This is a genomic window from Halodesulfovibrio sp., assembly GCF_025210605.1.
Lineage (GTDB): Bacteria > Desulfobacterota > Desulfovibrionia > Desulfovibrionales > Desulfovibrionaceae > Halodesulfovibrio.
This window is the reverse complement of sequence record NZ_JAOARI010000003.1, coordinates 1-56,837: the sequence shown is the minus strand read 5'-3', so window position 1 is coordinate 56,837 and position 56,837 is coordinate 1. Positions and strand designations below refer to the sequence as shown.

Sequence of the window (56,837 nt, the reverse complement as noted above, 5' to 3'; positions counted from 1 at the left end):
GCTGTCAGCATTGTGAAATGCAAAAAAAGATTCTGAGTTTCTCATGAACCCAAGAGAGAACGCTTTTGAATTTTGAATGTTGTTGAAGCTGTTGCTTTTGTCAGTATTTTTTAGGGTGACAATATCGTGGATTGCTTCAAGTAAGTGTTCAGCGCCTTGTACTCCCATTGCACGTACAACTTTTCGATAATCACCAATTGTTGGAAGCATGCAAATGAATTTACTCGCTTCAACTGCGGGAATAAGTTGGTGACCTGAAGTTGAGCGTGATTTTAGCCAGTGGGCCAAACCGCTGTAGTCTTCTTTCGTTTTAGTATCAGCGAGGAATGCGAGAAAGATATCTAACTCAATGTATTTGTTAGGCAGTGGTGAGTTAAGCTTTGCAATTAATTGACAACGTATGCGATATGAAAAGTCATTCCAGTTTGATGATTCAGGATAGATAACAATGCTGTTGGACTTAAGTTGAGATTTTTCAGGACGCTTTGAGGAGAAATATACTGTGTAACTTGATTTTGAATTCGGTAGCATAGTGTTTTCCGTTTCTTTTGTGTGTCACATGAAGATGAATCTTAATTATGATTTATGTTTACTTAGATTTTTTATGAGCAATTTGATTCCGTAGGCTTCCCCGTCAAACAAGCAACTAAAAATCAGAGTTCTTCATATTCATAACTGAAAAATTGACCGAAAGCTTTTCAAGGAAAAATGGAACCAACGAAATCGTTCCATTACAGCCTTCAATCTTCGAATTGAACGATCGCTCTGTGGGGTGCTCTGAGATTGATGGGTACAAGATGGCTCCTTGCTTTGATCTCGTAGCCTGCATATATGAAAAAATTTGGTACTGATCGTTTTTTGATAGCTTGTTGGATTCTAGAAACTTCCATTTTGCATCAGCGACAATTTTTTCTGTTGTTTCAAACTGATAATCAGGTCTTGGAGACGCTAGCCCAGAAAACCATGTAATGCTTTTTTGGGCTTTGAAGTTTGTGAGCTGCTCTGATTGCTGCAATGTTTTTTCAACGGTTTTTTCAAAAACTGTTGCCATGTCGAAAAGGATCGCGACTGAGTTTTGCGCTCCGCATTGTAATGTCGGTGGAATTAATAGTATGAAACGAGCAAAGGATAGCGCTAGTTCATATCGCTTCATCAGGCGGCCTGTTCTACATTGGTCGAAATGGCGGTTTTCTACGTTTGGAATCGTTGAAACTCCATCAAAGAACACAAGCAATTGTTTCGCTAAGCGTTTATTCGCTAGCGAGGCTGTAATGCGAGTTATTTTCCAGAGTGCTGAACAGAGTAGCGCATTTTCGATACAATTCGGGCAATAATCGTCATATGTGCAATACAATTTATGTGCTGCAGCGGCGTTGGCTCTAACTTGTTGCGTAAAGTTGATTCTGCCCTTTTTGTTGCAGCGATTCTCTTCATGCTTGATGTAGTCGTTCTGAAGACCATGCACAGATAGCCTTTGCACTTCGCTTAGAAACGCGTGGACAAAAATCTCAAGCAATGTGTGACCGCCTGCAGCAAGCGACGCAGATTTTGCTGTCCGGTATGTCAGTAGACCAGAGCGCTTGAGCATTCGACAGAGCAGTTTCCGAGCACTATCTTTCTTCTCATCATGATTACGATATATTTTAGGCAAAATCTCGATAACACTCCCATCGGATGTTCGAATAACGCCTACATATCGCCAGCAAACAGTCTTTTTACTTCCAAATGATGAAAACACGTACTTATCTTTATCATCAATGTGTTCCGTATTGTCTTTCACGAAAAACGTTTGCGTTTCTAGCCCCTGCAGTTCTTGAATTGCTTGATGAGAAAGCACGCCGTTATCAAACGGCGTACTTTCAAATACAGTGACTGGATGGTTACGCTGCACTGTTATGCTGCTCTTCTGTTTTAGTGTCCGCCTCTGTGTACTCTTTTTTGAGGGCTTCAATAAACTTATCGTTCCCTAGTTGGGCAATTCGGTATGATTCCTTAACTGGAAATGATTCAGGTACGTTTAGGGAAACGCTTTCAACTAGTTCGGCACCAAGAATAAGCTGGATCTGAGCGTAGTCATCAAAGAAGTATTCCTGAAGCTGTGGAAGAACCTTATTCATAATGACATGTTGAAGTTCTTCAGTTGTTGAAATGGCTTTTGCATTTTGCATGAAATAGCCATGACCAATTGTATGCTCACGGTCGATAAGTGCTTCCATTCTTTGGTTCATGGATGTCAGGAGTTCAGTCAGATCAATGCCGCCGATGATTGTATTTTCTAAGAGTACTGGCTGTGGCATCATTTCAATAAAATGGAATCGACGACGTAACGCCGTGTCCAGATGAGTCAAAGAGCGGTCAGCAGTGTTCATTGTTCCAATAATGAATAAGTTTTCCGGAACGCTAAATGTAGCGCCTGAAGCAAGTTGTATCGGGTATTCGCGTTTATCCTCTTCAATAAGTGTGATCAGCTCGCCGAAGATTTTAGAGACATTACCGCGATTGATTTCATCAATTTTTAGTACATAATTTTTTGTAACTGCCTGCTCATTCTCTTGCTTTTTACTGAAAAGTCGTTCCAGTTCTTCTTCATTTAACCTTCCATTGAGGCTGTAAATAGTACGTTGGGTTACACTTTTCGTGAGCAGCGTTGTTGCTTTAATGGGATTGTCGTTGTTGTGCCAAATCCATTTGATAGAACGAGCGTGACGGTAGCGGTGATGGAATGAATGTTCCGGTATAAATCTGTATTCGCCTGTTAATTGACCTATTGCTCTGACCCCGCCTTTATTACCTTTTGTGACGAATATTAAGTCACCAACTTTCATATCAAATATGAATTGTCTCATCATAGAGACGACTGAACTCTTGTAGTTTTGTTCATAGAGGTAATCTATAAGTGATGAGGTACTTGCGATGTGTTCAGATATGTCTTTATTGACGAAACCGAGAAGTACTTCATTGCTTTTGATACAATGTTTAAAAATAGTGGTTCCTTCTTCAGTAGCGGTATTGCCGAGAGACATCTTCCACACATTTGCAGTGGAGGTGTCCAATTCGTCTTTTATCTCGGCCTGATCGCGAATGTTGTCCAGTTCTGCTTGGTGGACAATTTCTCTAAATACTCCGTTCCTCATTACATATTGGACATTCGTGCTTTCTGTATTTTCATCATCCTCAGTTAATACAGGCTGAATACCCTCAACAAAATCTTCATATCCATAAGAAGGGTGGAACGTCACAGAACGTACTTGCGAATCTGGAAGATCAGCAACGAATTCTAATCCTTCAACCGTGCCATTGATTAATGCATGGGTTTTGCCGGTACCCGGAGGGCCATAAAGAATGATGTTTTTTGATTGAGGCAGTAAGTAGCCCGTTTCAGAGATTTCTTCTTTATGCTTTGCAGCATGTGCAAGAATTTTATCGCCAAGTTCAAAAAGATTGGAGGTGGAAGGCTCTTCTAACGATTTAAAAAGCTTTTTGTTTAGCTTGGACATTTCGCTACTTTTTTCACCAGTGTAAAGCTGAAGAGCGGCAGGAGTAAAAATGTTGCTGATGCAGAGAAAATCCTGATTCTGGTATAGAAAAGCAATTTTCCATTTTACCATCGAACTGAGCGGACTCTTTTGAATAGCTTCTAAATTACCTTCTTGCGCATGTTTAATGATTTCCAGAATGAGCCCTCTTACGTGTAGGAATGCCTCTTCTGCACTTGTACCAAAGCGTCTTTGCCAAGCGTCAGTTTCTGAATACATCAAGTGAGTTCGTTTCGATATTTCTGCATCTTTAGAGCGGGAGTACACACCAAATTTAAAAGCTGTTGAGCCAGAGATATTGCCGAGCTGTTGTGTTTTAAATTCTAGCCAATAGCAGAAAGTATCGTGTGAGCCTTTGCTGGAATATTCATGATATTCCATGTGTTCAATTTTTTCTTTGGGCCAACGGGTGAGGAAGTCGTTCCAGAGTTCTTGTTTATCTGTATGAGTAGTCATGGGCGAGTCCTTTGCTTGAATTTGAATGATGAGAAAGTATAAGAGTAGAGCTAGAGAGCTAATTATCGCTGTGTCTTGAGCATGGATAAACTCGCCTCAATCTTCTGAACGAACTCTCGAATTTCTTTTCCTCGGTACAAAATTGAATGTTCAAGGTTTGCATATTGTCCTCTGTTGGCCGAAAGCCAGTTGAAGGAGCCTTCCACAATAGTGTGGTTATCCACCTTGATGGTTTTGTTGTGCAGTCTAGAAGTGAATACGACGGTAGCGCCACTTGCTCGTAATGCCTCAGTTATCTGTGTGACAGCTTGTTGATTGTAGTTGTTCACCTGCTGAATGCATTTGATGTCGGTATAAATTTTAACCGGAACGCCACGAGATTTTGTAGTGGCTATAGCTTCACAAATCATATCTGCCTGAAGAGCCTTTTGTGTGATGTATGGTGATACAATGGTCAGCTCTTCGCGAGCTTGCTCGAAGCATTGCTTTAGCACTCGTCGGTGATCATCCAGTGAGCTGAGGTGTTCAATAACTGCCGGCAGATTACGTTCAATCAATTTGAAATCTTTTAGTGCGTTTTCTCCGGACTCGAAGCGGAGGTGTTTGGCAAGAATGCCTGAAGGCTTGGATGATTCCGGATTGAATAGTTCCATGTTACCGAAAACAATAAATGAATCTTTTGCGCGTGAAACTGCAACATTGAGCATGTTAAGCTTCCGGTCCACAAACGAGAGGGCATTGTCGTTCAACCCGTAAACAGGAGAGAATAGGATAATCTTCTTTTCTGCACCTTGCATTTTATGGACAGTTCCTACGACGATAGCTCGTGCGTCGGCTTCAGGCAGTTTGCTCTTGAGGTGTTGCTTGATCTCAGATGACTGAAGCTTAAATGGAGTTACGATGGCAATAATCTTTGCAAGATTTGAAACACCGTAATGAGTAAGAATCTTCTGTCGGTTATCTGCAAGCCATTGTGCGATGTTTGCTGCTTCATATGTATTGTAGCGACTCCCATTTCGTTTTTCACTGAAAGATGGAATGTTCGCGTAACCTAATTGAGGATACAAAAAAGAGTCAGCAGGGCGCTCTTGAGTAAGTACTTCCAAATTCGGGTATGTTAATTCTTTGCAGTAATTGATGACTGTTTTTGGACAGCGACGATGCTCTAAAAGGTGCATCCCCCTTTCTTTGGCAGGAATGTCATTAATTGTTAATTGGAACGGGGTTGCCCGTTGTGCTAGCAGCATTGCATTGCTTTTAGAGATGGTGAGATGATCAAGCGTTTCGTCATTCGCCATTAGTCCAAAGCGTTCAATATTGCCAAGATCAGCATCTTCTGAAAGAGAGACGACAGGCTCAATTTGATGTACATCGCCAACAACTAATGCTTTTTTTGCCAGCGCAAAAACGATGGCTGCTTTGTCGATAGAAGCCTGGCCGGCTTCATCGAAGATAAGAAGGTCAATGCCCCTGAAGATAGGTTTGCCACTCTGTGACATGAGCTTCGGTGTCATAAACAAGGTGGAAACGATGCAAGGTGTGAGCATTGAAATACGGCGTAATTGTTCTGTGGCATTCAGTTTGCGAGCATGTGTACTTTCAAGGTCAGTAATTGTTTGCTCCAGCCAAAGTGCCTCGTAATAATGAACAGCAAGCAGGAAAGCTGTATATCGATTGTTTGTGTCAGCATGAGAGAGAAGGGTGTACAAGTCATCCTTTGCAAACTTTTGTGACAAAGCAATCTTATCAAAACAGGCATGTGTTTCGTTGATGATATTGCTCAACTCGGTTAAGCGCTGTTCATTTTGGACATGCTGTGCCGTTATTTTCTGTAACTCACTATTGGCAGCATCTAAAATCTGTTGAGCAGTTTTTTTTTCGTTTGCAAGATTTGTGAGTTTAGCTATCAACCGATCGCAGATGCGTTTAATGTCCTTGGGAGTAGAAGTGATGTCTAAGTCATGGCGAAGGATAAACTCAGTGGCATATACTTCACGTTTACTTTTGAAAAACGGTAAGAATTTCGCTAACCCGAACCAGAATGGTTCATTTTTGTTTGCAGCTAAAGCATCTTGAACAATTTGCTTGTGTTCAAAATGTCTTTTTTCATGCTCGGTGAATTTAGTAAACGAATCCTTCTGCATTGCTTCACATGCAGTTAGATTCGATTCAAAATTTGCAAGAGCAGTGGCTAGTTCCTCACTTTTCTGTACCGCGATATATCCAGCCATCCAATTGGATACGTCAGTGCCTACAGCATCCTTCTGAGAAATAATGCGATTCCGTAAATCTTTTTGAATGGCACGTAAATTTTCAAGACGTGAGCCGGAATCGCATTGATTGCCTGTGAACTCTTCATAGTTTTCAAGAATAGCTTGATATGCTTCTGCGGTATATTTCTCAGATTCCAATTTGGAAAAGAAGCCTTCAAGGGCACTATAAGAGCCATTCCATTCATGACAGGCCGTAAGGTAGTCACTGGTCTGTCCAGCTTTTGATGAAGATAGGTAGTACGTACCCAGACTATTTATTTTACCAGGAAGCCAACGACGTTCGAGAATGTTGGAGCTTTCAGGTTTAAGAATGGTTGCGAAATCTCGAATAACGTTTGTTACTGCCTGATTATTAGATGACGTCGCAACGATTATAGGAGGAGTCGTTTCGCCACATGGACTATCAATAATAGCATTGACCCATTCTGAAGCAATGGCGCTTTGGAGTAGAGTTGTTTTTCCTGTCCCGGGAGGGCCGTTGACAGCAAGGATTTCGTCTTCATCGCATGCAAAGTAATGGTGCATTGTTTGCCGTTGGGAAACACCTAGCCCGAAGCTGTTACTCATTTGAGCAGTATGGAATTGAGATGCATTTGCTGCTTCATCTTCCATTTTGAGTGTCTCTCTGACTTCTTCTGAACCTGAAACCAGCTTGTTAAACAGAGGGGGCGTATCCTTTTCCTTGAGCCTGTCGTAAGCTTTCCGTATCTGCAGTGTGATGAAGTTGTTGCTCTCATATCGGAATGCGACCGGTTTATGGGAAGCAATGTACTGGACTCCGTTGAGCGTGACTAAACCTTCATTGTCGACAGGACATAGTCTTTGAATGGCTTCTGTCAGATAATTAAAATAGGCTGCCCAATCAAGAGCATGGAATTCTTGCCTGTTTTCAGCAAGGATTGCGCGAGCATCATCGACATGTCCCAGAGTAAAAGCATCTTTGTTCGCAAGGGGAAGTAAGTTCTCACGATTGAACCATGGGTGCTGATTTTTAATGGCGGAAAGTCGTTGTGACTCTGTGTTAAATGAGCATGGTGCCATGAGAGGAATAATTTTTTCTGGAGAAATGGCGGTTCCCTTCTGGGTAGTGAGTCTCTGGAAACACATAGGTGCAATGACAATTTGAAAATTTTTAAGGTGCTTATACTTTTTAGGGGATAAGCGTAGAACTTCTTTGGATGTAATTCTGCCTTGTTGTAGTTCTTCTGCATTTAACAGCACGGCGCGGCTGTCTTGATATGAACCAAAGGAAATAAGTTCTTCGTCAAGGGACGTGCGAAAATAACGGGTAATCTGCTCGAGTGTCGGCTGCATGAGAAAAGTACCTTTCGATAAATTAGATTGTGGCGTGAGTGGTGAAAATATCGGAAAATCTAATTTATGAAAAGATGCAATATTGTGAGTTGTTATTGGATGAATTATGATGAGGAGGAAAAGAAGTGCGTCTAGCTTTAATGCAATTCTATGCGATGTAGTGCGCTGAAATTTATTGCAAAAGATTATAGGGGTTGTTAGGTGAATCGGGAACATTAAGACACCAAGAAATGAGATAGGGTTGAAGGCTCGTGTAGATTTTGCATTACTTAGTTTTTCTGAGTTAATAATGAACTTCGCAGTGTTATATTCAATACTTCCAGCAGCAGCTTGGCATGAATTAAAATCTGCTCTTGGAGTTCTATATTCTCTTTATTATAGTGTGGTAACAATAACTACTCTTGGATATGGTGATATTATTCCTATCTCGTCATTTCCCAAAATTATTTCAATGTATGAAGTAATTGCAGGTATTGTTCTGATCGTTTTCAGTTTAGCTGTGTATATGACGTATGCTGGTTATCTGATTTCACAGAGAGGATCTGTGCAGGAAAGTACAAGTCAAAAAAAGATCTCTGAATAGTAAGTTAATCCAAGGAATGGGTGAGCTATGCAGAATGTAAATGACCTGCCAATGCAGGAACAGCAAAAGTATTTCGATAAGTTCGAACGCTGGATTGAAACCGAGTTCAACGGTGACGAATCTACTGCGGATGAGCAATTGAAAGCAGGACACGTTATTTTTTATGAAAATGATGTGAATCCCGACGAATTGATTCGCGAGTATCCTGATGGACGACGAGAAGTAGTACAGACTGTCGTTTCTGAAGATAATTCTAGTTTTGAAATAGTTGTAGTGCGTGAGTTGTAGAATGGCAAAGCCTCAGCTATGGATTGTAGCCGGGCCGAATGGTAGTGGGAAAACGACACTTACTATGCGGCATTTAAAACGGTTTCCAACAAATATTCCTGTAGTTAATCCAGACGAGATTGCAAAAGATATTAACCCTGGTCAGATTGATTCTCCGAAAGTTGCCCTGCAGGCAGGAAAACAAGCTCTCCGTCAGCAACGTGATTTACTTGTAAGCCGGCAGAGCTTTCTTATTGAAACGACTTTTTCCGGTAATCATGAGCTTCGGTTAATAGGAAAAGCTCAAGAGCAGGGCTACAAGGTTAATCTCATATACATTGCGTTGCGAGACGCTACACGCAATATCAGTCGTGTTGCATCCCGCGTAGCAGCTGGTGGCCACAATATTCCTACAGTCGATATTATTCGGCGCTATGGTCGTAGTCTGCGGAATGCTCCTAAAGGCATATTTAGTGCTGATCGTACCTTTGTCGTGGATAACAGTCGAAAACGGCATCAGCTCCTTTTTACACGCAAACATGGACTGATCCAGTTTGTGACGCCAGAGGTGCAGCAGCCGGAGTGGAGTAGTAATGTTCTGCTTGGTTATGAACAAGAGCAGTTGAAAGATTTACAGCAGTATGTAGGGACCTCTGCAAAGAGTGAATTACTTAGAGAACTAGCTGACTGCATGTTAGAAGCTGGGATTAAATTTAACATCCGAATCAAGCAGCTCAGACAGTATGCAGGAGTTTTAAACGTGACCCCTGAAGAGAAAATGTTACCGAGCGTTAAGAGCGTGCTTCGTAGAATGGAGTGCGGATTGAAACGCTGCTAGTTTTGAATTGATAGGCTGATTAAATTTTGTGCACTCTGTGTAGTAGCAGCGGGCTTTCTTTTTTCTGTAGCTTATATCACTGACACTAGATTAATTGCACCGTGTGTGTATGAAAAAAAGCTCTCAAAAATGAGAGTTTTTTTAACTACCAATTATTTAGATTGAAGTTTGTATCTTATCTTACTCAAAATATCCCATGTAGCTTTGCCGTTGATGGGTAAGCTATTTTCAACTTGAAATAGGATGATTGAGCGTTTTGTTGCAAGACCATATACCCCGTCAATGGTACCGACAGGATAACCCAGCTGTTTTAAGCCCTTTTGAATCTCTTTAACGAGAGTATCAACGGCTACTGGCTTTTGAGTAGTTTTGGGAGTTGTATTTTGGTAAGTTCGTGAACTCGTGCTTGGAGCTGTATAGTTTGAACTTGGAGTTGAATATGATGGAGAGGATTTATAATAGTATCCACTAGACGAAGAGTAATGACTCCGGTGGCTACTGTGACTTCGATGGCTACTATGGCTCCGATGGCTTCTATGTCCTGCAATTAGTAAATCGTTGTCTGGTGTAGCATGTTGTAAAAAGAAAGCTTGTTCTTGTAAGTGTAGTGAAGATTCTATCTGCGGGGGTGTGGCAGTTGTAGCATTAGCTTGTTCTGTATTTCCAGTAAGAGCAGAAGCAACAGCGGCGGCTACCGTTAGTTTTTTCATTGTTGAACTATTACTCATTAATGACTCCAGCATTTTTTATTGGATGAATGCCAATGCTATGTCTTTTTTTACTAGCGAAAAATAACCCACCGCATCTATTAGAAACTTCGCATTCTGTGCAGCAACTAAGGTATTGTACTTTCCAATCTGAAATTGAGTTCACAGAAAACTCCCAAAGCTCTTCTGGTATAGTGCATAGTTGATGGTTGAATAATGAAGTTGTTAAGCCAAAAGTGGTTAGTTGAAAAACCGCTAAAGTAAGTTGGGTAGCATAGTCAACAGGGTCAATCCAAACTTGATCGTAATTTGAGTGTGCTAAGCCGATTGGTTCAATTCCCATAATGGCTACATGTTCCACAAATGGGAGGTTCTTACAGACGAATAAGCTCCAATCTTGTAGGCGCGATGCGTTTTGCTTTGTTGGCACATATCGTAGTTCAATCCTTGCTTTCAGACGACCTAAGTGATGGAGGGCTTCCATAGTTTCAAAAAACGCACCTTGAACACTAACGATCATGTCGTGCATTACTGAATTGTCTGCGTATAGAGGAATGCAAAAAACAATATCGTCTCCAGCAATATCCACTACTTCTAATGCTTTCACTTTGTCTTTCAGTAACCTAGCGTTAGTTAGCAATTGGATTTGAGTTGCTGGAAATCTTTTTTTTATTAGCTTGAGTAGCTCAATAAGTGAGTCATATTTCAGAAGGGGCTCACCGCCAGTAATGCCAATTACATCTGGGGGAGTTTCGATGAGCGATACTATTTGCTTTGCTTCTTCATAGTGATCCGTTGTGTCAACTCGAGGTGGCTGTGGGCACATAATGCAATGGCTATTGCAGCTGTTGGTTACAAATAAGCAATTATCGTTAGATTGAGCGCTGAATAAAACGAAGAGTGACCCAGATTTTGTGATCCTTACAACATCCCCAAAGCAAAGTTTAATATCTTGTGGACAAAGAAATGATGGTGAAGAGTATAAGCCGATCACAGGCTTTCCGCACCTGACAAGACCAAACTGTTCATGATCATGAGCGTGTTTGGCAAATTCTATTAAGTACGATGTGCCTTCACGATCATGCTTGCAGGAAGTAATTTTACCAAGTTGTTCTGAATCAATGTTGAAGGTTTTCCCTCTATATCCCAACATGAGCTCTTCTCCTGCTAGCCTTTTGTAGCCCAAGCCCACAATAAGCGTTGAGTAAATGTATCTTCGGTTGTGAGTAGCTTAAAAAGATGGGTGAATATCAATTGGGCAAGCTGGCATTGCTTGTCATGCGCTTTTATTGAAATAGTATTTTCGTTCTCAAAGTAATTTCTTACGGGGTCTGTTCCGCAATAGGGAGCAAAAGCACACCAAGCGCATCCGGGTAAACTTTCAATGACTGAGCATTCCAAAAAGGATTTCATTTTCTGAGAGAAGAACCAGTCTATTCTTTTTGAATTCTCGACATTTCCAAGAAGGAAGTCTGTATTTTTGATCATCCTATAGAGCATTCGTGCTTCATCTGAAACGAACACATCCCCATTCGTTTCATACATCATTCCACAGATTCCACCTCCAGTCGGTGACTGGATGTCTACGAATCCGTTAGCAAATGGGCTTAAAATTCTGGATAGAAGAATAGCAGTAAATTCTTCTGTAATTTCAGTGCCGGATTGATTGAGTTCGATGATGTAGTTCAAGGCAGTTTTGTAATGGGTGAAGAATTCACTATTGCTTATTGAGAGAGATGTAGAATTGCTGTCAGCATTGCCATATGGATTTAGCCCGCGAATAAAGATAGACCTGAACTCGCGAGAGACATATTCATCTATGACTTCTGGTAGGTGGGAAATATTTTTTTTGTGAACAGTAAGCAATGCAGATATGTTTTCGAGTCCATAAGACTTTGCTTTTAAAAGGCTTGAAGTTACGGACGCATAAGTTCCTGAGCCATCATACCTTTTTCGACAGCTATCATGAAGAGCCTGTGTGCCATCCAGTGAGGTTGAGACATCAATACCTTCTTGTAAAAAGAAATCCATATGCTCTGTGGTTAGGGAGATAAGGTTGGTGCAAATGACGAAGTCTAGTTTTTTGTTTTCTGGGCAGTTTTGCTTTGCATAATGCACGATATGTTTGATTACTAAAAAGTTCAGTAATGGTTCGCCACCTTGAAATTCAATCTTTAGATGATCTGTGGGGGTAGATAAAATAGCATCAACGATTAGCTCTGCAGTTTTGAATGATAAATCTAGCTCGTTTGTTGCATCTTCTCTTGTTGCAGAGGCGTGGCAGTAGTCACAGTTTTGGTTGCATCTGTGCGTTACAACAATCATGTGCAAGAATGTGGTTTCAAAGACAAATCTTTTCTTTGTTCTGTAGCGTGTAGCGTAATGTTCGATTAGTTGCTTAGACAATTTGGTTGAGGCGAAAAATCGGCTTTCCAGATTCCAGAATAGCTCTTCATTTGTTTTGACTTCTTTTTCTACGAATCTTTGGAAGTCTTGTTCTGGCAGCATTAAAAATTCGCCTAGATCGTTTGTTAGTAAATAGTCACAGTCGATTCTTTGAAAATTAAATGGCAAGAGAGAGTAGTTAGACACAGTTTTCCTCGTTACCTAACGTTGTGAGGTCGACACTTGATTCGATTGCCTTACTAACGAGAAGAGTTCGTATCGTGCTGAAATCTTTTTCAAGACTTAATCTAAGCTGATGATCAAGAACTGAGGCTCTAAGTTTTTCCTCAAGTTCTTTTGGGGAATTATTAGAACTTGTTAATGTGATGACAATTTTATTTTCAGTTTGTGAAATCGCGCAACCTACAGTGTTTTTATTGTCATAGGCTGCTCGCTGTACCGCCAGTAAGTTAAAAGAGGCTTTGTCAAAGGAAATAGAGAGTTCTGCCATTGTGACGTCCAGGATGATAACTTGTTAGAAAGATTAAGCAAGATAGATATGTCTATAAGGTGAAGGAAAGTAAAACCATTGATAGAATCCACCGTATAGATATCAATAGTTATCCATTTCTAACGTGCGGACTTCTCCCGTATCATAATCGTATACCTCAACGTCTACGGTGCTACCACTGTCGTATACGTCCATAACATCAGTCGAATGATATTCCCCTGTGTTATAGTCATAGAAATCAATTTGTTCTCCGGTACGAACTAAATTTCCACTTTCGATTTCTACTGAGCTTCCAGTATCGTAATCGTAGCCATCCCAAGCGAGTGCAGGGAAAGTGCAAGCCATACTCACTACCAAAAGACTAATTGAGGTTTTTAGCATATCAACCTCCCAAATATATTATGCCCTATCTAGATTGAGAATGTCTATTGAAGTGCTTTGGTATAGAATTACCCAGTGCGAAATGAGCACTTGCCTTTGGGGAAAAGCTGGGGAAAATGAGCAAAAATTACTTGCAACGAAGTATCAGATTTTTCGAGTGATTCCTATTGTAAAACAATGATTTAACATTTCTTGGTTCCGGAGTGGTTGGGCTTAAAAGTTTGTCTCCCTCCCTCTCCACTATACGCATAAAAAAGTGCTCTTAGTTTAATAAACTGAGAGCACTTTTTTGCTTTTAAAACTTCCATCGCGACAGCCCTCGATGTTGTGCAGTCACATCCGCCTGTCGAGCTACGGCATCAAATAGCTGTGCATGCCAACTTATCGATTTTGTATCTATTTTAAGTGTAGAGCTTAATTCAGATGCAAACACTTCGCTTCTTGTTTCTGCTACATAGTCCCAATATTCAAGTAGGCGTTCACGACTGGTATAGAGTGTGTCCAGGGCAATGATCTTATCAGATTTCTTACTATTCACAGCCGGTGCTGAAGGAACAAGATTCCAGAGATCATTATTGTAGAAAATAGAATAGGGCAGGATATGATCCATAGCGAACTGTTTGCCTAATTCTTTCCCTGAATAGACACATGTAAGGCTATTTTCTTGCTGTAAAAGGCGTGTTGCTATTTCGCGGGCCTGGCTCTGATCACGATCTTCAAAAATGTCTGTCAGAAGATAGGGTAGTACTGCTTGAAGTGTGATCTGGTGTTCACGTCTTTCAGAAAGACGAACAGATTCCTGTGCCCATTTAATTGCAATGGCGTCAGAAAGAATATTGCCAACCACTTGCATTTCAAAGAATAAACTCAGCCTTAAACGGATACATCCTTTAGAATTTATGTAGTCAGAGAGGCTATGTAAATTCTTTGTGTTTCTGGTGTATGAGAAGCGATTTGTTGAGCTAAATGTTTCCTTGTTGCCGGCATAGCGAACAGGCCCGCTACGAATTGCGCTACGAAGCTTGCTCATTACTTCAGATGTTAGGCGCTCAAGCTCTGAACCATTAAGAAATCCGACTTTGAAATCGTCGAGATATTGTGTCTGTGGTGATAAAGCATAATGTTGTTGTGCATATGCAATGAGAGCACGAAGAGGCTTTTCAAATTCAAGAGATGTATTTCGCCCAATTTGCGGAATATCCTGCTCAATTAATGACCAATAGTACTTGATCCATTGATAGCAAACGAGACCGTATGGGATATACGCATAGTCTGTTCCATCTTCAGAGTCGTAAAAAACATGCTCACTGTGCAGCCCTGAGGAGATATCGACTAGTGCTCTTAAGAGCGCAATTTTGTATGTAGTAACCTTTGAATCTTCGTAAATAATGGAAGATATCGTTTCGATGCTCTTATTTCGCGTAGGGCAAAAGCGGTAGATTATACCGTCTGCATTTTCTTCGCTGAATTGGAATCCATACGTTTTTAAAAGAAGCTTTTCATCGACAGACTGCGGAGAAACTAAAACTTTGTCGCCATTTTTAAGCTTGCGAATGGCAGCGTGTAGTATTTCAAGCGAAATGTTAGGAAGCGTAATTGCAATATTAGAATGTGCGGCAGCATTGGAGTACATAAGCAAAGAGGTTCCCGTAGCACCAGTGGCCACTATTTTAAGTGCTTCCCGTCGTGTCAGCATGAGTAAGTCCTTGAAAAGCTATTGATAAGTGGCAGTAGTCTTAGTGAAAAGGTGCGATAAGTCAAAGACGAAGCCCTGTGTACATTTAATGCGTTTCACAACTTTTTCATACAGTATGAGTTTGGCTTTTGTATTATGCCATAAAACTCTATTTTTGAGTTGCGTCTTTTTAAGGGAAACTACAGATGTTGACTCAATAATTTTGCTGCAAAATTTGCCTGAAAAAGGTCCAATAGTTCTAAAATAAAGTAGTTGTTGACGGAGATGAATTTTATATGCATATGCTTGGGCAAAAGGAGAGTAAGTTATGCTTGAAGTTCATCTAAAAGAAAAATGTTGTGAGTGTGGTCAACCAATTACGATCTCAGTAGTGTATGATCCTACCACCAATTATGAGTCTCCTAAAGGAATTGATTTTTCTTTTCAAGAAAGAGTAACGAAAATGGATGGTAATAAATCTTATTCAATTCCGTTTTCTTTGTGGGGAGATGTTGGGGCAAAGGGAGTATTTGACGGGAGTGGGTTTTCTACCACATGCAATGAGTGCGGTGCCATGTACTCTCTGCGAATGGATGGAATTAGTTTGCATTGTGATTTAACTGAAGTAGATAATGAAGCTAATTTTTCTGAAGAGTTTTTGCCTACAAAGAAACTGACATTTAAACAATGGCTGAAGAAGCAGCAAGATCGTAATGACTCTGTTGGGGATTTCGCAAGGGATGCCTTTTGGGCAGAAGGAAAAACTAATAAGCGTGAAGCTTATCGTGACCACCCTTCATATCCTAAGAGAGCGACAGAAAAGAAGGAATGGGTACAATTTCTTAGTAAACTTCAATCTGGTAACCGTTTAGAAGTTCTAAAGACATTTGAAGTAGCTTGGGCAGAGTATGAAGGGCTGCATTTGAATCAATTCAATGTATCTTATTAGTTGCTTAGTATATTTGCTAAGTAAAAAAGTTCTTGCAGCATGAGCTGTAAGGGCTTTTTTGTTTTGAATATATTTCTTAATTAGGTGCGATGCACAGTAGAAAAAGTTGCAGAACAAGCATGTTGTTGTAACTACATAATGTTGCAGGAAATTTGAAGCTATGCAATCGTCTCTAGATATGTGTTGAAAAGTTATACTGCCCCTGTGAGGTGACATAAATGGTAAATGTTGCAAACGAGCTTATTGCTGCAGTTTCTACAGGCTCATTTTTTGAAAAGATTATTGAATTAGATCAAGGGGAATTTGGAGAGCAACTTCCAAATGAACTGATATCGATGCATAATCGTGCCCAGGTTAACTTGATTTCAGAATTCAGGAAGCTTCCTTCTTTTGATGGGAATAATTACTCGCTGTTGTATTTGTTCGGCAAATGCTTACCTGAGATTGTTGCCCCAACGCATGTCGTTATGGACTGCGTATTAGAGCTAAGTGCAGAGGAAGGGGCAGAGATGATATTTTCCGACTTCACGGGGTACTGTGCGAAAGAACAGCATAGAAGTGTTGAAGTACTAAAAACTGCATTAGCAGCCCCAAAATGCTATCGCTTTATTTCATGTGCATTAGTTGCAGGGGCAAAATATATAGAATTTGATTTCATAGGAAAAGCTCGTGAGTTGCTCGACAATTCTGAATCTGAAGTAAGAGTACAAACTGTTATTGCTCTAGAAAGAGTTATCTCATCTGACAACGCTTTATGTACTGGCAAGCTATGTAAAAAAATAGAAGAGTTTATTCTTATTGAAAAAGAACCTGCAGTTCTTGCTTGTTGTTTTGAATTAATTTTTACTCTTAAGTTTAGTGATAAGGATAGCAAAAAGCGCTTAGTATTGTTTTCAAAAATACTTTGTAGTGGCGATGAGGTTGTCTTGCATAGGGCTGCCCTTTTTTTGTCGCTCAATGTCAATAGACTTTCATGCGAGTTAGTAGAGATTTTTTTAACTACACTCAAAGGCGTTCCTTTAGAGCGAAAAGGGACAATCGGTTTTATTGATAGAGCATTGTCGGAACTTGTGAAAAGGAAACGTGAAGAACATGCTTTGGTGTTTATAGAGAGCTATCTGGTCACCTCAGGAGCATCGATTAGACTTTTTAGTGCGTTTTGTCGTGCTGTTACTCGTAATTCACCCTTTGTACTTAATAAATTAGTTACAAGGTGGTTGCTTTCAGAAAATGTGATGCTGTGCGATGCTACGTCAGATATTCTTGGGTTTGATTATGAGCATGAGGCAATTTTAGAAGTATATCAAGATGAGTTAGGGGCCAAAGATAGTGTTATTTTTTTAGCTAAAAGAGCCGTAGGATATCTTTTTCTTTTGCCAGTTAGTGGGGCAAGTTTTCTTGTTTCGTTGTTACAGTATGCCTCAGCAGAGAATAGAAAAATTGTTGAATCATTACTTTTAGATTTTTTTGTAAAAAATTATCCGGGAAAGGTTTTGAATTATTTAGAAAAGGAACCATCTGTTGAGATGGTTCTTGATGTTGTAGAGCAAGGAAAGAGATATTTTGATGAGCTGGCCTCCGTTCCAGAAATTAAAGAACTTCATCCATCAATGGGTGAAAGGCAAGCGGCGCTGAGAAAGCAACGTGTAGAGGATGCAGAAATTCGAAAAGCAGCAGATGAGCAATCTATCTTTAGACATTTTTGTTCTTCGGTTCATGTTCTTTATGGTAATGGAGTTGTATTTCAACGTGTTATAAGTGAAAGTGAAAGTGAAAGGGCCACTGTACCTTTTGCTCCTATTAATACATCCGTTGAGCTTCCACAGCTAGTATCCATGTACCCAGAATATATTGAGTCGGTATTGCTTAACCTACGTACGGAGAAGAGAGATAAATGAGAGTAATTTTACAAGAATATCTTGCTTCAATGAAAGAACGTGACGGACTTGATGCCATTCTCCCAGATTTATTAGCACAAATGGGTTTGATAGTATTTTCAAGGCCGAGCACTGGTGGAAGGCAGTATGGCGTTGATGTCGCTGCTGTTGGTTGCTTAGGAGATATTCCGCGTGCTGTATATCTTTTCTCAATAAAGGCTGGTGAAATAGGTAGGAGTGATTGGAATAGTGGGAAGGTGCAAGATTTACAGCCTTCATTGGACGAAATTTTGGATGTCTACATTCCAACGCATCTTCCAAAAGAATATTCAGAGCTGCCCATAAAGATTTGCATATGTTGTGGAGGGGGGATTCGAGAGGCTGTTCGATTGAATATTACGGCCTACGAAAAGAAGAAATCTACTGACAAGGTTAGTTTTGAAGAGTGGACCGGTGATCAACTAGCTTTCTTTATTGAAAAATATTTTCTACGAGAAGAACTAGTTCCCGAATTCTTGCAAAGTGACTTGCGAAGAGCCTTAGCGTTGTTAAATGATCCTGATGCAGCCACTTCATATTTTTCTAGCTTAATTTATGATTTACATGAAAGTGTTACAGAAAAAAATACTGTGACCGTTCTTCGTCAAATGAGTCTGTGCTTGTGGATATTATTTGCGTGGTGTGAAAAAGAAGAAAACCTTGGCGCTGCTATAGCTGGAGCAGAATTAACGATACTTTTTGCTTGGAATATTGTGAAAAATATTCCTCAGAAGCGGCAAAGTGTTTGGAGAGTTTTTTCGTCAATTTTTGGGCAATACTCTTTAATAATGAATAGTTATTTGGAAGATAAAATTTTTCCTTATGTATCAATTGAAAATGGTTTAACCGTCGCAGTTCGTTCGAGAGAACCTGTTGATGTAAATAGACGAATTATTGATCTTGGAAGTTTAATTGCTTTGAATGGAATTTGGTTTGCATCTTCTAAGAACTTCATTGCCCAAAATGACTATGAAAATTATAAAAAAATTGATTGTAAAGTTTATGAAATACAGGAGATGTTAAAAAAATTAATTGTGAATAATCGCACACTACTTTTGTCATATAGCGATGATCAATCTATAGATTTTTTTCTTATGATTTTTTTCTTATCTCTTTCAGAAGATAATACTGAGTTTGTGAAGGATTGGATTACAGAGCTTTATGTGTGTTCAAAATATAATTACTTGCTTTGCAAGCGCTATCCCTCTGAGGTTAAAAGATATGAAGATTTATTGTTTCATCCATTAGAAAGAGAGTTGTCATACAACAAAGATGTTACAAGAAGTAGCATTTTTTATCCAATGCTAGCGATGTTTACTGCTACTTTTGGATATGAAAACTGTTACAACGATCTTATTAAATTTTGTAAAGAGTATCTTGAACATTGTAATATGCAATACTGGTTTCCTGACAAAGAAACAGAGAAGAATATATATATAAATAGTGCTGTGCACGGTGTTTCATTAACTTCTATTCCCTTAGAAAGCGATAAAAAAGAACTTTTAAAACTCTTAAAAAAAGAATGTTCTGCAACATCATGTTATGAAGAACTTTCTGCAGTACTGTTGGGTTATGTTCCTTTAGTTCTTCTCGCTTGTAGAAAATATAGATATCCGATTCCACTTCAAGTGATGGAAACTTTTTGGGGAAATATGAACTGTCGGTAGTTGTCTGAAAACAAGTAATATTTTTACTGTATGCGTTAGCTCTACTTTTTTAATATGTGAGAGTGCTTGGCAGTGAAGTGCCAACATCATTTGCTCGCAACGTCAACCTTGAGATTTGGCTAATGTCAAACAATCTACTGCATAAATAGCACTCATTTTTTTACTTAGTTCATATTGGGAGGAAATATGTGCGACCAGAATGTCCGCTTTATTCCAGGAGTTACTTCTGTGGAGTATGACCCAGAAAAAGAGGATACAAATATTGCAAAGCATGGGTATAGTTTAAGTTGTGCTGTCGATTTAATAGAAGCATGGATTCTTTTGCAACAAGGTGCTTTGTGGCAAGTTTACGAAAGAAATGAAGAAGAACGTTTCAGTATGCTTACCGAGTATCAAGATGGACTAGTACACCTGACTGCAACAATGCGTGATAATGATGTAGTTCGGGTAATTTCCATGCGAGATGCAAGCCGTACAGAGCGGCAAGAGTATGAAGAAACTCCTCCGCAAGTTGACCTTAAAGCATTATTAGGTTGTTAATAGATAAAAGTGCAAGCATGTCAGTCAAAATTAAACGACCGAAAAGCCCCCAGTTTCATGTTGAAACTGGGGGCATCATTAATTGGGGAGTGCCATGACTTTCTCATGAAATTTTTAGCTTATAGCAATGATCCTAAAATGTTTCGAGCGAGAGGTACCAGTTCTTCTTTACGAGGACGTTTTTCGTCAGGCACATGGAGAAGTGACTGGAAGAATTTGTGATCGAACTCGATCAACTTAGTGACAATGTTTTTTGAAGACTCTGAAATAACAAGTTTCATAGTTTCTAGAAGGTCACCGTTAGCATCATTTTTTCTTTGATGGTCAGTAAACCAAAAATTAATATCTGAATATGCTTTGGTAGTTAGCACACCGTTCTCATTGAAAGATATGTTTGAATTTGCAGATTCAATTAATTTTTTCAGCTCTGGGTTGGTTATTTTCCTTCCCCAAAGTTTTTGATTGTTCGACATGTAAGCAAACATCCAGGGAACATTCAAGAAGTTCGCTCCTTGGTACAGATACCCCTCTGCAGCCTTGTATGCTGTTAGCATATCTGTAGCGAGTTTTTTTGAAAGATATATACCTGTTTGTTCTTTAAAGATGTATGCCACCTGGTCAAAGTGTTCAACTAGTTGATTCAACATCCGTTTTTCACGGTCAGTTATTTTTTCTCTCGTTTGATTTTTATTTAAACTTAGCTTGTGAGAGGCGTATGGGCAAAAGTCGTATGCCAATTGATCATATTGAGCCAACTTGCGAATAGTTTTTTTTACGTGTTTTCCGAAGGGTTTTTCTGTATGTTTTGATGGAGTGTACAATCCAATTATTTGTATTGGATTTTCACAGGCAGGGCATACTGCATAGTACACTGCTTTGCCGCCACTATTTTGATAATTTGGTGTACGGCGACGTGTCTGGAACTCGAAGTTATTTTGAGAAATTTGATACGCTTTGTCGTCAGTAATATTGGCTTTAAAAAGCTTCATTGTGTCTATTCTCGCTGTATGGGAAAAAAATTGTGGCGGTTAGCAACTTCATTCCACCATTCATCTGGTAAAGGTGGGATGTATCCTTGCATTTCAGCTAAATTCAGACATTGCAAAATAGTACGTAAGCCAATAGAAAAATGATGAAAAGAGTCTTCCATTGCAAAGATTACTTCTTCAGAGCAAGTGGGGCATCCTGAAAAATCATCATTTTGTGTTATTGCCTTTTCTGATTGGAGGGCTGCATGATTCGCGATTACGTCTTCACGAGACATATTTAATTCTCCTAATTAGTATTAAAATTTGTATTGTTATGTCGAGCGAATTTTATTGAGAGTAGGTTGTAAGGTACTCCCTACCTCCCAAACGCCACACCAGGCTTACCGTCATCATCACTCCTAAGCGGATGTTCTTTATCCGCACACACCCAGAAGAACTTGCCTTTCTTTTTCTTTGATTCGAAACGGCGCATCATTTTGTCGCAATCTTCTTCGGGGCAAGGGGCTTCTGGAAGGTTTGCTTTCGGCTTGCGTGTTCTAGGCTTTCCTTTTTCATCTGGTAGAAAGACAGGCTTGTCGTGCTCGAAGCAGGCCCAGAAGAATTTGCCCTTTTCCTTTTTCGATGGAAGACGACGCAAGCCTTTACCGCATTCAGGGCAAGGGTGGCCTTGAAGGCCAGCGCCGGCGGATTCGGTGATGGGGGTGATGATTACCGGTAGCAAGTGAGCCTGATCGGCCATGAATGTGTCGAATTGCTCTGAGCCGTCGGCAATGGCGCTCAGGCGGGACTCCCAGAGTGCTGTTGTAATCGGGTCTTTCAATTGCTCTGGAGTCAGTGCGATGATGTTCCGGCCGAGGTCTGTCGAAATCAGATTTTTTTTATCGGCTTTGATGTAGCCGCGCTGTTTTAGCGTTTCGATGATACCGGCGCGTGTGGCTTCGGTGCCGATCCCTTCGTTTTCCTTCAGTGTTTTTTTTGCTTCTGCATCATCAATGAAGCGGTGGATGCTGGCCATAGCCGCGATAAGTGTGCCCTCTGTGAACTTTGCAGGGGGCTTTGTCTGTTTCAGATCAACTTTTGACTCCACGCAGGAAACTTCATCGTCCTTCTGAACTGCCGGCAGTGGCTGTTCTTCAGGTTGCTTGTCGAACTTTGTCCAGCCGGCATCAAGTGTAGTCTGGCCGGTGGTTGCCCATGTGTAGTCGGCGATTTCGGCGATGATCTTTTTCGCTTCATATGTGCGTGGTAAGTGAAACTGAAGGGCGTAGGTCGTGCTGATCAGCTCGAAGAGTTTTGCTTCTCCGTCCGGAAGATCAGCCGGCACTTGTCCTGTCGGAATGATGCCGTGGTGCGCTGTTACCTTTTTTGTGTTCCACGCTTTCGACTTCAGCTCCGGATTTGCTTCTTCAAAGACCGGAGTAGAAGAGAGCGCCTGCAGGATGCGTCCAGCATCGTCGAATTGCTCTTCCGGAAGATAACGGCAGTCAGAGCGCGGGTACGTCGTCAATTTTTTCTCGTAGAGCCGCTGCGCAATATCCAGAACTTCTTTGGCCGACATGCCGAACTTTGCTGAAGCAGTCTTCTGCAGAGAGGACAGGCAATGCGGCAACGGTGGATGCACGGTCTTTTTCTGTGCAGTCGCCTCAATGATCGTTCCTTGCTGTTCTTTTGCTTCTGCAGCGATCGTTTTAGCTTTTGCTGTGTCGATTAAGCGACCTTCTTCATCGAGTCCTGTCATGTCTTCAGAGGGCTGTAGCTGCGCTTTAAAGGAACCTTCTGCGTGATTCAGTGTAGCTTGCACGACCGCGTATTTTTGTGACTTAAAATTAGCGATCGTTCTGTCGCGTGTAACAATCAAGTTTAGCGTTGGTGTTTGGACTCGGCCAAGGGACAGCACGCCTTGCATGCCTTTTGAGCGGCCGAGAAGTGTCATTGCGCGTGTCGCGTTGATGCCGGTCAGCCAATCCGCTCTGGAACGAGCCAGCGCTGCCTGTGAAAGTGTCGCGTAGTCGCGGTTGTCCTTCAACGAACTTAGCGCTGCAGCAACGGATTTTTCGTCAAGAGATGCAAGCCAGATGCGTTGTGTATTTCCGGCATATCCGAAGTGCTCGAGCACCTCATCGATGAGTAGCTGGCCTTCGCGATCCGGATCACCGGCGTTGACTACAACGTCAGCTTTCTTCAGCAGTTTCTTAATGACGTTGAGCTGTTTGGAAACGCCTTTACGCGGTTTCAACATCCATTGTTCCGGAATAATCGGGAGCGCCTTGGCGTCCCACTTTTTCCATTCCGGATTGTAATCATCAGGGTTTGCCAACTCGAGCAGATGTCCGAAACACCAAGTGACGGTGTCGTCGCCACAAGTGATGTAGCCTTCATGTTTTTTCCCGTTGCCGAGTCCTTCAGCAATAGCGCGGCCAAGAGACGGTTTTTCAGCTATGAAGAGTCGCATATATTTATCCTATGAAATGTAGGTGTAGTAGAGAGGAAGTGAAGGGAGCCGAAGCTCCCTAGGATTAGACAGCTAAAGCTTTATCCTGCTTCTGCGTAAGCGCTTTGCGGATACCGACGTTTAGCTCAACTTTGAGTGCGTCAAGGCCGCGTTCTTGGTGCAAATCGTTGAAGTCCGTCAGTCCCTTTACTTTTTCAGCATCAGTGAACTGTGGAACTACAACGCTGCCGGCAACTGCCTGAGCTGCTGCACGAGCTTTGTTTACGCCAGGATTGTTTGATTGCTTATGATCGTCGTCGGCCATAACTACGATGCGCGAATCCGGATAAGCTTGCTTTAAACGCTTTGCCACTAGCTCGAGGTTTCCAGCATCGAAGGCGACTGCTACAGGTTTGCGTGTGGCTTCGTGGATACTGGCACCGGTCGCATAGCCTTCAGCGATGAGAAGGGGCTGCTTAGGCAAAATATCGCCGTAGTGGCAGATGATGTGGAAAGCACCGGCTTTTTCGCCTCCGGATTCCAGTAGCTTTTTATCTGGCGTAATGGTTTGCAGTGTCTGTATGCGACCGTTTGTGTCGCGACCAGGTACGAGCAAATTGCCTTGGGCATCCACTTTCACTCCGTGGCTCTTCACGCCTTTTTTCTTCAGATATGGCTGATCGTCTGGTGCCCAACCTTTGGCATTGCGCCACTTAGCGTAGGCACGTTTTGCAGCGCGTTCGTGCATCTCTTTGCGCTCAAAATCACGCGCTTGTTGGCGAGCTGCTGCGTTTGCTTTTATATCGGCCATAGCTTCCGGAGAAAGCTTGTGTCCGTTGGCTTTCCAGTTGGTTTTGAATCCGGTTTTGTGATTCTCGATAAAGCCAGCAGGGCGTCCGTCGAGATAACCAGTGTATGCACCGTCTTTAGAAGTAGTCTTGCCGCCTTCGACTGGAACACGGTGCAGTTTACCGTCCATAATGGGAAGACCTTCCATAATAAGACCAGCATCACGGAGCGCTTGGCTAAACTCTTGCTCTGGAGACATTTGAGATTTTGCTTCTTGATGTTTTCCTTTTGGTAGCCATCGGCTGAGAGCGTTCATCTCTGTGCCTTCAGGAGCATACCAGCTCTTTTTGCGACCATCCCATTTAGCACCAAGCTTTTTGGCAGCATTCTTTTCAGAGAAGGGAACGGCTAAGTAAGTTTTAGTCTCGGCGAGTTTCTTCTCAGCCGACCGAGCTGGAACGGAGAGATCAGCGTCCTGCGCTTGCTCTTTAGGAAGCCATTTGTTGAGCGCTTCCGTGTCGGCACCTTCAGGAGCAAACCATTTCTTAGCTTCCTTGTCCCATTTAGCACCGTGCTTTTTGGCAAGGTGTTTTTGCTCATATGGAACGTCCAGATATATTTTTGCCTCTTTCTGTTCAGCGGCAGAGCGCTTATGTTTTACTGCTGGGTGCGTTCCTTCATCCCGCTCCAGTTCAATGTTTTTATCCAGTTGCTCTTCCATCCTGATTCCCTTCTCAAAGCCCAGCATGTGACCTTTTATGCGTTCTGCTGTCTGGCAAGCGCGCATAATCTCGTAAGGATCTTTCTCCAGAACCTTGACCCAACTGTCTACGTAGGAAAGATGCTGACCGCGATTGTACTCAAGGCCGAGTTCCATTGCAGTCATCCAACTGCCGATTTCTGCGTTGAGTTCTTCTCGTGCATACTCCTCAGTTCCCTTTGGTCCAAAAGGACGTTCTGTGCCGTCCCAACGCTTTTCGTGCCCTGTCCAGTGACCAAGCTCATGCAAGGCGGTTGCGTAGTATTTGCTCTGGCTGTCGAACTTGTCTTTAGGCGGTAGTTTGATTTCATCGAAGGTTGGCGAGAAGAATGCGCGGTCGCGTTGGTCGTGGGTAATAGATGCGCCGGAGCCTTCGAGAATCGCTTCACTGCGTTCGTGCGGATTCCAGCTAACATCCCGTCCAGACCATTCAGGTATGCCGTCAATTTGTGTGGCGTGAAACACACTGGCAAAGCGAAGAATAGGGCGTTCTAAGCGCACTTCTTCTTTCTTTGTCTTGCCTTCATCGTCTCGAATAGGTTTTCCGTCATCATCAACTGCATCCACTTCTTTTGTGAATTGCCAGAAGACTACAGGGCGGGCTTTTGACCCTTTTTTAATGCGCCACCCTTCTTTATTGGCTTGATTAAAGGTTACAAAGCGCGGGTCGTTGAAACCCGAGCGAGCGAGGGAAACAAAGTTTACGCCACTGTAGACAGTACCGGAAACAGGATTAAATGGCGGGTGAAATTCACCAGTTTTCCACGGCTTTTGCCACGGGGCTGTACCTTGCTTCAGGTCTTCAATTATTTGTTCTGCAAACTCCTGATGGAACGGTTTCTTAGACGTCATGATCTTTAATCCCCACTTCTTTTATGGTTTTAGCAAGTAGATCATGGTCGATAGGCTTATCAATATCTGCAAAGAGTAGTGCTACTTCTTCAAACGCGCCCATGTGTTCAGCAACATCCGGGTCAACAGGAACTCCTTCACTAAACTCCGACAGCTCAGTAGCATCTTTATCGGCTTGCATAGCGGCATCGTGTAAATAGTTGTTCTTGGTTGTCATGACTAAACTCCAGTTAGTTAAAGGTGAAAATCGGGATGACTTTGTGGAGCGTCCTTGCGTCTACAAGTCCAAAATATCGGCTGTCAAAACTGTTTGGATTGTACGTTGAGAGCATGAGCGCCTTGCCGGCCGGAATGATGCCAGCCTTCAATCTACGTGGTAACGGTCGTCCGTTGCTGTCATGCGTTTTAATCGTGAGTGCATAACGCTTGCTGTTCACCTGAATCCCGTCCGGATGCAGAGTTATGATGTCTCCTGCTGTGCCGGCTAATTTCTTCAAAAGAGGCTTCCGGCCGGAAGGACATAATGAGCTGGAGCCAAGGTAATTTCGTTCTTCTGCCAGCTCGCGATATTCGTTTTCCGGAGAAAGGCAGAAGCTTGCTAAATCTCCACGCTTTGGTGGTTCAGCAACAGTCTTATAGACTCCGAAAGGCAACGAGCGTGTTGTGTTAATGCGATAACCGGCATTGTGCGCTGCAGCGAATAGTCCGGTAAGTATGACAAGCCTTATGAACCATTTCATGCGGACTCCTGTTCATCGAAAGTTGGTTCGTCAAAGCTAGGCTCTTCAAAGTCTGGTTCCTCGAAGTCCGGCTCTTCACCATCAAAATTCGGTTCTTCAAAATCATATTCGTCGGAGTCAGAATTAGTAATTGGCAACACTTTTGATTGTGCGGCTGCGTTTACGTCATAAACAAGCAGCTGCTCCTCTCGTGCTTCTCGTTCCTGTGGCGTTTCAGTAATTCTGTCTGACATTGCAGGTGTTGGCACAAGGGCGCGCTGCGAGAATACCGGGTCAAGGAAATAGAGAATTTGTTTACCGTAGATGGGGTAGAAGCCGGCCGGAAATAGAAGCATGTGGCCAGATTCAACAATTTTTCCTGAGCCGTCTTTGACGGCACCAGGAAGGCGCATACACTCGTCAGGTGTAAGGAGCGCGCGACCTGTTTCAGACATACTTACGCTTGCTCTTCCGAGATGACCGGAACGGTTTCCGGAGAGCGATGTTTTGCGCGTAACGATGGTCGTTTTTCCTGTCATATCGGAAAGGACTTTTGCGGTTTCAATCTTGTTCGGCGCATAGGCTATGCGGATGTGGCAGTTACTCATGATGCTTTCGTCTTTGGTATACGCTGCATGAAGCTGCGTTAAATCCTGCACGATGAAGTACGTTTTCAGGCCGTAACCAGCCATGAACGCGAGAGAGCGCTCGAAGATTTCTAGTTTGCCGAGCGATGTGAATTCATCCATCATGAGTAGGAGGCGGTAATTATAACCTGCAACGGATTGACCTTCTGCAAACTCCATTTCTTCGGTTAAACGGCGTAGGATGATGTTAAGAATAAGACGGATGAGCGGGCGCAAGCGATCGATGTCTGAAGGACGAATAACCAAGTATAGCGACGTGGCAGAATCTCCATTCATAAGATCGCTGATTCTGAAATCGCATGCTGCGGTATTGGCGGCAACGATGGGGTCACGGTACAAAGCCAGATTTGCAACTGCGGTGGATACAACGCCGGAAAGCTCGTTTTCCGCTTTGTTCAACATCTCGCGGGCTGAAGAAGCAATGAAGATATGCACGGCATCAGCTTCACTCTTGTTCGCGCCTAAAAATTCTTCCAGTATTTTGCCGTGATCGAAAATGAGCATCTCCTGCAGGAGTACTGCATTCTCTTTCTCCGGATCAGCAAGCATGAGGGACAGGTCACTTAGTGTGGCAGTCCTATTTTCTTTTCTGCGAACCTCAATCAGGCAATGAAGGATAGCGCCACCCAGCAGGGCGAATGCGGCTTTGTTCCAGTAATCCTTTAATCCTTTGCCGTCAGGGTCAACGATCATACTGGCGATGTTTTGTGTGTCAGGAATAGCGTGTGCTGTATGCAGGCGAATTTCTTCCAACGGGTTAAAGCGAGCACCAGTTCCTTTACTATCAGTTGGTTCAAAGCGCAGAACGCGCTGCCCCTGTTTTTGACGCCAACCGGATGTTAGCGCCCAGTTTTCTCCTTTGATGTCGAGAATGATCGCGCTTTCGAGCCAGCTCAAAAGAGTAGGGAGTACAAGGCCGACGCCCTTACCGGAACGGGTTGGTGCAAACGCAAGAACATGCTCCGGCCCATTGTGACGCAGGTAGTGTAACTTTTGTGTTTTAGGATCTTCCCATCCGCCGACATACACGCCTTCTGTTGCGAAGAGTCCTGCTTTCTGAATATCCTTTTTCTTTGCCCACCGTGCAGAACCGTGCAACAGTTTGTAGATTTTTGGTGAGTGCATGAAGAGTTGCCAGATGCCAAATATAAGGATTAGCGGCAGCGCAAATGCGACTTGCCCTTTCTGCGTGGCAGCATCAATAGCTTGCTGTGCCTGCGGGAATTGATTTGCCCAAATAATGATATTCCATGGGGTGTAATACGTACCAAAAAGAGGCGCGCCGAGTGCTTCATGGTGTCTGTACATTGCTGCAACTTCCTGTGTTGCAATACTCATGGCGAAGAGTACCAGACAGAGCAGCACAAGTAGATAAACATAGAGCCATGCTCCGGAACGTCCTTCTCTTTTCTCGTGGAGTCCGTATGATTGTTCTTTCATGCGTTACCTCCAGTTGGTGTATGGAGCGCGAAATACAATGTCTTTGATGACAACCATGTTGAAATGGCTTCCAGGGCGAATGGTTAGTGTGGGCTGAATGTTCAGATTCTTTTGCAGCACCTTTAAACTGGTTTGCCCGAGCTGGCTGGCGAGAGCAGAGCCTAATTCGTCCTGCAGGGATGGTTTGTCGTTTTGCGCGGTGCTACTTTTGAAGGTGTCAGAAGCATAAGCGCTGACGCCAGAAAGTACGCTCATGATGACAGCAGAACCGTAGATGCGGAGGTAGTGGTTGTTGGTTTCGTCCTCAACTCCACTATACCCAGCGATGTCAGCGCCCGGCATAGAGCCAAGCGTGATGGACGAGCCATCTGGAAACACAATGCGGTTCCATGCAATGAGCAAACGCGACTGGCCTGTAACAATACGAGAGTCGTACACGCCGATCATCCTGCTGCCTTGCGGAATAAGGAGATGCTGTTCGTTTGCAGTGGCGTACACATTCTGAGAAACTTGCCCGATAATTTGCCCTGGTAAGTCTGAATTGATTCCGGAGAGCATAATGCCGGGGATTAAGGCTCCTGTTTTCAACTCAAACGGAGAGCCGGCTGTTCGGCTATGTGGCAGCGTCCATTGCGTTGTTCCTTTGGAACGAGAAGAAAGAAACGTCTCTTTGTCGCGTTGATCAGCAGGGTCATAGGATTCATTCGTTGCAATAGAGGACATATTCATACCTTCCGCAGGAGGTACGATAGTAAGGGCTGCTTCGGGCAGGTTGCTTTGTGACACAGCAGTTTCGGATACAACCTGTTTTTCGTTGATAACAGGGATAGACGAACTAGTTTCCAGTGGTGACGTGTATGCTTTTCGCAATTGCTCCCATTTGATTTTGCGAAGTTCTGCTAGCTCACGGTTTTTCAAAGCTAATGCTGGATTTCTTGTTGATGTTGGAACAACAACTATTTGCTCAGGTTGGTACTCGTCTTTAGCAGGTTCTGGTTGTGGCGTTGGGATAGCTAGGCCAGCAGAGTTACCCGGGTTAACCACAGGAAGTTTATTGTCTGGCGGTGCTGGGGCATTTTGCTCTTCCTGCATTTTAACTGTTTTCGTTGTTGAACGATCAACTTCCATTGCAAGAAATATGAGTAAGCCAAGCCCTATCGCGAATATTACGTACAGCAAGTTTTTATTTAACTTGGTGACTCGTACCTTCGGGCGGTCATAGCTTTGAGGGTCTGGAGTATCTGACATAAGGTTACCTATTTAGCCCTGATGATATACATAACGGCAATGTTGCGTGGCCTGTTTTCATCTGCCGTCGGAACTTGAGAATCGGCAGAAAATCGTATTTTTTTTGTAGAACTTGAATGCCAGGCACTTTGACTGCCCCATCCTCCACGGGATGAACCACTGATTGAAAACGCACCTTCTGCATCATTAATGACGTATGTCCGCTCATCCGTAGAGGTCTTTGAGTTGAATTTGCCGGCCCAAAATTCACCGCTAATATTTCTGATCGCATCTCCCTGTGTTGACCCCACAGAGCCGCGTCCGTTACCAGCGCCACGTAAAAATTCACCATCATAGTTAGGGACTCTGTTGTTACCGAGAGCTTTGTACAGTTTAGGATATGAGCTGGTGGAAAAACTTTGTCCGTTACAGCGTAGGTAATTTTTAGGTACAGAAGAACGTGGCCAAGCGACCACACTGCCTATAGCAAGTCCGGTCGGTTCTGCTTTTACTGTAACAGCCGTGGGGTTGAAGCTTGTTGCGTCGTCAGCGTTTGCAAACGAGACGGCAAAGGTGATTGCCAGCGTGACAAGTACATATATTGAAATCCTGACGAATCGTTTTTTCATTACAATTTCTCCAAATGATTAAATGTAATTAATTATTTGCTTCCTTGGCACAGAAGGTCTGCACGTTCATGCGGGCATAGTTTGAAGTCGGGAATTGATAACCTTCATCCTCGTCAGTTTTGACTCGAAGCTTCACTTCCCATTCATCGCCTAAGTCCAGTGACCATGACTGAAATGTGACAATTGGCTTTGCCAGCGCTTTTTCGGCAACGATCGTTGGACTGACAAAGATTGCGGGTGCGGTGTTGGTTCCTTCAGGACACTCGGGCTTTTTGAACCGGTCGCCGTTTGCAGCAAGCGCTGTGGTACGAACAAGATCTGTATTGCCAGTGTCTGCCACGGTCTGCGCTTTTTGATCGCGGCAAAGATAGAGGCCATAATCGTTGTGGAGGAATACGCGGCCTTCATCCTCCGGAGAGTTGCAGAAGTCTGCCGGCAGCGTGTCGTGTTTTGTGAACTGGACTTCATCAACATTGCGTATGGCGTGGTCGGTCATGTCCAGTTCGGTGTACATCTCGTTGAGTTCCGGCTTGCCCGGTATTTCAAAGCGGTAAAGATAGTCCTGCCGGATATCTCTGTCGTCCATGAAGACCATTGCCCCGATGTGTCCCGGTTCCGGTACCGGAACGTTGGTGCCGGCAAGGGGAAAGACCCATCCACTGTAAATTCCGCGTAACTCTTCGTTGCTTTGACCAGGTAGTGTGCCTGTCGGAATAAAGCCGGCATCACCGCCGGAAAGCGCTGCTGTTGCCGGTACTGTTGTGTTGGCGAATTTGGGACTGTCCGGTGAATATGTACGGCCGCCGTATGTGAGCACTACTGGCTGCAACGAGCCTTGTGCCGGCTCAAAAACGAATACTTTGTATGTCTGCCCCCAAGGGTTGACGCTGTTAAACGTATCCGTGAGGAAACCTTCCGTCCGGAGAGTGGCGAAATCTACTTCAGTACCCTGAGTTGCAGAAGCTGTGGCAGCCAGCTCCGCGTAGTGTTCTTTGGTGTACTTGGAGACAGCCGCCACAACGCTGGAAAGGTGGGTTGCTACAGCCCGCTGCCTTATCCGTTCAAGGCTGTCATCAATAAGCTGGGTGAGCATAGGCAGCATCATCAAAAATATGATGATTGAGGCCAGCACGCCCGGCAGGGTGAAGCCTGCTTCCTTGTGCGGTTTTGGTTGCTGTGGATTACGGGTGGACATGCGGCCTCCGTATAATGACAGTGACAATGTTATTTTCCGGAATAAAAGCGGGCAGCGCTGTTCCGGAGCCGTTGATGGATTCCAGTCGTCCGGCTTTTTTAACTCCGACGGCAAAGCTGCCTTTAAAGAGAGACTGGATAGCTGTGGCCTCGTATGCAGAGGCTTCGCCGTAGACGTAGACGTGATTGCCGACGATGCGGTTTTTCCAGTCGCGCAAAGCCCGCCAGTGAACTGGTAGGCCGAGCGCGGCTGTAGAGAGTATTCCGGTGCTGGACGGATGCTTCACTGCATAGTGAATGACCTGATTGCGGTAGACGGCATAGTTGGTCGCCATTGCGTTATCAGCATCCTGGTCTTGCCCGTAAGGGATGATGGATTGCGTAAGGGCAAGCACACCGAGAAGGAACGTCAGCACAGCCAGTGCCTTCATATATCCTCCGTTGATTTAGAGAACATGACGTTGTTTTCCTGCTCCAGAATGATGTCCTGCAACGCGGAGTGATCGTTTTTACGTATGACAGAACGGATGTTCTGGGATTTGTCAGACAGAAGAAGGAACTCCGGCGTGGTCACTTTCCAGCTCTTTTTGTCATCGGACGGGACAAGCTCCTGATGGATAACTGCAAGCAGAGAATCAGAAAGATTCAGTGCCGCAGCTTCGCCGAGTTCTTCCCGCGCCCATGTCAGCAGTCTGTCGAGCGCAGCGCAGATGCTGGTGCCGTGGATGGTACTGACAATAATCTGCCTGTTTGAGCTGAGGCTGATCCTGAGCAGCTCACTTGCTGTGATTCGGCCGAGCACTTCACCGATGAAGATAATGTCGGCGGTTGAACGGTGGGACACCTGTAAAACAGGTTTTAACTCCTCTTCACTTTCAAGATCGCACTGCCAGCAACTACCGCTTTCACCATGCTTACCGCCAAGCGGCATTTCTGCGGGCATTTCAATACTCAGTCCGTGGCCGCCGAACTCTTCCAGACGCTTCTTGATGAAGGACGCAGCAGAAGTGGTTTTTCCGGAAGCCTGAGCACCGGAGAACAGAATGAGTCCTTTTTTCTGTCTGGGGTTGATAAGCCAGTCTGTAAGCACTTTAGGGATACCGAGTGTTTCCAGATCAGGCACTGCATCAACACCTTTACGCAGTGAGAATGCGTGACCGTTCCCGCTGGCAACGCCGTCAAAGACGGAAACCCTGTAGGATCGCTCTTTAAACTCAATCCGGAACGAGCGCCGGTGGTGCTTTTCAAACTCTGCATTGACAATGTCTCTGAGTTCTTCAATTTCGCCGTGCACTTCTTCAGGAGGCGACAGAACCTGCCTGTCGAACCCTTGCAGACCGCGCATGTAGGTTCCTTCCCCGTTATGCAGAAGGATATCCGAGAACTTCAGGTTATTGAGACTTACCGGTGCATTTTCGGGGAGTTGAATGATCGGCTCCCCCTTGGTAATGGTGAATATGGTGTCTTCAGGCTTGCTGCGTTCAATGCAGACAACGTTATAGTTGTAGTTCTCCACGGCAACAGAGAAAGAGCGTGCCTGCTCGTTCTCCTGCCGTGTCTGTGCAATGGCCTGAGCCAGCGAAGCCACATCCTCTTTAAGCTGCTCATCGTCGGCGTTGTATTCAATGAAATCCTGTTCACTGATGAATACGAAGCGTCCTGAGTTGAACAGCAGGATATTGGAAAATGAGATTTCACTTAGACGCATGGTGAAACCTAGTCGGAAGTGAAGGCGAGAGTGTTTTCATCATCGCACTGTCCGGCCGCTTCAGAGACAATATTATCCTGACTGATACTACTGCCGTTAACAGAAACTTCTTTCCATGAACCGTTCTGGAAGGTTGCCAGTTTTACGCAGGCATTGAGCGGGATTGCTTCAAGAGTAAGAACAAATGTGTTCGGGTCATCGCCTGTAACCACGCTTACATTGCCGTTCCAGCTGTTACGGATGCCGTTGCTCTTCAGCATGCTGTCAGGAATAACACCTGCTTTTTCCGCAATGGCGTTGTTCAGCCCTGTGTAGTCTGGAGAGGATTTGTAAAGCTGTTTCGTCTGCATACGTAGCGTTGAGATTTCACTTTCTGTATCGCCGATTTTCATGTTTTCCAGTGCGCTTGCTACTCCCAATCCAATGCTGGCAAGTGCAACTAGTCCGATAATTAACGCGATAACAATCTCAACCATTGTCCAGCCACCCTGGCGGCGCTGCAGGTCTTCGTAATTTTCAATGTGTTTAATTTGTTCTTCCGGGGTAAACATATGTTGCTCCTATCCGGCAATGTTGCCGAGTTGTTGGTAAAAAGTGGTGGTGAAAAGAACAATAAATCCGATGATCAATCCGATACTGAGCTTCAGAATAAGGTTTAGTGTCTTACAGGTGTACTGGATGCGCTCTATGCCTTCCTCCAGCCATTCTTCAGAAATGGAGTAGAGGCGTTCATGGAACCCCGGCAGTTCGGCGTAGATGAATAAATCTTCGACGATATCCTTGGCCGGAAAGTTGTATCCGGCATCGAGCAATGCCCGACCGAGATTTTTACCTATTGAAAGCTGGGCATGAACTGCCCGCAGACGTTCTTTAAGCCATGGGCTTGATTGTGAAGAGCGAATACCTTCTTCAAGGATGTTGTTTAGCTGTATGCTTGCTTTGAGAAGCGTGGCCAGTGTGAATAGCCATATTGCTCCGTGGATAAGACGATAGATTGACCACGGGGCGATACGGTCGCAGACAGTCCGTGCTTTGCCCGTAAATGAGGGAAGCGTAGCGAACACTGTGACCAGCAGGGCGAAGATGCCCGTCAGAATGATAATGCCGACCGGAGAATCAATGAATTCTGACAGTTGATACATTGCAGCAGCTGCGCCGTTCCACGTTGACGGGTCGGTAATGAGGCTTAACTGCGGCACAACAACGCGGGAAACGATGAGGAACAGAAGCGTGATCAGGCAGAGCAGTAGGATTGGCTCAAAAAGAGCTTCCTGTACTGCGGTCTTGATCTTGTTTTTCAGAACTATAAGCTTGCTGCATAACTCCAGAGAATGAGGAATATCCCCGCTGTTCACGCCGCTTTTTATCAGCATGAACTCTTCTTCGGGAATAGAGCCTTCAAGAGCTGTTGCCAGCGTTCCGCCGGTGAGCATACGTGAGTGTGCTTCCTGCAGAATGAGGGCATGCAGCTGCCGGTGCTCTGCCGCGCGTTCATGCAGTAGTTGCAGAGTTGCCTCAAGGCCGAGGCCGTTGCCTGTCATTGCAGAAAGTTTCTGGTACACTTTGCGCCGTGTGCTGTGACGGAAGCCGAACAGAACTGCCAGCTTCATTACCATGGACGGATTCAGCATAGCTTAGTTTCCCTGTCCGGAGATTTGCTCCAGATCGGAAGCAGTAAGCCTGTAATTGCTGAATACCTTGTCGTAGTTCAGCGGCAGGCCGAGCTTCTTTTCAGTTTCAAGCGGGTCGAGCTGGCCGTCTTCAATAAGCTGAATAGCGTGCTGTACAAAGCTTTTGCCGTTCTGCTCCTCAGTCCAGTGCTTGTGGGCGCTACTGAAGTCGTTGTTACGCAGATGCGTAAGCAGGGCATGGTCAGTCGCAATGACTTCCGCAACAACAGTCTGTTTATGGAATCCTTTATTGTTGCAGTATTCGCAGCCTTCACCGCGGATATAGATTGATTCCATGCGGTTCTTCATATCTACAGCCTTGAGCAGACGCTTAAGCACCGGCTCCGGAAGGTTTTTACGGCGCATAATGTTGTTCCTGTCCATGTCGCGGTACTCGGTGAGCGGCATTTTGCACTCCGGACAAAGGATAGGCACAAGGCGCTGGTGAACCAGCCCTGCGCAAACTGAGTGATCGCAGATGAGTTCTCTCGGATGATCTTTTCCTGCTTCGCTCAACAGGCCGGCCAGTCGGGAGATGATATCAAGAGCACTGGAGGCATGGATGGAAGTCAGCAGGCTGTGTCCGGTCTGAGCTGCATCAAGCGCGGCAAGGGCGGTTAATCCGTTACGAATTTCGCCGATACCGATGAAGTCAGGGTCTGAACGCATGGCACCTTCAATAGCGCGCTTGAAGCTGTCATGCGTCTGGCCGCCGACGTGCACCTGATTGACCCGTTCCATTGGATATTCCGGAGGATCTTCAATGGACATGAACGCCTTGTCTCTGTTCTCGTCAGCACCGCTTTCCAGATAATGCTTATACGCAGTTGTTTTGCCGCTGCCGGTCGGGCCGGAGAAAATAGTCATGCCGGAACGGTTGCTGAGGTAGCGGAAAATAGCGATATGCTCCGGCAGGTAGCCCAGAGCTGTAAAGCGTTCTTCCAGTGAACCTGACACGCCGGTAATGTCGTACAGCAGGCGCAGAGCCATGAAAGTGCCTTTGTCGCCGGATGCCATGAGAGACTGGATAGGCTCTGTGTGAACACGCACAGAATGTACTTCTTTCGGAAGATATTCTCGCTTCATGCGTCCGTCCTGTCTTTCTGTTTCACTGAAAGAAGAGTCGGCTCCCTGTGTCATGGTGTTGTAGATGGTTCTGATCAGGTCTTCCCCGACCTTGGCCGGCAGTGTTCCGGAGTCCTCCATCATCCCCAGATTACGTGTACGGATGGTGCTGAATGAACCGTGGTCGGCTATGTGGATATCCGAAGCGCCGGCCTCGTGAGCTGTTTGAATAAGGTTTTTCCCCATTTCCTGAACCTCACTCTCACTGACAGCTTTGCTGTTTTCGTTGTAGAATCTGGCAAAGTCTTTTGTCGGCAGAGGTTTTGTGTCTTCAATTCCTTTACGCCGGGCGTAACTGATAACGGCGCGCAGTTCGTGGTCGTCTTCCGGAATATCGTTTGAGTAATAGACTGCACCGTCGGCTATGATGACCTTCCCCCGAAGGCATTCCGGCAGCGTGTCGTTATGCATTGATACTTTCTGAGCTTCTTGCATTGCTTATTCCTTAAACCTGAGCATGGAGCCGTCTGAGAGTTGCACATAGTTTTTAGTGATTGCGGAAATTGTTTGCTTTCCTACGGTATCGCCGGCGTACACAGTGCGTGTCGTTCCTTCAAAGCGCAGTGTTGCCGACAGTTTTGTGTCGAGTCCCTGAACAGAGAGCACAACAGGCGGAACCACAGCTTTCTTTTTGACCGCAGGTGCACGCCGCACGGTGCTTTTCGCAGGGCGGTTGTAGCTGCGGAGTTCTTTTTCAATTTCTTTGACCTGCCGTGTTGTCTCTACAATTTGCAGGTCGAGACGCAGCATTCTGAGTTTGGACTTTTTCTGTTCCATTTCACTCATGACAGGAACAGGAAGCGCCGGAGGTGCTTGCGGTTGCAGCGGGGCGGTCGGCTCCGCTTTTTCAGCAACGCTATGTTCCAGCGTTTCCGGCTTCAGTTTTTTCGGCTGCGGAACAATGCCGGCCGGTGCTTCTGTCTGCTTTTCAGTTTGTAAAAGAGGCAGGGGAGCTTCTTCGTCTTTAAAATGCTCCTGAATGTCCCGACTCTGCTGGTGTGCTTTGACCGGAGGGGCAGAGTCCGGCTGCTGTTCTGCACCGGTTGCAGGAACTGCAAAGAGCAGCGCCGTAAGGCACAGGCAGAGCGCGACAGGCCGTGAGTTAACGAACTGCATAGATTTCTCCTGATAGTTTCCATTGGTTTCGGGAATAAGATACGGATGAAATGACAACACCCGGTATTGCATTCAGCTGTTCCGGAAGTGCATCCGGAGCAAGGGCGGAGAAGGGAACACGCGTGAGTGTCCAGTCCGCCTTCTGCCATGGAGCCGGAAACGTTACCGGCTTTCCGAGAACAGGCTTTTCAACATGCACTTCCGGAGGACTCCATGAAAGTGATGCGACGGCTTCTGCGGCTGCCGCGAGCTGAAAGAGCCTGCTGCGTGCATCCGCCTTTGTGATCAGCGCTGCGGGCGGGCGCTCTGCGGCCAGCGTCAGTCTGCTCGATGCGAATGCTTTTTTCGGGTCTTTCCCAAGGCGGACGGAGTCAGAGACAGACGGCAGGCGCGTGAAGCTTGCGGCCGGACTGTACTGCCATTCGGAAAGGAGGTTCCAGCTGGTTCCTGCGTTGGTGCAGGTGACGGCGGAGAGTTCCCAGCCGTTGCTGTAAAGCGGCAATCCCTTTATTGATGAGATGCACAGAAGAGCGGCCTTCTTTGCCTGTGGCTGCGATTGCCAGTACCGGTTGAAGAACTGTTCCGGAGCGTTCCGGATTTCAGCCAAAGTTTTTTCTGCTGTCTGCTCGAGAGCAAGACGCTGCGCCCGTGCGGCTTTACGCAGCTGTTCACTGTGATATTCTTCATACGCTTTGAAGCCGGCACCGCAGAGCAGAATAAGAAGCAGCCAGTAGAATATAGGATGCAACGAACGCTGCTCGAGTGGGCGCAGCTTCTCGGCCGGCTTGATGAGTCCGGAGAGCTGTTCTCGCGTTTCCTCCACTGTTTCAGTCAGCACTTCATATGGAAGCTTACCTTCTGCAATCAGCTCTGCTTCCAGTGTTGCGTCTGTGGGCCAGTCAAAGAATGACTTGTGTTCCTGAAGGCGCTTTTCAGCTTCTTCTTTACTGAGGAACACAGCGTCCCCGTCAGCGTAGATGCGCCCATTTTTTATTGCGCACACCCACCACACAAGCTGACCGTTGCTGGCTTCAAGTAGCATGCGCCCGACCCACGTAGGATGGGAGCGTTTGACCAGAGCGCAGATAAGAGAAGGAACATGTTTAGTCTTGCCTTCTGCTTTACCCAGACCGAATTGGTCACGCCGGATTGCAACGCAGTTGAAGTTACTTTCCGGAATACTGGCAGCACGCGTCGTGATGTGCTGCATTTGCTCTTTCTTTTTTCCGGGGTTGAGCGTCTGCCACCACAGGCCGGCAGCATAGGTTTTACCGTTGAGTTTGACGCTATGCATTGAGGTCTCCGGCAGATTCTACTTCGACCGTAATAACGATGATGCGCTTAACATTCTGGGAGCTGCCTCCGGCCGACAGTAGGTTGAACCCTTCCGAGTCTGTGGCGCTTTCCTGCTCGAATCCACCGAGAACCAGAGTTTCACCCATGTTCATGCTGAACTGCTGGGCAAATGAGCGTGTGGACATTTGCGGCAGCTGAATTGTCTGGTCATTACTGGAGAACTCCACAAGCTTGTCGAGAGAAGAGAGCGACACACTGCACTGTAAGATCACACGACGGCGGTCGAGGATGTGTGGGATAACGCCCATGGCAAAGCCGGGTGTCACTTCTCCGGGGGTGAGTTCGGTACTGGTGCTTTCGTTTGTGCTGGTTGTTTTGGTACCGGCAAGGTAGGCGATACGGCGGTCAACCTGCACTGGAAGGATCTGGTTGTTCATACTGATGCCGCTGCCGGAGGTGAGCAGCGTAGTGCGCCCGTTCTGCTTTAATGCCCGCAACACCGCTTCAGAGCCGGACAGAATGCCGTTACCGAGGATTGTTGCTGTGAGGGTGCTTGCGCCTTCAACAAGCTGGTACGGGTTCACAACACTGGAGACAACGTTAACGCCGGATGTTTCAAGTAAAGCTTTAAGGTTTAGTCCTGCGTCGGTTGTGTCAGACATTTCCAGCGACCAGACATGCACACTCAGCGCGACCTGTTTGCCGAGCTTAGCGTTGATGCTGCTGATGTATTTTTCGATACGGTCAAGCACCGGCGCTGTGTCAGTGACAGTGATCGTGCCGCTTGCCTTGCTCATGGAAACAGAGCCGCGCTTTGAGAGCATGGACTCGATGCCTGTCTTGCATTCAACCCACATGTCTGCCTTGTAGCGGTTCTTGCTTGTCTGTGCTGTCTGGGAAGAGGAGCCGGAGCTTTCGTCGGAACGCGCTTCGGTCTTGTTGGTGATGACGCCTTCATATCCTATTTCACTTGGTGAAGTGAACAGGGTGAATGTCTTCACGCGCAGGTAGGAGAATTCCACAACGCCGTTGCGGTACTCCCAGCTCTGGCCGAAGTGCTGCCCGATGGTGTTGAATAGATTCTCTACCGTGCCTGAATACGTCAGTGTCATGGTGTCGGCTTTAGCGGATGTTGACTCTGCATCACCGGCAGCAGTGTTGTCCGTGGAATATTTGATGCCGAGCGGCACCAGTTCCTGAATCGCATTGATGAGCTGCGGAAGTGTTCCGGAGCGGCGCAGAGTGATGCGCTGTTCAAAGAGAGAGGGCAGCCCTGCGCCTTTGAGTTCGACCGGATCAGCGCCGAGGTATGCCTGATGCACGACATTGACCGTCTGCGGCTGTACGTTCAGCTTAACCTGCTGTGCCTGCGTCTGAATACGTGTCTGCGGTGCGCTGGCGCTGTTCAGGGCGCAGCCCCCGAGGAAGGCGGTACACCCGAGAAGGACAATGCTCAGGACAAGAAAAGAGATCTTCTTCATGACTAATCCTCCCGTACTTCCAGAACTGAGTTCTGCTGGTAAATCGTCACGCGAAGAGCATTCCCCGTGCGGTTCATGCGGGTAACAAGGCGTTTAACGGCACCGGTGAAGGTGTCTTTGAATCTGGCATCCGCCTGCATCTGGAAATCATGTTTGGCCTTCCAGACAAGCTGGTATCCGGCACTTTGCGCCCAGTGTTTAAGTTGCTTTTTGAGGCTGCCTTTTTTGATGCCCCATGTTTTTGTGCCTTCTTCCTCGCCGGTATCAATGACCGCGCTTTGTGAGCCGACAAACGCAAAGAATGCCTCTGTGCTGGTAGCGACACCTTTTTCTGCAAAGCCCGCTTCAGGGGAGTAGGTGTACAGATGAGCAACGCTGTAGCCGTCTGAAAACTTCAGCCGCAGGTAGCCAGACTGTTCTTCAGAAGCTGCGGTTTCCGATGTGATGATGCTGTCCATGATGTAGGAGCACTGGAGGACATCCGTGTCCGCTTCATCTCCGGAGATGGAAAAGCCTTTCTCACGTAGCGCGTTTTCCAGATGGTCGCCGAAGTCATCTTTGTAGTGCAGCCCGACAGTTGTCCGGCCCGGAGGGTAGCGGTCGGCAATTTTCTGTGCTGTGAGCTGCGCCAGTGTTTCCTGTGCTTCGTCCGGAATGTTGGCCATGCCGTTGTAGGAGTTCCATGAATCCATGGAAGGAACCCGTGCTTTTGTCGCACAACCGGAGAGCAGCGCCAGAGCCAGAGTGAGCAGTACGGTGCGGCGTAGAGATTGAGAAATCATTCTTCCTCCTGCTTGGAGATTTCAATTTTTTGCTGTTTGGAGCCAACGCCCGCGATGAGCATGGCTTCTTCGAATATTTCATCCACAATGAGACTCGTGCTTTTTCCTTTGGTGCGGACGCGGTAGTTCACAAGTGCTTCCTGTCCGGCTTTCTGCACCAGTAGTACCGGCAGGTCGCTCTGTGCAGCTTCCTTCGGCAGACGTATGATGGTGCGGGTTCCGTCATTGTAGACTTGCAGCGGCTTCCAGCGTGCTTTTCCGGTTACGTCGTACCCGAAGTCCAGCGTGGATAAATCAATCGAAGCGCCCTTGGTTGTTCGAGCTGTTTTCCATGCCTGCTGTTGTTTTTGTTTTGCAGTCTGCAATTGCATGATGCGGCGTTGTTCATCTGGATACGCAAACCCCACATACGGTGTGTATTTCTTTGCGTCTGACACAAGTTTGATGTGATACACTCGGCGGCTTGTGGGGATTACAACTGTCGTGACCAGCCCATTGTCGATTGGCTTAATGATGACGTGAAGACGTTCACGTCCAGCCATGCCGGACTTTGTAATTTTGTAACGCCAGCGCCCCGTATCACCGAGAATGACATCACGTATTTGTTCGCCTTCTTGCATCTCGATGTCAGCTCCCATGAGAGGGGAGCACACAACAGTGGGAAGGGTGGTTCCGAACGTATACACAAGCTTGCCCTGACTATTCATGTAGGGAGCTACATTCCGGTTCATCCAGCGGGTTGAAAGATCCACAGCTTTCATCTCTTTTGGCATCAACTTCACGGTTGATTTGCTGAGAAATTCCGGGAGTGGCTCCAAGTACATTGCGCCGATATCAGCAGGTGAGTTTGCAACGTATCCGTACTGTCCTGCATCGGAAGACGCGGTACGTTCCGGAGCAAAATACTTGTTCGCCAGCCCTTGCGTTTTTTGCGGCGGTGGAAGTTGATCCAGCGGTGGTAAAGTCACCGCTGGCGGGCTTTTCTGAAGGAGTTGCTCTGCTAAAACAGGGGGCGTAATCCCTGAAATTAGGTAAAGCGAAAGCAGACCCCCTAGAATGTAGGGTTTCGACAAATTCATGGTATGTCTCCTGAATTGTTATGTATTAGGCGATGTTAAGAGCCGAGAAGCTTACTCCACGACAGAGCCGTGATATGCAGGCCGGCCGGATTCTGCATTATCGACGCATCTGTTGTCGCAGGAGTTATGCGGATGCTGACGGTTGCCTCGTAAAGACTGCTTTCGAGAGCAACGCCGGCATGGTTCCGGATGGTTTCTTCCCATTCAATTCGCCAGCTTTCATTGCTGACGGGAAGAGGGATGCCTTTGAGTTTGACATCGACAAGAATATCGCGCCCCCGCACATAGGGACTGTTTGCCTGATACCATCCGCGGATGGTCCCTTTGGCAGAGCCGGTCACAAAAGCAGAAAGTTTTTTAATCATGCGTTCTTGAAGGCTTAAATCTGCGGTTACTGTACGCCAGTTAACGATGCAGTTAGCAATTTCTGCCTGAATAACCCGCTTAGGAATGGTTGTAGCCTCAGTTGCGCGTTGAACCCCGACAGCTTTGCCGAGCTGATCCACTTCAATAACGTATGGCACAACTTTGTATTGTGTCGCTTGGATTACGTTGCCGCTGATGGACAATATCGTAATACAAAGCGTTAAAAACGTAGCAACCTGCCAGTTACGTCTCTGTTTGATGTAACTTCCGTATCGTTCAAGCCATTCTTCGCGGCCTCGTAAGTATTGGGAGGTGGACATAGTGTGTGCCTTTCAGTGGAGTTGGTTATTAACTGTTTTTGTTACTAGTAGTTAAATCGACTGCAGGGCTTTCATATTGGGAGTTCCCTGTAGTCGGTGGAGGAGCATCTGGTGTGGCACTTTTCATCAAGTCCTGTAGTTCCTTTTTCCCTTCCACAGCAGAGCGAATGTTTTGCATGCGCCCTTGGGTGCGGGTTGAAAGAGCACCTGAACCAAGAGTTTTCATTATGTGTCCTGCTTTGCCTAATCCCGTAGCACCATCGATGTCTGCCATTTGAGCAGCAGCACGCGTTGCTTGTCCTGCGTCAAAAGCTCCAAATCCTCCTGCTTTCATTGCTCCCATTGTTGCCATCGTTCCCATAGCAACCGTTGAAGCCGCTGATGTTATGGCTGAACCTGTAGAAACATGAGAGCCGTTAATAATACCGGAAACGATGTCTGGAATACTCATGGTGAGGGCTAGAAGGACGATTGCGACACCAATAATGAAAAAGATATCCTGCATGGAGAGATCGCCAGTAGGTAATTCATTGATGAATGATGTACCAATCCCTACGAGCAATTGCATCACAAAGAGCTTCAGGGCTATTCCTAGTGAGTATCGCATGAAGTTTGTTGCATAGCTTCTGGTTTGTTCTGCTCCACCGAATCCTAAAAGAATGATTCCAGCGTTTAGGACAATGTATGCTTCACATTTAACCAGAAGCATTTGAGCTGCGATAAGTGCAAATGAAAGTAATATTGCAAGTGCACAGATGATTAGCCCGACGTTATCAATGAGTCTGTAAAAACTCATTTCTCCAAGAACAGCTGAAACTAATTTCATTCCCGTAACAAAGACTGCTTGTGGATCAAGAGCAGGAGAACGCAACTCATGAACTGCAATTTGTGATAATCCTGAAATAAGCATATTAGCCCATTCTTTATAGTACTTAAGCAAAGCGAGCATGAGTGAGGCATGAAACAATAATTTAACAAAGCTGATGAGGATGTTTTGCATTTCTTCTTGTTTCAATACCCCTGAAATTCCCATCCATGCAATGCTCCCAATGAGCAGGACTTTAAATAAATTCATTGCATGAGCTTGCAGAACTGGTGCCCATGCAGCAGTTTCTTTTTGGAAAAAGAAACCTATTTTATCTAAAGCGTTTGTAGGTTTCATGGGTGATGCTGCCAAGGAACTCGTTGGGTCTGCTAGCAAGATAGCTATCGCTATAACTATCCATAACAAAAAAATAAATTTGACCTGTGGCATCTTGTTCATTAAAAAAATCCTGATGGAGAAAAATATGAAAAGAATTATCGCTCTTTCGTTATTGATCTTACTAAGTGTATCTCTTATGACCGGTTGTACTGAAAGTAATAATGACAAAGAAACTCAGTCTGTTCAGTTGGAAAAGGAAATGGAACAACGAAAACGTGCGTATGAAGTTCAGAGTCTTGATGAGAAATCCGATTACCCAGTGACTAGCAATAACTTTTAAAAATTATTACTCGTTACGGGGTAGTCAGAAGGGGGAAATGGCTCCACCTTTAAAAGCCGCCTTTTTGCCTCTTCTTGTACCTGCTTAACTTTTTCATCTTTCTGCATTTGTGCCATTTGTTGTTGAACATATGTAGCCATCAAAGCACGGGTCGCTTGCGCTTCTTGAATTTGGATAGAAGTAAGCTTGTTACCTGCCTGTATTGCTTCCATTCGACCTTTTGGAGTCGAAAGTAAGCCACGGATGTGTGCTTCAAGCTCTCCGTTGTCGCGTAGATCCGCGAGCTGATTTCCGGAGAGCTTAAAAGTTGCTTCACATGCCCGGTCAACCTCGCTTGACCATCTATCCCAGCGGTCAGTGTAGTTTTTTGTGCCTTCTGCTGTATTCACCATTCCGCGCAATGCGGCTTGCTTAGAGTAGAAGGCGTTGTACAGCTCTTTCATGCTGTTGATTTCGCCTGTCCTAGCTGAAATATTTTCCACATAGCCGGACATTCTAGTAAAATCATTCACCATCTGATTCATTGTGTCAGCAGGAAGTGCAACAGTGTTGTAGACCATGTTTGCGTACTGTTCGACGTTTTGCTGTACCATGCGTATTTGCTGAGCAGTTTGCTGGACACTTTCGCTGTATTCCTTCCAAAGTGCTTTAAGCTGATTCACATTTGTCACGCGATCTAATGCCTGCATGAATTTGTTAGAACAATTGGTACAGTAGACTGTGCGCGCAAAAGACATAGTAGGTTGCAAACTGCTTAGCAGTAGGCAGCATATCAATGTTATATTTTTCATTTTAGACTCCATTACATTCTCTCCCTCATCCACACGCCGGGCCAATCCGTACCGTGTTTTGCTTCCAGCTTTTTTATTCTCGCGATACTTTCCTTATCTGAAGCGCCAACGAATGAGAGGGCAACATTGCCTAACGCTAAATTAACTAGTCTGTTCCCTTCAGACGACATCACGTAGTATTCACGTTTTGGCGTTGCTGCGGCTACTATTTCGACTTGGGCAGAGTTCAACCCCAACTCGAAATAGAGGTCACGCTGTGTATCCTGTCGTGCTGTGACGTTAGGAAGCAAAATTTTAGTCGGACAAGATTCGGCAAGGACATCTATGATGCCAGATTGTTTTGCGTCTGAAAGGGACTGTGTCGCCAACACAACAGCGCAGTTTGCTTTGCGCAGAACCTTGAGCCATTCGCGGATTTTCTCGCGAAAAACTGGATGGCCGAGCATAACCCATGCCTCATCGAGAATGAGTAATGAAGGTTGCCCGTTGAATGACTTCTCAATTCTACGGAAGATATAGAGCAAAACAGGAATGAGGTTTTTGTCACCAAGATTCATCAATTCTTCGATTTCAAACACAGTGAATGAAGCCAGCCCTAAGTTGTCTTCTGTTGCATCCAGCAGACGACCCATTGCGCCACTAATAGTATAGTGCTGAATAGCTTCCTTCACTTCGTTGTTCTGAACAGTGTGGTAAAAGTCTGTGAGAGAGCGGAGCTTTTTGGGTTTTTCTTGTAGCAAGACCAATGCATCATGGATGGCGCTGCGATGTTCCGGAAGGATCTCCAACCCCTGCATGATGCAACATGTGGCAAGCCAGTCGGCAGCCCAACTTTTGTCTGAATCGGAATCAAGCTGTTGGAGTGGGCAAAAAGCAAGGGTAGAGTTGTCACCAGCAACTTCGTAGTGGGTTCCACCAGCGCCGCTGCATAGCGGGTACATGGACATGCCTTTATCGAATGCGTAGATCGTTGCTTGCTGGTAACGACGGAACTGTGCGGCAATCAGTCCGAGTAATGTTGATTTACCTGCACCCGTTGGGCCGAAGATAAGAGTATGGCCAATATCGCCTACGTGGAGATTGAGCCTAAATGGCGTAAATCCAGCAGTACTACAAAACATAAGCGGAGGAGATGCTGGTGGATAAAATGGACAAGGGTTGTCATCTCGTCCTGTCCAGATGGATGAAAGAGGTAAAAAGTCAGCTAAATTCAACGTGTTGATTAGAGGGCGTCGCACGTTGGCGTAGATGTTCCCCGGATGAGAGCCAAACCACGCTTCAAGAGCGTTTGCTTCTTCCAGCCTGCATCCAAAGCCAAGTTTTTTGATTTCCTGCCGGAGGATGCTTGCCTTTTCTTCCAGATTCTCCTTTTCACTGTCGTGCAGAATGATGGTTGCTGTGTAAAAGCCAGAACCAACAACACCGCCTTGTACATCTGTTGCAGCTTGTTCAGCATCTTCAGTCATGATTGCAGCGTCGCGGTTCATCCGTGCTCTCGGATTGTTGAACATTACATCCATGAATTTAAATTTAAGCTGGTTCCATGTTTTACGGTAGTTATCTATTTCAGAAAGCGCATCGAATTGATCAAGAAGAATGAAGCGGGTTGAGAAACGGTACGCCACGGAGAGAGTATCCAGCTTTGCAAACATCGCCGGACAGCTTTGTGCCGGAAGGCCTTCAATAGACAGTACAGCAAGGTGCTGGTTACCAATCTGTGGTTGGATTCCTCCGAGCAGGTCTGCTCCACTAAGTAGAGAATCTAAATAGACAGGAGTATCCGGTAAGGTTACGGACATTCTCTCTGTCGTAATATATTCACGAAGGCAGCTCAGCAGTTCGGAAATACAAACAGATGAATCCTCAGTTGGTACTTCAACGTCCATAAGGCGTTTCATATCAAGAACAGTACCAAGTGTTTCTTCCAGCTCCACAAGCTTCTTATTGAAAAGAATTAGCCCCTTTTCCAAATCGTTCCTTTGCTGTTCCGGAGTGTGACGATCGTATGCAATTTTTTTAAGTTTTTCGGCTTTGCGCTCCGGACGATACGAAATCATGAGCGTATAGTCTGTTACATAACCACCGTGATCAGCAAAAGTGCTCCTACGTTCTGCCTCAATGGCTTGAGTCACTTTATCCGGAAAAGCGCTGCGCTCAGCTTGTGGATAATCCTGAGCAGAAGAACGCACTGCATTGACGTATAATGACCATCCTGTGCCAATATCCTTTAACGCGTTGGACACACGAGAGCTAACAGCAGCCAGCTCTTCAGGCATGCTGGACGCAGTGTCGTTGCCCGAATATTTCCAACCAGCCAGCAGCGCACCATCTTTGCATAATAAGATGCCGTTATCGACCATTGCGCCGTACGGCAGCATGTCTGCAAGGCTACGTTTGTCTTTATGTTTCCACTCCATCAAGCCAATCATGCGTCATACTCCTGTTAGCCTTTCCAACCGATACGCTGCCAAGGAGTTCCCTTAGCTTCGTAAAAATCCTGCATGTCCCAATGTCTGCGGTACACGCGTGACATCTGCGGGTCTGCTTTTGCCATTACTTGCAAAATAAAAATCGAAACAAACCAGATCGCAGCTGCAACAATTGCTGATGGGAAGGTAAATCCACCCATTCCAATGAGAATGGCTATGAGCGCTGAGAGCATTACAAGATCACGTTCAGCCCCCATTACAAGGAAGTGTCGATGCAAGGACTGGTGAACTGGAATGAGTCGTCGTTTTGGTGCTTCTGATTTTGAACTCATAAGAGTGCTCCGGAGAAAGAAAACACTGCGTCAGTAATGTTCGCAGCAAGGGCAATAAATGAAGCACCAAAAACAACGCTTAATAGCATTTTAAAAGCGCCCATGGGGTCTTCCTTTTTCCAGATCAACATACCGCCTGCTGTTGCAACGCCAAAGATAGCTATCCAGCGGCCAGTAGACCCTGTAATGGTGCCCACTACTTTTTCAAACGGGCCGTTAAATTCACTGATACCTGCCGAAGCATGACACAGCTCAGGTAAAACGAGCAGGAGCATTAGCCCTGCCAGACTGATAAGATTACTGTTGCGGCTCATAGTAAAGGCACTCCGTGATGTATTGATGGGTATCGTGGTCGAATCCTGTGATTAGACTGATTTCACCGATAGAAAATTCAGGTTGATTGTCTGGATGTGTAATGAAAACGACAAGATCAACAGCTTCTACAATGTCGTTTTGTAATGTGTCACTTTTTGAAACAGATTGATTTGTAATAATTTCTTCAAGTTCTTTCAGACCATCTTTTGCTGAGGAAGCAGTGATTGTCGCAAGCCCACTAGGTTTTCTAGGTTTCCATGCATTAAGCATCATTAGGGCAGAAACTTTGCTGTCAATATCACCGAATATGGCTCTATCAGGACTAACCCGAGTCATTCTTTTGCTTTCTCTAGTTAATCTTGAAAAATTCCATGTGCTGACATTTTTTTCTCCAACAACAAGTATGTTGAAATCCTGTTCAATAGCGAAAATGAGGGTGTTATAAGCTTCTTTAGGAATAATTTTAGCGCAATAGCAGTCTCTAAGGCTTTGGTAATAAGGTGGTTTCTCAATAGGAGAGCGTCCAACGATCAAAAGAATGCCTGCAAGTGCAAGTCCTAAAATAGATAGCAATCTCAAAATAGAGGATGGAATTGGAATAAAACTTAAATCAATGCCTTGTATTTCCAGCTCTATAAAAAGAGAGGCTAAGAATGCTAGAAACGCTAATGAAAAGACAAAGGAAACATGCCACCCGAATGAAAATGTTTTGGAAAAATTAGGTTTATTCATGGTAAAGATATTCCTTAGTATATTTCTGTGTGGAACTATCGTAACCGGCAATATCCAGCACAGCAGTCACTTTGCGACAGCTTTTGGTGTCAGCATGTGTGATGTAGACAATACAATCCACAGCGTTTCCAATAACGCCTGGTAACGGCGTTGCAGAGATGTATTGTACAAGTGTTTCTAAGCGATCAAGTGTTTCCAATGCAGAGTTTGCATGCAGTGTTGAGATGCCGCCTGGATGCCCTGTATTCCATGCTTCCAGAAGCTTTAGCGCTGCACCGTCACGCACTTCACCTACAATAATTCGATCAGGCCGAAGACGTAATGTGTCCTTGAGCTGTGACTCCATGGGAAATTCTTCCGTTGCCTTCAAGCGCACAGTGTTAATGCTCTGGCTTTGCAGTTCGTACGTGTCTTCAAGAATCACTAAACGATCATCCGGACAGAGCGCGCTTATGGAGTGAATGATTGCATTGGCCAATGTTGTTTTGCCCGTACCCGTCCCGCCGGCGACAACAATGTTACGGCGCTTGATGATTTGTTCTTCAAGTATCGCTTTTACTTCCTCAGTGACCGTTTCGCTTGTCACATAGTCGTCCAGTGTAAGCACCTTGTCGGCTTTTTTGCGAATGCTGAACATGGGAGCAGTTGTGTTTGGCGGTAGTTGCCCCTGAAAACGATGGTTCCCAATGGGGAATTCACCTGCAATGCTCGTATTGCGCCGGTTTGCAGTGCGTTTGAGCGAACTTGCCACAAGTGAGATGATTGATTCACCTTCACGTGGAGTAAGATTCGCTTCATGGCTCATGGGCTTCCCGAACCGATCAATCCAGACTTTGCCGTCTGGATTCAACATAATTTCACTTACTGTGGGATCTTCGAGCGCATCTCTGATGACAGAGCCAAGAGCATGTTCCAGATGAGCAAGAAGACGCTCGTGATCTTCGTCTTTTAACGTGTCGAGTGTTGCAGTGCTCATTATTGCCCCCTCATGAAGAACCAGCTCAAAAACAAGCATATTGTGATTGTGCACGATATGACTGAGACGATGGCGTATGTTCGATTCACAGAAGAAAAATCTCCCATCGCCTTCTTGCAGTCGCTCATGGCGTCCATATTATTGCTGATGGTTCCCTGTAACGCTCGGCTCAATAACTCATCTGTGCTTTGCTGAACCTTGTCAGCATAGTATTGTGAGCTGGTAGTCATGAACGTTTCAATGGCTCCCTGATGCTTTTGTAAAACTGCATCATATTCAGTGAGGAACAGCTCAAACATGGTCGCAACCATGAGGATGGGATCATCTTCTGATAGTGGCTGATTATGCCGCTGAATGAGTTGCTGCCGTACCATTTCGGCAGTTAGCGGCATATGAGCCTCCTGCTTCTTCATATCACTCTGGTTGTCCATGAAAGGACTCCAGTAGGCAGGCGTTATCCATTGCAGAGAAGGCTTCTTCCCAATAGCGCTTCATTCTGTGACGCTGCATGAGAGGGCGATCAGACGCTGCAAATTCATCGAACGTAAGCCTGTTGTTCAGTACATCCTTGAGGTCTTCACCAAAAGTACGGGCATCCGTAATCGGTGGGATAGATACGATGGCTTCAAGGCGATGTTTATTCTCTTTGTAGATTTTGAATTCGCTGAAAGGCTGCCCATTCTTCACCAAGTCGCCGAAGAATGGGTTAATCCAAACGACGATAGGTAAGTCGGGAAACGTTTTGAGCAGCGTCTTTAAACCAATGAGTGTATCGTCCATTGCTTGTCCGCCGGTAATGACGCTGTGAAGACGAAGGTCGTGGTTAGTTTCGCTATGGATGAGTGCAGGGATAGTGTTTTTGCCCATATAAGAGCCGAGAGGCAAAAATGTTGCCGCACCGTTGTCTATGACCATCTGTGTTCCATCGTCCGGCAGGGCGGCGATAGCGTCGAAAATCTGGTCGAAGTTACGAGGGTTAACATCGTCACCATCCATGATGTTGATGACAGACGCATGTAATGCTTTATAGCCTGCAAAAGAAGCGTTCACGGGATCAGTGTCGATGCAATCAACGGAGTAGCCTTTTGCTAGTCCGTACTGAGCAAGTAGGCTTGCAACATAACTTTTTCCCACGCCGCCTTTGCCCTGAAAAATCATATCGATAAATGCCATGTGCGATTGTCCTTTTTAGTAAATATCTTCGGGTTTGACGCTATCAGCGACTTCTTTAAAGCTTTTGTTGTCACGCTTTGTGATGCCTAGCTGCTGCTCTTTTTCAGTTAATGCTTTGGGCTGAATTTTTGGCACTGGCGGTAATATATCCGCCGGTAGCGTTGCTATTGGTAGAGCTTTGCAAGGAAGCTGTTCCTCAGTGGTCTCCAACGCCGCGATTCGTTTAACAGGCTCTTCAAGGCGCGATTTCACACCGTTGCGTGCATACCAGACAAAGCGTTGATAGCTCATTGTTATTCGATCTTCAGATCGGACTGTTTCGTATGCAGAACGGAAGGTATGTCCAGCTTCGAGCAGCTCAATCACTTCTGGTTGCACAGCAAGGAATTCAACCTTTGCAAATCCTTTCCTCTTGGCCTTCTTAGGCATATTCAGTCTCCATTTTTCGGCTTGCGAACATAGCCACGTATTCTTTAACGAACGTGCTTAATATGAACGGTAAGTTGCGTTCAGGCATGCGTGAAAGGTTCGAAATTCCACCGTGAGAATCTAAAAGCTCATTGGTTATGGGGTCAGAAATCGGGGTGTCTGACTTGCGTACTGCTTTCCGGATCAGAGCCATTTGCTTTAATGCCCTGACTTCTAACTTAGACTTCTCAGATATACCTGCCGCTTTTGCTTCCGGTGCAGAGTAGGGTGTGTCCGTCCAGCGCTCATCACGAAGCCATCGATCAAGATTTGGGATAATCCCACGCTGCCATCGGCTGTCCGAGGTGATATGAGCGTTGATCGAGGCAAGGATGATTTCAGGATTAGGGAGCTTGTTGCCCTTGAGCAGTGAGTTCCAACAGCGTTGCGCTGGTGCCTTTCCTTGCTTCAGCGGGTAAAGATTCCATACAGCTTCAAAGCCTGAACGGTTTTCGGCTTGAGAAGTGGCGGACGAGGAGCGAGGGATACAATCGCTCCTTTTGTCCGCACGTTGGGTAGGGTGTTCGGTAGGAGTAGAGTCGTTCCTTGGGGAATAAGGAAAAGTTGGAGAGGAGTAGGCGCACTCCTCCCCGGTGGATGTGTTGGGTTCCGAGCTAGGGATATGCTCTGAAATCTCGTTAGGGGGATTAAGGGGGTGGTGTTTTGTTTCTTTTCCTTGATCTTTTCCCTTGTTCTTTTCTTCATTATATACAAGTGCAGGGGCTGCGTAGCCCTCCGGCAGATTCTGCGTACCCTCTGTGCAAGAGTTGCGTACCCCTACGCAAGGTTTGCACTCTGGTGCACTTCCATTGAGAGCATTTTGCGCAGGGGCTGGTACTGATGAAATATGTGGTGATTCTGGAGTGGGGAATGCTTCGGATTGTTTTGTAGGAGCCGCATAGAGATACGTGCCAGCTTCAGAGTTGAAGGCGATATCTGCATCATCAACTAAAACTGAAGGTGTAAAGTCATCGGGTTCAGGAACAGAGCGTTGATCGTTTGGAACGACAAAGCGGTAGACGGTTCGCGGGTGTTCTCCGATACGTACCTTTGAGACAAGAATAAGGTCGTGTTTTTTCAATTCGCCAATGTAGCTAACGATACTTCGCAACGAGCAGCCAAGCTCTTTAGAAAGATAGCGTTGGCTAGGCCATGCAACGCCTTCGTTGTTAGCGCATTGGAGTAAACGACCATAAGTGAGCTTTGCTCCCATAGTAAGGCCAGCAAGACGCTGTACCCAATTAGGGACAGGAGAGAATGCGTTTTCGCATTTCTGAATAAAAAATTCTTTCATTTTCAGCACCTTAGTGGCGCTAGAAAAAAGGCAATAGGGTAGTGCAGACCGCTTGACACGGTTTTTCCCTTGGGCTATTGTCCTTCTTACACTTTGTTGGGACAAACCCGACTGCTAAGGGTGAACTTGCCGGTTCACCCTTTTTCTTTTTTCTGGCGTATTTTTTCTTGTACGTTCCTTTCGAAAATTCTCTTCAAATCCACAGTAAGCAGACTAGTTAAACGCAGGTACGTTTACGTCTGGCTCACTTGCCCAAATTGCTTGTGACATGAACTGCGCGTTGCAGATCGCGTCGCTTTCATCTGCGGCCTTTTTTAAGTAAGGCTGCGGTTCATTCTCAGGGCCGATCAGTTCAGCCTTCTTGAGTTCACGCAGAAACTTTTTTGCAGCAGCTTCATGGGTTCCCATACGCTTTGCGAGTATCTTGCTATTCAGCATTGCTTTGTAGTCCTGAGCTTTCAAAAGGGTACCAAGCGTTGCAAAAGCAAGCTTTGCACCGATCGAAATGTCGCGGCGAACCAAAATCCAATCTGGTAAAAACACACAAACGTTGATGTTGACCGGTTCAACAATGGAATTTTTTTGCATAATCCTCTCCTTAAATACCGTGCTAAAGACGTGAAGAATCGCTCCGCATGAGTTCATCAAGCAGAGTATCCAGTTGCGATTCAAAAATATTCGGATCAATAAAGCGAACAGGCTTTTCAGCCTTACGGAAAAGCGCTATATCTTCCTGAATAGCAGCACATTCTTGTACGTCTGGAAGATCAACGACGAAAAGGGCATCTGCCCAGGAATGAAAAGAGAGGGTTTGCATCCTCAAGCTCTTCCATACCGAAGACGGTACACAAGATTCGGATTGCTGTGCAGTAATGGAATGATTATGAGTTACTGGCGAGTACGCAGCTATGTTACGCTTAATAAGCGCACACGCGACCTGCGTAGAAGCAGCAAACTGCTCATAACAAATTGATTTATCTGACTGGTTGTAGGGGCAGGCAATAAAGACTTTTAGCACGCCTCTCTCCGCTATCCGGTGTCAGAATAGCGAGTAAGTCAGCGTCTAAAATTATGAAGAAAGGAGCAGCCGTCTCCTAAGCGGCAGGTCACAGGTTCGACTCCTGTCAGGCGCACCATAGATTTCAAAGGGTTACAAGTTTTTACGAACTTGTAACCCTTTTTTTGGTAACGTATTGTCAACATGGGGTGCAAAAGATTTAAAAAAGCGTATTTAGATTGTTATGTAATAACATGGAGATATGCAGATGAATTTTGAAGAATTTATTAAAGCGGTGTTACCATTGGTAGGTGTTGGGGTCGGTTTCCTGCTAAGCGAGCGGGCAAGTAAAAAACGATCTGAGATTTTAGCGTTGGAATCTGATAAAAAGAAGATAGAATATACTCTTGGGCTGCTTTACGCTGAGTCTGTCAGGCTTGACATGTGGCTAAAGACTGTGGTGAGGAGCAAAAATTTACTAATTGAGAGAGAGTTAAATTTTGCATTTCCAAAGGCTCCTTTGATTGAATGGGATTATAAGTATGTTGCGACTGTGCAGTCGGTTTACCCAAATATAATTGTTGATTTGTTTAATGTATCCAGTGGGGTTGATGATTTAAAGAATGTTATTGATCGAATCAATGCGGATTTAAAGTTACATTTTGATCGGTTATGTCGTCAAAATTTGTCAATTGAAGAGGCTGATTTTACTCCTTTCTATTTACAGTATTCTGTGATGCTAGAGCTGGTCTTAGGGGTGCTTCGTGAAATAGATAAAATTTCTAACAGGTTGGTAAGATCTGGTGAGGATTATTTTTCAAAGCATCAACATATTCTTAATCCTAACAAATTGAATATGTTGTGCATGAAGAAATCTGAGAATACTGTTTGTGAGGCTGGTAAGCTACTATCTACTTTGAAGACTTTGAGCGGAGTGGATAATAAAAATGCAGCATAAGAAAAGCTCCCATCTAGGAGCTTTTTCTTTCTACATATCAATCGTCCGAACTTCGCACGATTCAAAGTACTTTTTTAGCGTTTCGGGGCGGTAGAAAACGCCTTTGGGAAACTTTACATAGCGTGGACCACGTTTGTGGCAGCGCCAGACTGTGAGGGTTCCTACTGGAATACCAGTAAGTTCACTTACCTCTTTTGTAGTAAGGAGCATTTTATCTGTTTCGATTACTTTGATCGGGTAGTGTTGAGCACCACGTGGTGCTGGTTCAATCATCGGTTCTGGCATATTAACTCCAAATATAGCAGGCTGTAGAGCCTAGCGTTAGTGATATAAAAAACATTTTCCAATCGCAGGTTGTGGCTTCGTATAAAGCGCCAAGTAGGGTGATGATGCTGCACGCTGCGCCGATGCCGGGGCAGAATGATAGTGCGGCCATGATGAGCAGTGATTTATCTTGCGTGGTGATGGTCATATTTAAACCCCATAGTCTTCAATCGTAGCTTGAGGTTTTCTTTACGCAGTCGCTCGGTTGTGTGAGTTTGCCAGACTACGCAAGCAAGCAGAGCGATTATGATCTTCGGCAACCAGCTCATCCACTGGTAGAAAGCTCGTGACTCCAAACCTGAGTGCTTCGGTTTCAAGGTCGTCACTTCGCTTGGAAGCTTTTTTGTATTCTTCACGGTTGAGCGTTAGATCATGGGAGAAGTATCTGAATAAAAGGTCTCGCTCTCCCTCGTTCCAGAAATCTTCATATAGAAAAGCAAATTCGTCACACTCTTCCTCTGGGGTAAGTTTGTCGTTTTTCCACTCATCACCACGTAGTTGCATAGGCAGTAGAGCGGTGAATCCTCGGCGAATGCCAATGAGGCTGCGCAAGGCATATGCACGTAGGTAGCGAGTGTCACAGATAGAGGACGGGCGGAAGGACTCGTAACAACGGTTGATAAGGCTCATCATGGCTAAGTCTCCTGATTGCTAAAAAGTTAGTAGAATGCGCTGTAATCCTCTCCAGAAAGCCGACTTTGCGTACTCTCCAGATTGGCACCCAAGAAAAAATACGGACTAACAACGGTGCTATGCTCGCGTTGTGTTTGGTGTTTTTCTTGCGGCGTGAAGAAAGTATGGCACAGGCCATAAAAAACGGTCAAGAAAAATATGACTTAGGTCATATTCTTGATAAAAAAATATATATAGGTATATGGAATTATTTTGGAAAAAATAATGATTTAAGAAGAGTGCGAGGGGATTCGGAGTGCTAGATGTGCCTTGTAGTGAGTTGGAAAAAAGTTTTTTACTTTTTTTTGAAAGCGGAGTTTATGATTCGACCCTTGAGGAAGGTAGCCCAGAGAAGTTTCCTCTCTGTGTGGAATGGTCGATATTACTTTTTGCTTTTAATGAGGTTCATGTGATGTGTCTGCAGGATGACTTACATCACATCATGGCTGAAAGTAATTTGGATATATTGGGGCTAGAGTGCGCACTATATTGCTTGACAAGTGTCATGCTTAGCGTGTCCATGGCAGATTCTCAAATTGTCAGATTAGAGAAAAAAGATGAACTATTGCGCAAGCTGTCCCTTGTTCGGTATTCACTTTTTTCTAGTTATAAAAAATTTTATCCAGCAGATTTAGTCGCGAATTTTATAAAAGAATCAGTTGAATTCTATTTTGGCGAAGGTGGTGACGAGAAAACTATACGCAGTAAGTTGTTACATAGGATGGTACAATGTGTTGGGAGAACAGATTTTTCGATGCCTGCAACAACTTTCACGTTTGAACAAGGTGTTCTTTTGGCTGATTATATTAAAACGCGAGAGCGTGAATTGTTTTTTAAAGCTCATGAAGATATTAATTCGCTAAGTATGATTTTTTTAGATACTTGTTTTTGGTTTGCGGGAAGCTGGGATGATTGACGATATGTGGTATGAAAAATCCCGCTGAAGCGGGGTAAATTTTAGCAGGAGGGTTGTTTGTCTAGCTGGCGGGCAACCCATACTTTATAGCTAGTAATGATGCTTGCATTGCAGAATATGCAGCGTATTGTCGGTTGTTATTTTATAGACCAGTCGGTGTTCTTCATTAATGCGGCGGGACCAGCAGCCGGTGAGCTGAAAGCGGAGCGGTTCCGGCTTGCCGATGCCATCGAAGGGGGTACGCATGGTGTCTTTAATGAGTGTGTTAATGCGCTTGAGGATTTTTTTATCTGTTTTTTGCCAGTACAGGTAGTCTTCCCACGCATGGGTTGTCCACGAAAGATTCATTAGTCTTCCT

The 56,837-nt window shown here is 45.2% G+C and carries 59 protein-coding genes (1 of these 59 running past the window's edge); 11 read left to right on the top strand and 48 right to left on the bottom strand.

Features of this window, described 5'->3' with window-relative positions; all coding sequences use genetic code 11:
* The 4 genes from N4A56_RS01640 to N4A56_RS01625 form a co-directional block, all read right to left on the bottom strand.
* On the bottom strand, positions 1–531 hold the start of the coding sequence (locus tag N4A56_RS01640; protein WP_295544619.1) for an AAA family ATPase. The gene continues 1,125 nt to the left of window position 1, outside the view; 531 of the gene's 1,656 nt are visible here — the first part of the coding sequence; it begins with the start codon at positions 529–531; the stop codon falls past the left edge of the window.
* 115 nt (positions 532–646) lie between these two features.
* Positions 647–1,891 carry a hypothetical protein gene (locus N4A56_RS01635; RefSeq protein ID WP_295544617.1) on the bottom strand — a complete coding sequence of 415 codons (1,245 nt, stop codon included), beginning with the start codon at positions 1,889–1,891 and terminating at the stop codon, positions 647–649.
* A complete protein-coding gene (locus N4A56_RS01630; protein WP_295544614.1) occupies positions 1,881–3,992 on the bottom strand; it encodes an AAA family ATPase in 2,112 nt (703 codons plus the stop codon). The genes N4A56_RS01635 and N4A56_RS01630 overlap by 11 nt, the downstream gene beginning before the upstream one ends.
* 62 nt (positions 3,993–4,054) lie before the next feature.
* Positions 4,055–7,579: an AAA domain-containing protein gene (locus N4A56_RS01625; protein WP_295544612.1), complete on the bottom strand. Its 3,525-nt coding sequence runs from the start codon at positions 7,577–7,579 to the stop codon at positions 4,055–4,057.
* A 241-nt stretch (positions 7,580–7,820) separates the two neighbouring features.
* On the opposite strand from N4A56_RS01625, the gene N4A56_RS01620 reads away from it, so the two are divergent.
* Genes N4A56_RS01620 through N4A56_RS01610 form a run of 3 tightly spaced genes read left to right on the top strand, consistent with a single transcriptional unit; the run spans position 7,821 to position 9,267 of the window.
* The gene (locus N4A56_RS01620; RefSeq protein ID WP_295544610.1) at positions 7,821–8,162 is read left to right on the top strand and encodes a potassium channel family protein; all 342 of its coding nucleotides are present in this window, start codon (positions 7,821–7,823) and stop codon (positions 8,160–8,162) included.
* A 27-nt stretch (positions 8,163–8,189) separates the two neighbouring features.
* Entirely contained in the window at positions 8,190–8,450 is a 261-nt protein-coding gene (locus N4A56_RS01615; protein ID WP_295544608.1) for a hypothetical protein, read from the top strand.
* 1 nt (position 8,451) lies between these two features.
* Entirely contained in the window at positions 8,452–9,267 is an 816-nt protein-coding gene (locus N4A56_RS01610; protein ID WP_295544604.1) for an AAA family ATPase, read from the top strand.
* A 152-nt stretch (positions 9,268–9,419) separates the two neighbouring features.
* Here N4A56_RS01610 and N4A56_RS01605 read toward each other — a convergent pair whose 3' ends face one another.
* The 6 genes from N4A56_RS01605 to N4A56_RS01580 form a co-directional block, all read right to left on the bottom strand.
* The gene (locus N4A56_RS01605) at positions 9,420–9,995 is read right to left on the bottom strand and encodes a peptidoglycan-binding domain-containing protein (RefSeq protein ID WP_295544602.1); all 576 of its coding nucleotides are present in this window, start codon (positions 9,993–9,995) and stop codon (positions 9,420–9,422) included.
* Entirely contained in the window at positions 9,988–11,127 is a 1,140-nt protein-coding gene (hxsC, locus tag N4A56_RS01600) for a His-Xaa-Ser system radical SAM maturase HxsC (protein WP_295544599.1), read from the bottom strand. Before hxsC ends, N4A56_RS01605 begins: the two co-directional genes overlap by 8 nt.
* A 14-nt stretch (positions 11,128–11,141) precedes the next feature.
* Positions 11,142–12,566 (bottom strand): His-Xaa-Ser system radical SAM maturase HxsB, encoded by a 1,425-nt coding sequence (gene hxsB / locus N4A56_RS01595; RefSeq protein WP_295544598.1) that lies wholly within the window; start codon positions 12,564–12,566, stop codon positions 11,142–11,144.
* The gene (locus N4A56_RS01590; protein WP_295544596.1) at positions 12,559–12,870 is read right to left on the bottom strand and encodes a hypothetical protein; all 312 of its coding nucleotides are present in this window, start codon (positions 12,868–12,870) and stop codon (positions 12,559–12,561) included. Before N4A56_RS01590 ends, hxsB begins: the two co-directional genes overlap by 8 nt.
* A 102-nt stretch (positions 12,871–12,972) precedes the next feature.
* Entirely contained in the window at positions 12,973–13,215 is a 243-nt protein-coding gene (locus tag N4A56_RS01585; RefSeq protein WP_295544594.1) for a DUF5334 family protein, read from the bottom strand.
* Positions 13,216–13,546: 331 nt separating this feature from the next.
* Positions 13,547–14,947: an HNH endonuclease domain-containing protein gene (locus tag N4A56_RS01580; RefSeq protein WP_295544592.1), complete on the bottom strand. Its 1,401-nt coding sequence runs from the start codon at positions 14,945–14,947 to the stop codon at positions 13,547–13,549.
* Between the two features lie 307 nt (positions 14,948–15,254).
* On the opposite strand from N4A56_RS01580, the gene N4A56_RS01575 reads away from it, so the two are divergent.
* From N4A56_RS01575 to N4A56_RS01560, 4 genes are all read left to right on the top strand, one after another.
* Positions 15,255–15,875: a hypothetical protein gene (locus tag N4A56_RS01575; RefSeq protein ID WP_295544590.1), complete on the top strand. Its 621-nt coding sequence runs from the start codon at positions 15,255–15,257 to the stop codon at positions 15,873–15,875.
* Positions 15,876–16,093: 218 nt separating this feature from the next.
* On the top strand, positions 16,094–17,773 hold the full coding sequence (locus tag N4A56_RS01570) for a hypothetical protein (protein ID WP_295544588.1): 1,680 nt from the start codon (positions 16,094–16,096) through the stop codon (positions 17,771–17,773).
* Positions 17,770–19,458 (top strand): hypothetical protein, encoded by a 1,689-nt coding sequence (locus N4A56_RS01565; protein WP_295544586.1) that lies wholly within the window; start codon positions 17,770–17,772, stop codon positions 19,456–19,458. The genes N4A56_RS01570 and N4A56_RS01565 overlap by 4 nt, the downstream gene beginning before the upstream one ends.
* A gap of 186 nt (positions 19,459–19,644) precedes the next feature.
* A complete protein-coding gene (locus N4A56_RS01560) occupies positions 19,645–19,998 on the top strand; it encodes a BrnT family toxin (RefSeq protein WP_295544584.1) in 354 nt (117 codons plus the stop codon).
* A gap of 119 nt (positions 19,999–20,117) precedes the next feature.
* Here the strand turns inward: N4A56_RS01560 and N4A56_RS01555 are convergent, their stop codons facing one another.
* The 22 genes from N4A56_RS01555 to trbL all read right to left on the bottom strand — a co-directional run bounded on the left by N4A56_RS01555 (position 20,118) and on the right by trbL (position 43,780).
* A complete protein-coding gene (locus N4A56_RS01555) occupies positions 20,118–20,987 on the bottom strand; it encodes a hypothetical protein (protein ID WP_295544583.1) in 870 nt (289 codons plus the stop codon).
* 5 nt (positions 20,988–20,992) lie between these two features.
* Positions 20,993–21,262 (bottom strand): hypothetical protein, encoded by a 270-nt coding sequence (locus N4A56_RS01550; RefSeq protein ID WP_295544581.1) that lies wholly within the window; start codon positions 21,260–21,262, stop codon positions 20,993–20,995.
* A gap of 80 nt (positions 21,263–21,342) precedes the next feature.
* Positions 21,343–23,439, bottom strand: coding sequence for a DNA topoisomerase III (locus N4A56_RS01545; protein ID WP_295544579.1), 2,097 nt, complete (start codon positions 23,437–23,439; stop codon positions 21,343–21,345).
* Between the two features lie 64 nt (positions 23,440–23,503).
* Positions 23,504–25,819: a zincin-like metallopeptidase domain-containing protein gene (locus N4A56_RS01540; protein ID WP_295544577.1), complete on the bottom strand. Its 2,316-nt coding sequence runs from the start codon at positions 25,817–25,819 to the stop codon at positions 23,504–23,506.
* Positions 25,809–26,036 (bottom strand): hypothetical protein, encoded by a 228-nt coding sequence (locus N4A56_RS01535; protein ID WP_293667827.1) that lies wholly within the window; start codon positions 26,034–26,036, stop codon positions 25,809–25,811. Before N4A56_RS01535 ends, N4A56_RS01540 begins: the two co-directional genes overlap by 11 nt.
* Before the next feature lie 13 nt (positions 26,037–26,049).
* On the bottom strand, positions 26,050–26,559 hold the full coding sequence (traF, locus tag N4A56_RS01530) for a conjugative transfer signal peptidase TraF (protein ID WP_295544574.1): 510 nt from the start codon (positions 26,557–26,559) through the stop codon (positions 26,050–26,052).
* On the bottom strand, positions 26,556–28,625 hold the full coding sequence (locus N4A56_RS01525; RefSeq protein WP_295544573.1) for a type IV secretory system conjugative DNA transfer family protein: 2,070 nt from the start codon (positions 28,623–28,625) through the stop codon (positions 26,556–26,558). The genes traF and N4A56_RS01525 overlap by 4 nt, the downstream gene beginning before the upstream one ends.
* 3 nt (positions 28,626–28,628) lie before the next feature.
* The gene (locus N4A56_RS01520) at positions 28,629–29,873 is read right to left on the bottom strand and encodes a TrbI/VirB10 family protein (protein WP_295544572.1); all 1,245 of its coding nucleotides are present in this window, start codon (positions 29,871–29,873) and stop codon (positions 28,629–28,631) included.
* An 8-nt stretch (positions 29,874–29,881) separates the two neighbouring features.
* Positions 29,882–30,481, bottom strand: coding sequence for a tail fiber protein (locus tag N4A56_RS01515; RefSeq protein ID WP_295544570.1), 600 nt, complete (start codon positions 30,479–30,481; stop codon positions 29,882–29,884).
* Positions 30,482–30,509: 28 nt separating this feature from the next.
* On the bottom strand, positions 30,510–31,586 hold the full coding sequence (pilV, locus tag N4A56_RS01510) for a shufflon system plasmid conjugative transfer pilus tip adhesin PilV (protein ID WP_295544649.1): 1,077 nt from the start codon (positions 31,584–31,586) through the stop codon (positions 30,510–30,512).
* 76 nt (positions 31,587–31,662) lie between these two features.
* Complete coding sequence (gene pilM / locus N4A56_RS01505) at positions 31,663–32,106, bottom strand: type IV pilus biogenesis protein PilM (protein WP_295544568.1); 444 nt, start codon at positions 32,104–32,106, stop codon at positions 31,663–31,665.
* Positions 32,103–33,383, bottom strand: a complete 1,281-nt coding sequence (locus N4A56_RS01500) for an ATPase, T2SS/T4P/T4SS family (RefSeq protein WP_295544566.1) — start codon at positions 33,381–33,383, stop codon at positions 32,103–32,105. Before N4A56_RS01500 ends, pilM begins: the two co-directional genes overlap by 4 nt.
* 8 nt (positions 33,384–33,391) lie before the next feature.
* Positions 33,392–33,934, bottom strand: coding sequence for a type 4 pilus major pilin (locus N4A56_RS01495; protein WP_295544564.1), 543 nt, complete (start codon positions 33,932–33,934; stop codon positions 33,392–33,394).
* A gap of 9 nt (positions 33,935–33,943) precedes the next feature.
* A complete protein-coding gene (locus tag N4A56_RS01490; RefSeq protein WP_295544562.1) occupies positions 33,944–35,014 on the bottom strand; it encodes a type II secretion system F family protein in 1,071 nt (356 codons plus the stop codon).
* A 3-nt stretch (positions 35,015–35,017) separates the two neighbouring features.
* Positions 35,018–36,613 (bottom strand): ATPase, T2SS/T4P/T4SS family, encoded by a 1,596-nt coding sequence (locus N4A56_RS01485; protein WP_295544559.1) that lies wholly within the window; start codon positions 36,611–36,613, stop codon positions 35,018–35,020.
* A gap of 3 nt (positions 36,614–36,616) precedes the next feature.
* Positions 36,617–37,294, bottom strand: coding sequence for a hypothetical protein (locus N4A56_RS01480; RefSeq protein ID WP_295544557.1), 678 nt, complete (start codon positions 37,292–37,294; stop codon positions 36,617–36,619).
* Positions 37,281–38,504 (bottom strand): type 4b pilus protein PilO2, encoded by a 1,224-nt coding sequence (gene pilO2 / locus N4A56_RS01475; RefSeq protein WP_295544554.1) that lies wholly within the window; start codon positions 38,502–38,504, stop codon positions 37,281–37,283. The genes N4A56_RS01480 and pilO2 overlap by 14 nt, the downstream gene beginning before the upstream one ends.
* A 76-nt stretch (positions 38,505–38,580) precedes the next feature.
* On the bottom strand, positions 38,581–40,071 hold the full coding sequence (locus tag N4A56_RS01470) for a type II secretory pathway component PulD-like protein (RefSeq protein ID WP_295544552.1): 1,491 nt from the start codon (positions 40,069–40,071) through the stop codon (positions 38,581–38,583).
* 2 nt (positions 40,072–40,073) lie between these two features.
* Entirely contained in the window at positions 40,074–40,853 is a 780-nt protein-coding gene (locus N4A56_RS01465; protein WP_295544550.1) for a TcpQ domain-containing protein, read from the bottom strand.
* On the bottom strand, positions 40,850–41,932 hold the full coding sequence (gene trbG / locus N4A56_RS01460) for a P-type conjugative transfer protein TrbG (protein WP_295544547.1): 1,083 nt from the start codon (positions 41,930–41,932) through the stop codon (positions 40,850–40,852). The genes N4A56_RS01465 and trbG overlap by 4 nt, the downstream gene beginning before the upstream one ends.
* Positions 41,933–41,967: 35 nt before the next feature.
* The gene (locus N4A56_RS01455) at positions 41,968–42,618 is read right to left on the bottom strand and encodes a type IV secretion system protein (protein ID WP_295544545.1); all 651 of its coding nucleotides are present in this window, start codon (positions 42,616–42,618) and stop codon (positions 41,968–41,970) included.
* Positions 42,619–42,646: 28 nt separating this feature from the next.
* Positions 42,647–43,780: a P-type conjugative transfer protein TrbL gene (gene trbL / locus N4A56_RS01450; protein WP_295544542.1), complete on the bottom strand. Its 1,134-nt coding sequence runs from the start codon at positions 43,778–43,780 to the stop codon at positions 42,647–42,649.
* Between trbL and N4A56_RS01445 the strand changes: the two genes are divergently transcribed.
* A complete protein-coding gene (locus N4A56_RS01445; RefSeq protein ID WP_295544541.1) occupies positions 43,779–44,102 on the top strand; it encodes a hypothetical protein in 324 nt (107 codons plus the stop codon). The genes trbL and N4A56_RS01445 overlap by 2 nt on opposite strands.
* On the opposite strand, the gene trbJ is transcribed toward N4A56_RS01445, so the two are convergent.
* The 12 genes from trbJ to N4A56_RS01385 all read right to left on the bottom strand — a co-directional run bounded on the left by trbJ (position 44,099) and on the right by N4A56_RS01385 (position 53,630).
* Positions 44,099–44,893, bottom strand: coding sequence for a P-type conjugative transfer protein TrbJ (trbJ, locus tag N4A56_RS01440; RefSeq protein ID WP_295544540.1), 795 nt, complete (start codon positions 44,891–44,893; stop codon positions 44,099–44,101). The genes N4A56_RS01445 and trbJ overlap by 4 nt on opposite strands.
* A gap of 11 nt (positions 44,894–44,904) precedes the next feature.
* On the bottom strand, positions 44,905–47,322 hold the full coding sequence (locus N4A56_RS01435) for a conjugal transfer protein TrbE (RefSeq protein WP_295544539.1): 2,418 nt from the start codon (positions 47,320–47,322) through the stop codon (positions 44,905–44,907).
* A 14-nt stretch (positions 47,323–47,336) separates the two neighbouring features.
* Positions 47,337–47,654 carry a conjugal transfer protein TrbD gene (trbD, locus tag N4A56_RS01430; protein ID WP_295544536.1) on the bottom strand — a complete coding sequence of 106 codons (318 nt, stop codon included), beginning with the start codon at positions 47,652–47,654 and terminating at the stop codon, positions 47,337–47,339.
* Positions 47,651–47,968, bottom strand: a complete 318-nt coding sequence (locus N4A56_RS01425; RefSeq protein WP_295544534.1) for a TrbC/VirB2 family protein — start codon at positions 47,966–47,968, stop codon at positions 47,651–47,653. Before N4A56_RS01425 ends, trbD begins: the two co-directional genes overlap by 4 nt.
* Positions 47,952–48,701, bottom strand: a complete 750-nt coding sequence (locus N4A56_RS01420) for a hypothetical protein (protein WP_295544532.1) — start codon at positions 48,699–48,701, stop codon at positions 47,952–47,954. Before N4A56_RS01420 ends, N4A56_RS01425 begins: the two co-directional genes overlap by 17 nt.
* Positions 48,694–49,677 carry a P-type conjugative transfer ATPase TrbB gene (gene trbB, locus N4A56_RS01415; RefSeq protein ID WP_295544530.1) on the bottom strand — a complete coding sequence of 328 codons (984 nt, stop codon included), beginning with the start codon at positions 49,675–49,677 and terminating at the stop codon, positions 48,694–48,696. The genes N4A56_RS01420 and trbB overlap by 8 nt, the downstream gene beginning before the upstream one ends.
* The gene (locus N4A56_RS01410; RefSeq protein WP_295544528.1) at positions 49,677–50,108 is read right to left on the bottom strand and encodes a hypothetical protein; all 432 of its coding nucleotides are present in this window, start codon (positions 50,106–50,108) and stop codon (positions 49,677–49,679) included. The genes trbB and N4A56_RS01410 overlap by 1 nt, the downstream gene beginning before the upstream one ends.
* Positions 50,092–50,850 (bottom strand): conjugal transfer protein TraL, encoded by a 759-nt coding sequence (locus tag N4A56_RS01405; RefSeq protein ID WP_295544526.1) that lies wholly within the window; start codon positions 50,848–50,850, stop codon positions 50,092–50,094. Before N4A56_RS01405 ends, N4A56_RS01410 begins: the two co-directional genes overlap by 17 nt.
* A 15-nt stretch (positions 50,851–50,865) precedes the next feature.
* Positions 50,866–51,279, bottom strand: coding sequence for a TraK family protein (locus N4A56_RS01400; protein ID WP_295544523.1), 414 nt, complete (start codon positions 51,277–51,279; stop codon positions 50,866–50,868).
* On the bottom strand, positions 51,272–52,612 hold the full coding sequence (locus N4A56_RS01395) for a helix-turn-helix domain-containing protein (protein WP_295544521.1): 1,341 nt from the start codon (positions 52,610–52,612) through the stop codon (positions 51,272–51,274). The genes N4A56_RS01400 and N4A56_RS01395 overlap by 8 nt, the downstream gene beginning before the upstream one ends.
* 213 nt (positions 52,613–52,825) lie before the next feature.
* Complete coding sequence (locus N4A56_RS01390) at positions 52,826–53,200, bottom strand: hypothetical protein (protein WP_295544519.1); 375 nt, start codon at positions 53,198–53,200, stop codon at positions 52,826–52,828.
* Positions 53,201–53,222: 22 nt separating this feature from the next.
* Positions 53,223–53,630: a DUF1937 family protein gene (locus N4A56_RS01385; protein ID WP_295544517.1), complete on the bottom strand. Its 408-nt coding sequence runs from the start codon at positions 53,628–53,630 to the stop codon at positions 53,223–53,225.
* 247 nt (positions 53,631–53,877) lie between these two features.
* Here N4A56_RS01385 and N4A56_RS01380 point away from each other — a divergent pair, with 247 nt between their 5' ends.
* Positions 53,878–54,567: a hypothetical protein gene (locus tag N4A56_RS01380; protein ID WP_295544516.1), complete on the top strand. Its 690-nt coding sequence runs from the start codon at positions 53,878–53,880 to the stop codon at positions 54,565–54,567.
* Between the two features lie 30 nt (positions 54,568–54,597).
* On the opposite strand, the gene N4A56_RS01375 is transcribed toward N4A56_RS01380, so the two are convergent.
* The 3 genes from N4A56_RS01375 to N4A56_RS01365 are packed head-to-tail and all read right to left on the bottom strand — an operon-like array spanning position 54,598 to position 55,524.
* Positions 54,598–54,852 carry a helix-turn-helix domain-containing protein gene (locus N4A56_RS01375; RefSeq protein ID WP_295544515.1) on the bottom strand — a complete coding sequence of 85 codons (255 nt, stop codon included), beginning with the start codon at positions 54,850–54,852 and terminating at the stop codon, positions 54,598–54,600.
* 1 nt (position 54,853) lies between these two features.
* Complete coding sequence (locus tag N4A56_RS01370; RefSeq protein ID WP_295544514.1) at positions 54,854–55,039, bottom strand: hypothetical protein; 186 nt, start codon at positions 55,037–55,039, stop codon at positions 54,854–54,856.
* A gap of 41 nt (positions 55,040–55,080) precedes the next feature.
* Entirely contained in the window at positions 55,081–55,524 is a 444-nt protein-coding gene (locus N4A56_RS01365) for a hypothetical protein (RefSeq protein WP_295544513.1), read from the bottom strand.
* Between the two features lie 146 nt (positions 55,525–55,670).
* Here N4A56_RS01365 and N4A56_RS01360 point away from each other — a divergent pair, with 146 nt between their 5' ends.
* Positions 55,671–55,826, top strand: coding sequence for a hypothetical protein (locus N4A56_RS01360; protein WP_295544512.1), 156 nt, complete (start codon positions 55,671–55,673; stop codon positions 55,824–55,826).
* Positions 55,820–56,479, top strand: a complete 660-nt coding sequence (locus tag N4A56_RS01355) for a hypothetical protein (RefSeq protein WP_295544510.1) — start codon at positions 55,820–55,822, stop codon at positions 56,477–56,479. The genes N4A56_RS01360 and N4A56_RS01355 overlap by 7 nt, the downstream gene beginning before the upstream one ends.
* A 90-nt stretch (positions 56,480–56,569) precedes the next feature.
* On the opposite strand, the gene N4A56_RS01350 is transcribed toward N4A56_RS01355, so the two are convergent.
* A complete protein-coding gene (locus tag N4A56_RS01350) occupies positions 56,570–56,827 on the bottom strand; it encodes a Txe/YoeB family addiction module toxin (RefSeq protein ID WP_295544647.1) in 258 nt (85 codons plus the stop codon).
* Positions 56,828–56,837 lie beyond the last annotated feature (10 nt).

Coding starts and splice junctions, on each gene's coding strand:
- N4A56_RS01555 (WP_295544583.1), bottom strand. CDS start 20,987: ATGAAGCTTTTTAAAGCCAATATTACTGACGACAAAGCGTATCAAATT.
- N4A56_RS01480 (WP_295544557.1), bottom strand. CDS start 37,294: ATGCAGTTCGTTAACTCACGGCCTGTCGCGCTCTGCCTGTGCCTTACG.
- N4A56_RS01495 (WP_295544564.1), bottom strand. CDS start 33,934: ATGTTTACCCCGGAAGAACAAATTAAACACATTGAAAATTACGAAGAC.
- N4A56_RS01445 (WP_295544541.1), top strand. CDS start 43,779: ATGGGTGATGCTGCCAAGGAACTCGTTGGGTCTGCTAGCAAGATAGCT.
- N4A56_RS01540 (WP_295544577.1), bottom strand. CDS start 25,819: ATGACGTCTAAGAAACCGTTCCATCAGGAGTTTGCAGAACAAATAATT.
- N4A56_RS01435 (WP_295544539.1), bottom strand. CDS start 47,322: ATGATTGGCTTGATGGAGTGGAAACATAAAGACAAACGTAGCCTTGCA.
- N4A56_RS01605 (WP_295544602.1), bottom strand. CDS start 9,995: ATGAGTAATAGTTCAACAATGAAAAAACTAACGGTAGCCGCCGCTGTT.
- N4A56_RS01395 (WP_295544521.1), bottom strand. CDS start 52,612: ATGAAAGAATTTTTTATTCAGAAATGCGAAAACGCATTCTCTCCTGTC.
- N4A56_RS01580 (WP_295544592.1), bottom strand. CDS start 14,947: ATGCTGACACGACGGGAAGCACTTAAAATAGTGGCCACTGGTGCTACG.
- N4A56_RS01585 (WP_295544594.1), bottom strand. CDS start 13,215: ATGGCTTGCACTTTCCCTGCACTCGCTTGGGATGGCTACGATTACGAT.
- N4A56_RS01590 (WP_295544596.1), bottom strand. CDS start 12,870: ATGGCAGAACTCTCTATTTCCTTTGACAAAGCCTCTTTTAACTTACTG.
- trbD (WP_295544536.1), bottom strand. CDS start 47,654: ATGAGTTCAAAATCAGAAGCACCAAAACGACGACTCATTCCAGTTCAC.
- N4A56_RS01560 (WP_295544584.1), top strand. CDS start 19,645: ATGTGCGACCAGAATGTCCGCTTTATTCCAGGAGTTACTTCTGTGGAG.
- N4A56_RS01485 (WP_295544559.1), bottom strand. CDS start 36,613: ATGCAAGAAGCTCAGAAAGTATCAATGCATAACGACACGCTGCCGGAA.
- N4A56_RS01565 (WP_295544586.1), top strand. CDS start 17,770: ATGAGAGTAATTTTACAAGAATATCTTGCTTCAATGAAAGAACGTGAC.
- N4A56_RS01545 (WP_295544579.1), bottom strand. CDS start 23,439: ATGCGACTCTTCATAGCTGAAAAACCGTCTCTTGGCCGCGCTATTGCT.
- pilV (WP_295544649.1), bottom strand. CDS start 31,586: ATGATGCTGCCTATGCTCACCCAGCTTATTGATGACAGCCTTGAACGG.
- trbL (WP_295544542.1), bottom strand. CDS start 43,780: ATGAAACCTACAAACGCTTTAGATAAAATAGGTTTCTTTTTCCAAAAA.
- N4A56_RS01420 (WP_295544532.1), bottom strand. CDS start 48,701: ATGAATAAACCTAATTTTTCCAAAACATTTTCATTCGGGTGGCATGTT.
- N4A56_RS01465 (WP_295544550.1), bottom strand. CDS start 40,853: ATGATTTCTCAATCTCTACGCCGCACCGTACTGCTCACTCTGGCTCTG.
- traF (WP_295544574.1), bottom strand. CDS start 26,559: ATGAAATGGTTCATAAGGCTTGTCATACTTACCGGACTATTCGCTGCA.
- trbJ (WP_295544540.1), bottom strand. CDS start 44,893: ATGAAAAATATAACATTGATATGCTGCCTACTGCTAAGCAGTTTGCAA.
- N4A56_RS01405 (WP_295544526.1), bottom strand. CDS start 50,850: ATGGCATTTATCGATATGATTTTTCAGGGCAAAGGCGGCGTGGGAAAA.
- trbG (WP_295544547.1), bottom strand. CDS start 41,932: ATGAATTTGTCGAAACCCTACATTCTAGGGGGTCTGCTTTCGCTTTAC.
- N4A56_RS01515 (WP_295544570.1), bottom strand. CDS start 30,481: ATGAAAAAACGATTCGTCAGGATTTCAATATATGTACTTGTCACGCTG.
- N4A56_RS01375 (WP_295544515.1), bottom strand. CDS start 54,852: ATGCCAGAACCGATGATTGAACCAGCACCACGTGGTGCTCAACACTAC.
- N4A56_RS01630 (WP_295544614.1), bottom strand. CDS start 3,992: ATGACTACTCATACAGATAAACAAGAACTCTGGAACGACTTCCTCACC.
- N4A56_RS01410 (WP_295544528.1), bottom strand. CDS start 50,108: ATGGACAACCAGAGTGATATGAAGAAGCAGGAGGCTCATATGCCGCTA.
- N4A56_RS01550 (WP_295544581.1), bottom strand. CDS start 21,262: ATGTCTCGTGAAGACGTAATCGCGAATCATGCAGCCCTCCAATCAGAA.
- N4A56_RS01610 (WP_295544604.1), top strand. CDS start 8,452: ATGGCAAAGCCTCAGCTATGGATTGTAGCCGGGCCGAATGGTAGTGGG.
- N4A56_RS01575 (WP_295544590.1), top strand. CDS start 15,255: ATGCTTGAAGTTCATCTAAAAGAAAAATGTTGTGAGTGTGGTCAACCA.
- N4A56_RS01470 (WP_295544552.1), bottom strand. CDS start 40,071: ATGAAGAAGATCTCTTTTCTTGTCCTGAGCATTGTCCTTCTCGGGTGT.
- N4A56_RS01390 (WP_295544519.1), bottom strand. CDS start 53,200: ATGCAAAAAAATTCCATTGTTGAACCGGTCAACATCAACGTTTGTGTG.
- trbB (WP_295544530.1), bottom strand. CDS start 49,677: ATGAGCACTGCAACACTCGACACGTTAAAAGACGAAGATCACGAGCGT.
- N4A56_RS01520 (WP_295544572.1), bottom strand. CDS start 29,873: ATGTCAGATACTCCAGACCCTCAAAGCTATGACCGCCCGAAGGTACGA.
- N4A56_RS01615 (WP_295544608.1), top strand. CDS start 8,190: ATGCAGAATGTAAATGACCTGCCAATGCAGGAACAGCAAAAGTATTTC.
- N4A56_RS01425 (WP_295544534.1), bottom strand. CDS start 47,968: ATGAGCCGCAACAGTAATCTTATCAGTCTGGCAGGGCTAATGCTCCTG.
- N4A56_RS01625 (WP_295544612.1), bottom strand. CDS start 7,579: ATGCAGCCGACACTCGAGCAGATTACCCGTTATTTTCGCACGTCCCTT.
- N4A56_RS01570 (WP_295544588.1), top strand. CDS start 16,094: ATGGTAAATGTTGCAAACGAGCTTATTGCTGCAGTTTCTACAGGCTCA.
- N4A56_RS01500 (WP_295544566.1), bottom strand. CDS start 33,383: ATGCGTCTAAGTGAAATCTCATTTTCCAATATCCTGCTGTTCAACTCA.
- pilO2 (WP_295544554.1), bottom strand. CDS start 38,504: ATGCAGCACATCACGACGCGTGCTGCCAGTATTCCGGAAAGTAACTTC.
- N4A56_RS01525 (WP_295544573.1), bottom strand. CDS start 28,625: ATGAAAGAACAATCATACGGACTCCACGAGAAAAGAGAAGGACGTTCC.
- N4A56_RS01490 (WP_295544562.1), bottom strand. CDS start 35,014: ATGCTGAATCCGTCCATGGTAATGAAGCTGGCAGTTCTGTTCGGCTTC.
- pilM (WP_295544568.1), bottom strand. CDS start 32,106: ATGAAGGCACTGGCTGTGCTGACGTTCCTTCTCGGTGTGCTTGCCCTT.
- N4A56_RS01370 (WP_295544514.1), bottom strand. CDS start 55,039: ATGACCATCACCACGCAAGATAAATCACTGCTCATCATGGCCGCACTA.
- N4A56_RS01350 (WP_295544647.1), bottom strand. CDS start 56,827: ATGAATCTTTCGTGGACAACCCATGCGTGGGAAGACTACCTGTACTGG.
- N4A56_RS01535 (WP_293667827.1), bottom strand. CDS start 26,036: ATGACAACCAAGAACAACTATTTACACGATGCCGCTATGCAAGCCGAT.
- hxsC (WP_295544599.1), bottom strand. CDS start 11,127: ATGTTGGGATATAGAGGGAAAACCTTCAACATTGATTCAGAACAACTT.
- N4A56_RS01455 (WP_295544545.1), bottom strand. CDS start 42,618: ATGTCCACCTCCCAATACTTACGAGGCCGCGAAGAATGGCTTGAACGA.
- N4A56_RS01400 (WP_295544523.1), bottom strand. CDS start 51,279: ATGCCTAAGAAGGCCAAGAGGAAAGGATTTGCAAAGGTTGAATTCCTT.
- N4A56_RS01380 (WP_295544516.1), top strand. CDS start 53,878: ATGAATTTTGAAGAATTTATTAAAGCGGTGTTACCATTGGTAGGTGTT.
- N4A56_RS01365 (WP_295544513.1), bottom strand. CDS start 55,524: ATGATGAGCCTTATCAACCGTTGTTACGAGTCCTTCCGCCCGTCCTCT.